39 protein-coding genes and 2 pseudogenes (1 of these 41 running past the window's edge) are annotated in these 56,434 nt (G+C 42.7%); 3 read left to right on the forward strand and 38 right to left on the reverse strand.

The window, feature by feature from the left end; all coding sequences use genetic code 11:
• The 27 genes from AB4Z45_RS22090 to AB4Z45_RS22220 form a co-directional block, all read right to left on the reverse strand.
• On the reverse strand, positions 1–1,709 hold the 5' portion of the coding sequence (locus AB4Z45_RS22090) for an alginate lyase family protein (RefSeq protein WP_441911585.1). It extends 454 nt beyond the left edge of the window; 1,709 of the gene's 2,163 nt are visible here — the first part of the coding sequence; the start codon lies at positions 1,707–1,709; its stop codon lies off the left edge, out of view.
• Positions 1,681–2,823: a glycoside hydrolase family 88 protein gene (locus tag AB4Z45_RS22095; protein ID WP_441911587.1), complete on the reverse strand. Its 1,143-nt coding sequence runs from the start codon at positions 2,821–2,823 to the stop codon at positions 1,681–1,683. The genes AB4Z45_RS22090 and AB4Z45_RS22095 overlap by 29 nt, the downstream gene beginning before the upstream one ends.
• Before the next feature lie 585 nt (positions 2,824–3,408).
• Positions 3,409–4,836: a sulfatase-like hydrolase/transferase gene (locus AB4Z45_RS22100; RefSeq protein WP_441911589.1), complete on the reverse strand. Its 1,428-nt coding sequence runs from the start codon at positions 4,834–4,836 to the stop codon at positions 3,409–3,411.
• The gene (locus AB4Z45_RS22105) at positions 4,805–5,719 is read right to left on the reverse strand and encodes a helix-turn-helix domain-containing protein (protein WP_441911591.1); all 915 of its coding nucleotides are present in this window, start codon (positions 5,717–5,719) and stop codon (positions 4,805–4,807) included. Before AB4Z45_RS22105 ends, AB4Z45_RS22100 begins: the two co-directional genes overlap by 32 nt.
• Before the next feature lie 57 nt (positions 5,720–5,776).
• The gene (locus tag AB4Z45_RS22110; protein WP_441911593.1) at positions 5,777–7,213 is read right to left on the reverse strand and encodes a sulfatase; all 1,437 of its coding nucleotides are present in this window, start codon (positions 7,211–7,213) and stop codon (positions 5,777–5,779) included.
• Between the two features lie 52 nt (positions 7,214–7,265).
• Positions 7,266–7,817, reverse strand: coding sequence for an adenylyl-sulfate kinase (gene cysC / locus AB4Z45_RS22115; RefSeq protein ID WP_076269504.1), 552 nt, complete (start codon positions 7,815–7,817; stop codon positions 7,266–7,268).
• Between the two features lie 31 nt (positions 7,818–7,848).
• Positions 7,849–8,853, reverse strand: coding sequence for a Gfo/Idh/MocA family protein (locus AB4Z45_RS22120; protein WP_441911595.1), 1,005 nt, complete (start codon positions 8,851–8,853; stop codon positions 7,849–7,851).
• The gene (locus tag AB4Z45_RS22125) at positions 8,850–10,244 is read right to left on the reverse strand and encodes a sulfatase family protein (protein ID WP_441911597.1); all 1,395 of its coding nucleotides are present in this window, start codon (positions 10,242–10,244) and stop codon (positions 8,850–8,852) included. Before AB4Z45_RS22125 ends, AB4Z45_RS22120 begins: the two co-directional genes overlap by 4 nt.
• 34 nt (positions 10,245–10,278) lie before the next feature.
• Positions 10,279–11,082, reverse strand: a complete 804-nt coding sequence (locus AB4Z45_RS22130) for a sugar phosphate isomerase/epimerase family protein (protein ID WP_339208147.1) — start codon at positions 11,080–11,082, stop codon at positions 10,279–10,281.
• A 112-nt stretch (positions 11,083–11,194) separates the two neighbouring features.
• Positions 11,195–12,301: a Gfo/Idh/MocA family protein gene (locus AB4Z45_RS22135; protein WP_441911599.1), complete on the reverse strand. Its 1,107-nt coding sequence runs from the start codon at positions 12,299–12,301 to the stop codon at positions 11,195–11,197.
• Between the two features lie 375 nt (positions 12,302–12,676).
• Positions 12,677–13,582, reverse strand: a complete 906-nt coding sequence (locus AB4Z45_RS22140; protein WP_441911600.1) for a carbohydrate ABC transporter permease — start codon at positions 13,580–13,582, stop codon at positions 12,677–12,679.
• Complete coding sequence (locus tag AB4Z45_RS22145) at positions 13,579–14,445, reverse strand: carbohydrate ABC transporter permease (RefSeq protein ID WP_076269499.1); 867 nt, start codon at positions 14,443–14,445, stop codon at positions 13,579–13,581. The genes AB4Z45_RS22140 and AB4Z45_RS22145 overlap by 4 nt, the downstream gene beginning before the upstream one ends.
• Positions 14,446–14,536: 91 nt before the next feature.
• Positions 14,537–15,898, reverse strand: coding sequence for an ABC transporter substrate-binding protein (locus AB4Z45_RS22150; RefSeq protein WP_441911602.1), 1,362 nt, complete (start codon positions 15,896–15,898; stop codon positions 14,537–14,539).
• Between the two features lie 319 nt (positions 15,899–16,217).
• Entirely contained in the window at positions 16,218–17,720 is a 1,503-nt protein-coding gene (locus AB4Z45_RS22155; RefSeq protein WP_441911603.1) for a response regulator transcription factor, read from the reverse strand.
• Positions 17,720–19,543: a sensor histidine kinase gene (locus AB4Z45_RS22160; protein WP_441911604.1), complete on the reverse strand. Its 1,824-nt coding sequence runs from the start codon at positions 19,541–19,543 to the stop codon at positions 17,720–17,722. The genes AB4Z45_RS22155 and AB4Z45_RS22160 overlap by 1 nt, the downstream gene beginning before the upstream one ends.
• Positions 19,544–19,579: 36 nt before the next feature.
• Complete coding sequence (locus AB4Z45_RS22165) at positions 19,580–19,789, reverse strand: CPBP family glutamic-type intramembrane protease (protein WP_441911640.1); 210 nt, start codon at positions 19,787–19,789, stop codon at positions 19,580–19,582.
• A gap of 147 nt (positions 19,790–19,936) precedes the next feature.
• Positions 19,937–22,255 (reverse strand): glycosyl hydrolase family 18 protein, encoded by a 2,319-nt coding sequence (locus tag AB4Z45_RS22170; protein WP_441911606.1) that lies wholly within the window; start codon positions 22,253–22,255, stop codon positions 19,937–19,939.
• A 507-nt stretch (positions 22,256–22,762) separates the two neighbouring features.
• Positions 22,763–25,087, reverse strand: a complete 2,325-nt coding sequence (locus AB4Z45_RS22175; RefSeq protein ID WP_441911641.1) for an FtsX-like permease family protein — start codon at positions 25,085–25,087, stop codon at positions 22,763–22,765.
• Positions 25,088–25,089: 2 nt separating this feature from the next.
• The gene (locus AB4Z45_RS22180; protein ID WP_441911607.1) at positions 25,090–25,794 is read right to left on the reverse strand and encodes an ABC transporter ATP-binding protein; all 705 of its coding nucleotides are present in this window, start codon (positions 25,792–25,794) and stop codon (positions 25,090–25,092) included.
• Between the two features lie 308 nt (positions 25,795–26,102).
• On the reverse strand, positions 26,103–26,726 hold the full coding sequence (locus AB4Z45_RS22185; protein WP_441911609.1) for a hypothetical protein: 624 nt from the start codon (positions 26,724–26,726) through the stop codon (positions 26,103–26,105).
• Positions 26,727–26,731: 5 nt separating this feature from the next.
• Positions 26,732–28,423, reverse strand: coding sequence for a S41 family peptidase (locus tag AB4Z45_RS22190; protein WP_441911611.1), 1,692 nt, complete (start codon positions 28,421–28,423; stop codon positions 26,732–26,734).
• A 73-nt stretch (positions 28,424–28,496) separates the two neighbouring features.
• Positions 28,497–29,888: a sensor histidine kinase gene (locus AB4Z45_RS22195; protein WP_441911613.1), complete on the reverse strand. Its 1,392-nt coding sequence runs from the start codon at positions 29,886–29,888 to the stop codon at positions 28,497–28,499.
• Positions 29,885–30,565, reverse strand: coding sequence for a response regulator transcription factor (locus tag AB4Z45_RS22200; protein ID WP_441911614.1), 681 nt, complete (start codon positions 30,563–30,565; stop codon positions 29,885–29,887). The genes AB4Z45_RS22195 and AB4Z45_RS22200 overlap by 4 nt, the downstream gene beginning before the upstream one ends.
• A gap of 279 nt (positions 30,566–30,844) precedes the next feature.
• Entirely contained in the window at positions 30,845–31,885 is a 1,041-nt protein-coding gene (locus tag AB4Z45_RS22205) for an LLM class flavin-dependent oxidoreductase (protein ID WP_441911642.1), read from the reverse strand.
• Between the two features lie 226 nt (positions 31,886–32,111).
• Positions 32,112–32,960 (reverse strand): formylglycine-generating enzyme family protein, encoded by an 849-nt coding sequence (locus AB4Z45_RS22210; protein ID WP_441911616.1) that lies wholly within the window; start codon positions 32,958–32,960, stop codon positions 32,112–32,114.
• A 306-nt stretch (positions 32,961–33,266) separates the two neighbouring features.
• Positions 33,267–33,905 carry a glycoside hydrolase family 11 protein gene (locus tag AB4Z45_RS22215; protein ID WP_076269489.1) on the reverse strand — a complete coding sequence of 213 codons (639 nt, stop codon included), beginning with the start codon at positions 33,903–33,905 and terminating at the stop codon, positions 33,267–33,269.
• 509 nt (positions 33,906–34,414) lie between these two features.
• Positions 34,415–35,344, reverse strand: coding sequence for a nucleoside hydrolase (locus AB4Z45_RS22220; RefSeq protein WP_441911618.1), 930 nt, complete (start codon positions 35,342–35,344; stop codon positions 34,415–34,417).
• A gap of 141 nt (positions 35,345–35,485) precedes the next feature.
• Here AB4Z45_RS22220 and AB4Z45_RS22225 point away from each other — a divergent pair, with 141 nt between their 5' ends.
• Entirely contained in the window at positions 35,486–36,235 is a 750-nt protein-coding gene (locus tag AB4Z45_RS22225) for an AraC family transcriptional regulator (RefSeq protein WP_441911620.1), read from the forward strand.
• A gap of 21 nt (positions 36,236–36,256) precedes the next feature.
• Here AB4Z45_RS22225 and AB4Z45_RS22230 read toward each other — a convergent pair whose 3' ends face one another.
• The 4 genes from AB4Z45_RS22230 to AB4Z45_RS22245 form a co-directional block, all read right to left on the reverse strand.
• Positions 36,257–36,826 (reverse strand): SF0329 family protein, encoded by a 570-nt coding sequence (locus AB4Z45_RS22230; protein WP_441911621.1) that lies wholly within the window; start codon positions 36,824–36,826, stop codon positions 36,257–36,259.
• A 148-nt stretch (positions 36,827–36,974) separates the two neighbouring features.
• Positions 36,975–37,889, reverse strand: coding sequence for a metallophosphoesterase family protein (locus AB4Z45_RS22235; protein WP_441911622.1), 915 nt, complete (start codon positions 37,887–37,889; stop codon positions 36,975–36,977).
• Positions 37,882–39,147 carry an alpha-L-fucosidase gene (locus AB4Z45_RS22240; protein WP_441911623.1) on the reverse strand — a complete coding sequence of 422 codons (1,266 nt, stop codon included), beginning with the start codon at positions 39,145–39,147 and terminating at the stop codon, positions 37,882–37,884. The genes AB4Z45_RS22235 and AB4Z45_RS22240 overlap by 8 nt, the downstream gene beginning before the upstream one ends.
• A 212-nt stretch (positions 39,148–39,359) precedes the next feature.
• On the reverse strand, positions 39,360–39,887 hold the full coding sequence (locus tag AB4Z45_RS22245; protein ID WP_441911625.1) for a hypothetical protein: 528 nt from the start codon (positions 39,885–39,887) through the stop codon (positions 39,360–39,362).
• A gap of 206 nt (positions 39,888–40,093) precedes the next feature.
• Between AB4Z45_RS22245 and AB4Z45_RS22250 the strand changes: the two are divergent.
• A pseudogene (locus AB4Z45_RS22250) lies at positions 40,094–40,481 on the forward strand (transposase); the annotation flags it as partial.
• Between the two features lie 72 nt (positions 40,482–40,553).
• On the opposite strand, the gene AB4Z45_RS22255 reads toward AB4Z45_RS22250, so the two are convergent.
• The 7 genes from AB4Z45_RS22255 to AB4Z45_RS22285 form a co-directional block, all read right to left on the reverse strand.
• Complete coding sequence (locus tag AB4Z45_RS22255; RefSeq protein WP_441911626.1) at positions 40,554–40,952, reverse strand: hypothetical protein; 399 nt, start codon at positions 40,950–40,952, stop codon at positions 40,554–40,556.
• A 182-nt stretch (positions 40,953–41,134) separates the two neighbouring features.
• Positions 41,135–41,932, reverse strand: a complete 798-nt coding sequence (locus AB4Z45_RS22260) for a phosphoadenosine phosphosulfate reductase domain-containing protein (RefSeq protein WP_441911628.1) — start codon at positions 41,930–41,932, stop codon at positions 41,135–41,137.
• A gap of 38 nt (positions 41,933–41,970) precedes the next feature.
• Positions 41,971–45,318: a hypothetical protein gene (locus tag AB4Z45_RS22265; protein WP_441911630.1), complete on the reverse strand. Its 3,348-nt coding sequence runs from the start codon at positions 45,316–45,318 to the stop codon at positions 41,971–41,973.
• Positions 45,302–46,201 carry a DUF4007 family protein gene (locus tag AB4Z45_RS22270; protein WP_441911632.1) on the reverse strand — a complete coding sequence of 300 codons (900 nt, stop codon included), beginning with the start codon at positions 46,199–46,201 and terminating at the stop codon, positions 45,302–45,304. The genes AB4Z45_RS22265 and AB4Z45_RS22270 overlap by 17 nt, the downstream gene beginning before the upstream one ends.
• Positions 46,202–46,229: 28 nt before the next feature.
• Positions 46,230–51,359 carry an FtsK/SpoIIIE domain-containing protein gene (locus tag AB4Z45_RS22275; RefSeq protein WP_441911633.1) on the reverse strand — a complete coding sequence of 1,710 codons (5,130 nt, stop codon included), beginning with the start codon at positions 51,357–51,359 and terminating at the stop codon, positions 46,230–46,232.
• Positions 51,352–52,941, reverse strand: a complete 1,590-nt coding sequence (locus AB4Z45_RS22280; protein WP_441911634.1) for a hypothetical protein — start codon at positions 52,939–52,941, stop codon at positions 51,352–51,354. The genes AB4Z45_RS22275 and AB4Z45_RS22280 overlap by 8 nt, the downstream gene beginning before the upstream one ends.
• A 13-nt stretch (positions 52,942–52,954) precedes the next feature.
• Positions 52,955–54,631, reverse strand: coding sequence for a hypothetical protein (locus AB4Z45_RS22285; protein WP_441911635.1), 1,677 nt, complete (start codon positions 54,629–54,631; stop codon positions 52,955–52,957).
• 1,056 nt (positions 54,632–55,687) lie between these two features.
• Here AB4Z45_RS22285 and AB4Z45_RS22290 point away from each other — a divergent pair.
• Positions 55,688–56,376: pseudogene (locus tag AB4Z45_RS22290) on the forward strand (transposase); the annotation flags it as partial.
• Positions 56,377–56,434: the final 58 nt, after the last annotated feature.

Consider the following 56,434-nt stretch of genomic DNA (forward strand, 5'->3'; position numbering starts at 1 on the left):
TCCTGCGATAAGCTCAGTTGTCCAGGAGCAAAATGAAAAAACTGCTTAAACGTATGTTCATTCTGGCTTCTAAAGCAATCCACCACAAGCCAAAAATACGGTTTTACAAAGATGATGCTCCTGCTTGGGTAGACAGGATCATTCAAATGAATGTATCCATCGTGGCTCCCGCTAACGTAATCAAAATTCGGCTCCGAAATCCACTCCGTGACTGTTCTTGAAGCTATTCGCCCAAATTGCCATGTATCGATAACTTCCGTAAATTCAGTATCATCAACTACCGTTGTATTATGGGAGCTGCAATGTTTAAGCTGCTTCCGCAGCGGCGTATGATCAGAGTAGTTATATCTTCCCAGATCTGTAAGCAGATCCTTGCCGTATGCATGAATATCGATATGAAGCATATCGGCGTGCCCATGTCCTCCTCCAAGAGGACCACAGCGAAAATAGAGATACAACGCTTGTTCTTCCCAGCCAGAGCGCATCACATAATGCCCTGAGTGTTCAAACGCATAAGATTGCTGCGGCGGTATTTGAACGGGGCAATCTTCATAATAACGAATACCTTCAGGCCCGAAGTTCCAAGCTTGATCAAAATCGACCTTCTCCCAACCAGCAAACAGAAACACGGGATCTTTGAAAATAATCGCAGCAGCCGTCATAACTGACCGAATATCATTATTATCGCTATCACCAAGCATCACCTGTCTATGATCCGGTCTTGCCCAGTAGAGAGAGGCAGCAGCCATGCTCTTTACCGAATGAGTAAAACTAGCTTCCATGGTCATCTTATTTTTTTGAGCCAGAGTCATCATGTCTAGGAAGCAGTTCAGGACCTCATGATGATAGGTAGGCGACTGCTCCCAGTGAATGCCGTCTTTCATCACTTGCAGTCGCGACGTTTCTCTCAGCCTCTCAGCCGTTAGCTGCTGCCAGTGAAGTGTTCGCTTAAATTCTGGAACGAATACGGACATTTGAAATAATCCACTCGTTTCAATAACTCCCCAGTTGCTAATATTACTCCAGCCTGTGAATGATGAAGCTAAATATTCCGCATGCTCATGGAGGGAGACTAACATCTTTGCAAATAGACGCGGCGTCATAACTTGGCTTTCGATGAAATAAGGCAGTGCCTTGATCCAGTTGCTGCAGCGTAGTCCCGCCTCAATAGAGCGCCAAGTTAACGTATTCCTAGTCTGCGCCGAAGGAACGGGATTTCGATCAATCCAATCCTCTAACTGTAGACAGAAGGTGCTCGCGTATTTTTCATCTCCAGTAAGCTGATAGGCTTGTCCAAGTGCAATCCAGTACCGGTGTCGATTCAGCATGTAAGGCCATTCCACATCATGATCTGGAATGTGATTCCAATCAATTAGACCATCAAAGCTAACAGGAACACGGGTACGTTCCATATCCCATTGAAAGCGGAATAGGAAGGTTTGCGATACGACCTCATCAGCTGTATGCAGCACTTCCTGCACTTCATCAGAACAATGTACATGAACATAGTCGCAAACCTGTGGGATTTCTTGCTTTTGCAAATACATCCTTGGATAAGTACGGTCTATAAAATATTGCTTTAACACCGAAAATGCATCATCAAGCTGATTTTGAAGGATGGCCTTCTTTACCACTTCTAACCCTTCATAATCTAGGTTTAATAGATTAAATAGGCGCTCTTCATACTGAGCTTGGTTTTTTGCCTTCATACCAATAACCTCCGATACCCTTCTCAAGCCTCATCAGCGCTTCCAGATAGTAATAATCTCCCCAGATCATATAGTCATCTGGCGACAATCCTCCGTGCACATAATATGATCCATGCTTAAGCAGTCCCTCGGCGTCTTCTTCCCCAATCGTTGCGTATTTCTGAACGAGTGAGGTCATCGATTTCTCAAGATGCTCTTGGAAATAAAGACGTTCAGGGTCTTGCTGCTCCATGAGGGATAGGAGCTCTAATAATCCCGCAGCTACAATCGCAGAGGCCGAGCTGTCTCTGTAGGTATCTCTCTCAATGGGAGCATTGAAGTCCCAGTAGGCTACATGGTCGTCTGGCAAGTGCTCAAGGAAATAACGGGCAAGCCGCTTTGAAGCTTCGAGGAACTTACTTTCCTTCGTGTAGCGATAGGAGAGTGCGAATCCATATACCCCCCACGCTTGTCCCCTTGTCCAAGTTGAACCATTCGTAAACCCTTGATGCGTCGCTCCTCCGATCGGTTCACCCGTTTCTGGCTGAAAGAAGAACGTATGATAGGAGCTGTCATCCCCTCTTATGAGGTAACGCCTTGATTTTTCTGCTTGGATACGAGCTGCTTCCATATAGGATGAATTTCCTGTCTGCTCGCTCGCCCAATACAGCAGTGGAAGGTTTAACAGACAATCGATGATAATCCGGCCGCCTTCTTTCGCATCTCCCTTTTGTCCCCAAGCTTGAATATAGCCGCCAGGTTCACACCACCGGTTCATAAGCAAATCAGCTGCTTGCAGCGTTAATTGTCGGGCTGCTTCATCCTTCTCCACGATCCATTGCGCTTTGGAGGACAGGGAGTATAAAAAACCGATATCATGATGATCGAGCACAACGTGATCCTTCAAACGTTGATGAAAGCTTGTAACAGTATGATGCGCCGCATTCCGAAACCGTTCGTCTTGTGTATATTCGTAGCATAACCACAGCATCCCGCTCCAAAAGCCATTGGTCCAATCATTATTTTCATTCAATTCATAGGTTCCATTGCTGCTGACATGAGGGAATTTTCCCTCAAATCTTTCTATATTTTTTAGCGTCTTTGCAATAGCATCATCAATAGCCGTTTTCCACACGATGCAAGGCCCCTTTCATTCAACCATTTATTAGTTATGCTCAATCATAACGAAAGAATGATCGTCTAATGAGAATGAATTTTTGCAGGAATGTGCAATATTTTGACTTTTTTCACGAACTTCGTTTGATCCATGATTAAAATACAAAAAGAGGTTTCCCACGCCTCGTTTAAGACGTTGGAAACCTCTTTTTTGACCTTCAATACTCGTCTAGCAAGTGTATTGTTTATCCTTTCATTCTTATGGATGACCAATGGTTTTCAACAAGGAAAACTTGTCGCAGAACTAAAAAAACTGGATTTTTAATAACCAAAAAAGCCCCACCGACTTTCGTTCATTCAACGGTCAGCCATGTAGGAGCTATGTTGTAAGAAAATTCTTCTATTTCTTATTCTAATATTGACGCTTTCTCTTTCGATTGACTTAGCCAGAAGCGAATTCAAATGAAATTCCATCACAAAACCCGCTGCCGTTTGGAACGTTCCTCGTTTTCATCGCAGGATTTTAACTCCTATGCGCCTTAAATAACATCATATCAACCATATCATTTCCAAAACGTGATGCTCAAGGATTCAGCAATCCTCTTCATATCCCGCCCAGCTTCGCGCCTTGCAACAGCTGACGTCTCGTCCATTCGTTGGCCACTATGGCATCGCCGTCCATGGACAGCTGCTCATACAGCCGTCTCCTAAGCACGGCAAGCAACTCTGCGTGCTCTAACCTCCCACTCACATTAACCAGTTCGCCAGGATCATTAGTCATATCGTACAGTTCATCTACGTCTGTTAAATTCCAAACATACTTCCAGTCTGCCGTTCGAATCATCCGCTGTGTATAAAGTCCGAACTGTTGACCGTTATAAGTCGATACAACGGCATCCCGCCAATCGGCAGGCTCCTCCCCAGCCAGCAGTGGCACAAGTGAGCGCCCCTGCAAATCCCCAGGATCATAAGTTTGCAGATTGAGAAGCTCCAAAAGCGTCGGCGGCAAATCTAGAAAATTATAGACAAATCGGTCACATCGTCCGCCCACTTCTACGTCCCCGACGCTCGGCATTCTAACAATGAGCGGCACCCGAACAACATCGTCATACATGATGTAGTGCTTATCCATCATACCGTGTGAACCGCACATGTCACCGTGATCTGCGGTAAAGATCACAATGGTATTATCCGCCATACCTAGCCGCTCCAGCGTCCCCAACACTCGTCCAATGGCATCGTCGAGCTGACTAATAATGGCGTAATAACGGGCAACGATCGGCGCCCAGTCCTGCCAATCATAATCGGCAACGCCCCAGCTCTCCAGCTGCTGGCGCTGAATATACGGCTTTCCGGCAAAGGTATCGCGGAAGCCTGCCCACTCCGGGATGTCCTCAGCATCATACATCCCTGCAAAAGGAAGCGAAGGTCGGCAGGGCAAGTGGGGATCGCTAAAGTGCAGCGCCATATGCCAAGGTCGATCTTCGCCTTGCAGCCGCTCCAGCGTCTCACTTGCACGCGCGGCGAACCAATGCGTCTCTGCGTCCTCTAGCGGGAGCGGACTCTGCTCTCCGAAGAAGCCATTCTCGTATCGGGCGTCCGGATGCTTCTGCGAGATAAAGTCATGATAGTCAGCTTCGCTGACGTATGAATCGAAACCATAAGCCGCAGGCCCGTGTACCGGATTGACTCCCCATTTGCCCAAATATGCTGTTGCATAACCGCTCTCCGCAATTGCTCTCGTCCATGTATAGGTTTCCGGCGGCAGTGCAGCCACAGGCAGCGCCCCGCTGTAATTCCATAAGGCACCGAACGTTTCAGGCCTCCTGCCGCGCAGGAGCGACTGCCTCGCCGGTGCGCACACCGGCAGCACGGAATAAGCGTGGGAGAAGGAGATTCCCTGTTCAGACAGACGGTCAATGTGCGGTGTGTGAACGGGATATTTACCGCTGAAGCCCACGCAATCCTCTCGCAATTGGTCTGCCGTAATCAGCAGTACGTTAGGCCTCCGCTCTTTCATCGAGTGTGGCATGCGCGCTCAGCTCCTTTCCTTCCCGCAGACCCTGTATACCGGTCCGATATTCACGCGGCGAGCAGCCGGCATAACGAACGAACAATCGGCTAAAAAACGATGGATCGTCGTAGCCGACCATGGTTGCGATGTAGATGACCTTCTGGTCGGATTCCAGCAGCATCCGCTTCGCCCGTTCAATACGAATTTCGTGCAGCAGGTCGAATACGCTTTTCCCAAACTCCTCGCGCACCAACCGGTTCAGCTGCCTTGTGCTGACATTAAACAAACCGGACAACGCTTGAAGCGTAATTTTTTTGTCAAAATGGCGTTCGAGATAACCGGAAATCCGTCTAGCCATCATCACTCGTTCCGATTGGCGCGGGGATTTATGAATACGATGGCTTTGCATATAGGCGTAATAACGAGACAGCAGAACGAGCAGCTCCACCATCTGCAGGCGAATCAACGTCGTGTGGCCGGGGCCGCGGCTGTTGAGCTCACGGATCATATTCTCCAGCAGCGCCAGCACGGACGACGCCTCCTGCCCGTTCAGATTCAAGTAATGGTTGAAACGGACATCCTGCTTCAGGAAGGGATGCACGTAAAAGTAGTCCATCGATGCCGTGATTTCCAGCTCCTGAAGCAGCGCATCGGGAATAAAGGACGGCATAAACAAACAGTTGATGATTTCCATACTCCCGCCACTCTCTACGGAATAAGCATGCGTCTCGCCGGGATTGATAATAAACACATCGCCCGCATGAATGTTGTAATGGTTACCTTGGAAGATATGGACGCCCTGTCCATGCACCACAAAGACGAGCTCAATGAACTCGTGACCGTGTTCAGAGACAGACGCTTGCACCATCCGATTAATCCAGAACGGGAATTCATCCTTCATGTAACTATTGCTTCCCAGTATATGCCCCATCCTTCATCCCCTCAGTTCGTCATCGGATCAAGATCCGATGGTCTGTTCATGCCGCCCGTCTGTCGCCTGATCGAATCGTTCACGGCGCGGATCCTGAAACCATTCGTCCCACGTCATCCCTGACTCCGCCAAAATCTGCTCAATGCGTCTGCGGAACGGAAGTCCCGCCTCGCGAAGCTGCCGATCCTTCGGATCTTCGCGTCCCCCCAGCTTCTCCTCCACCCAACTATCCAGCTGCCGTTCCAGCTGATCGGCGAGCTCTGGCTCCCGCTCCTCAAGATTTACCGTCTCTTCTGGATCGGCATCCAGATCATACAGCTCTCTAGGCGGCCTAGTAAAAGGCCCCGCGTCGTACGTACGGATAAATTTGTAGCGCTCCGTCCGTATGCCGCGCGCCGCTTGCCATGCGCATTCACTAAGGTAGACAGAATCGTGCGTTCCGTCAGCCAAGTTGAGAATAGAAGGCCATAAGCTTCGCCCGTCCATGCCTGGCGGGTCTGCAACCTTCATAAGCTCGATACCTTCTGGCTGCTCACTGCGTATCGCTTCCAGTATTGTCGGCATGAGGTCAACCTGCTGCACGAGACCTTGCACCCTGCGCCCCTCTGGGATACGACCCGGCCACCGCATAATAATCGGCACATGGACAGTCGGCTCGTATAATCCGCAATGATCCCAATAGATGTCGTGCTCTGTCAGACTTTCACCATGATCTCCGAAAAGAATGAGCAGCGTATCCTCTTTGATACCTAACTTCTCCAGATGAGCGTCGAGTTCCTTCAAACGATCATCAAGATAGCGGATTTCTGCATCATATAGCGCGTCGTAGTAAGCGCTGTCGGTCACTGGGCCAACGAGATCGTAATGGTGGTGCTTAAAGAAAGGATAGGCGGGATGATTGTAAGCCGATTCCATGCTTCGGTTGTTCGGATCATACGGATCCCGCCCCACTTCATAAAAGTCTGGAATATAGGATTCCGGCGGCAAATAAGGCGTATGAGCATCCCAGTAATGAAGGAACAAAAAGAACGATTCATCCTTATGCTCCGCCAGCCATGGCATAGCTAAATCGTTGACCGTTCGGCCGTCGATCCAGCGATTGCCGCCAACGCTGTTCGTATAGTAGCGATAACCCCGGGCAAACCATTCCTTAAGCTGGTACAAATTGTCCACCGCCGATGTCGTGAAGCCCGCGCCGCGCAGCAGGTTTGGCAGCCACGGGGTTGATTTGGGCAGATGCGTCAGCTCTGAGCCATGGGAGACAATCCCTGTCGTGAGCCCTACTTTGCCTGTAAAAATGCCAGTATGCGCCACTTCGGTTGGAATGTCTGCGGCATAAGCTCGCTCGAACAGCACACCTTGCTCGGCAATCTGGTCCAAAAATGGGCTTGTTGGCTTCGAATAGCCGTACCCGCTCAGCCTTGATGCACGAAGCGTATCCAGCGATATCAGTATGATCTTCATTGTATGTCTCCTTCGGGTAGTCCGGTATTCCGGTCCTTATTCACCTCTTGGGTTATGCTCGCTGCGCCGCATGCTTGAACCTCATATTGGCATGCAGCCAGCCCATTACGGCTTCGCCGTTATTCTGCAATGAAGCAGTAGCGGTATCGATTATGATGTCGGGCGAGTGCGGTACCTCGAATGGATCGGAAACGCCTGTAAAATGGTGCAATTCCCCGTTTCTCGCTTTAGCATACAAGCCCTTCACATCACGGCGCTCGCATTCCCCGAGCGGGCACTGCACATAAACTTCCACAAATCCGGGCAGCTGCGAACGGGCATAGTCCCGCATTTCCTCATAAGGTGTGATGGCAGAGACGAGCACATCTACGCTATTGCGAGAGAGAAGCTTAGCGACGTAGACGATCCGTTTAATATTTTCCAATCGATCCTCCCGTGAGAATCCAAGTCCTTTACAAATCGTTTCTCTAAGCTCATCGCCATCGAGCAGCTCCACATGCCGCCCTTCCCGCAGCAGCTCTGCCGCTATATGCTTGGCCGTCGTCGTCTTGCCTGCTCCCGACAAACCCATGAACCATATAACCGAGCCATGTTGTTTATCCAAGTTGTCCTCTCCTCTCGCCAAGTTCGGTCGCTTATCCGATTGCAGGTACATCAATGGGCATCCCGCCGGACTGATGCGAGCGAATTGCAGCTTCAATAACTTCCTGTGCGGCAAGCGCATCCGCTCCTGACGCCTCGATCTTCTCCGGCGCATCGCCAGCTTTGACCTGCTCGATGAATCGATTGATCCGATGGGTAAACGTATCATTGAAGCCCTGCATCCCGCCAAACAGCGAGTTGCGTACAACGAGCAGCTCGTCGGAGTAATGCGGATAATATGTCATGCTTTCATACACGTTATCGATAACAAACCGGCCTTCATTACCTGCGACTTCGCAATATTCAATGGGATGCCGCATCGACATGTCGTAGCTGCCGGTCAAGTGGCCAACCGCGCCGGATGCAAACGTCACATTGACGGATGAGGTCGACCAGCTCTGCCGTCTCGGCGCCTTGGTCATGAACGCTTGAACCCGCTTAATATCACCGGCAAAATACCGCATGACATCGATGGAGTGAGGATGCAGAGCACGCATGTGCAGCCATTCCGTATCCTCCTGCGGGTTCTGAATCGTTAGCCGCATATTGACAAAGAGAAGGGAGCCTAGCTTGCCAGCTTCCATCAGCTCTTTCGCTTTGTAAGCAGCCGGCGTAAATCGATGATTCAAATTACAAGCGAGCCGGACGCCCCGTTCCCGGGCGGCAGCAACCAGCGTCCTCGCTTCCTCGATCCGATTAGAAATCGGCTTTTCTACATGGACGTCCTTGCCAGCATCGATCGCAATCATCGCGGGATCAAAATGATGGCTGCCCTTCTCAACACCCGCTGTCGCTACGACGACTAGATCGATCTGTTCTTTAGCCAGCAGCTCTCTCAGATCGGTATACGCTGGAACGCCATGTTCAAGGCCAGCCGCCTTTGCGCGTTCTGGCATCAGATCACAGACAGCCGCAAGCTCCGTATCTGGATGCTGCCGATAAGCACGGCAATGGATTTTCCCAATATGATTGACACCAACGACAGCAACCCGAATCATTTGGATGCCGCCTCCTCCTTGGATTGAAGGGAGCGCGCGCCAATAATATTGCCGATATGCAGTGACTCGTATGCCTGCTCAGACGAGGTGAACGTCTGGCCTTTGCCATGCCAGTTCAGATTCGTATAGATCGGATTCGTACGACCCGTCTGCTCTTCACGTTTTGCAATATGGTCCTCCATCCGCTTCGTAAGCAGTGCCACAACTTCCGACTGCTGCTCCGCCACATTGTTGTTTTCTTCTGGATCTTGGATCAGATTGTACAGCTCTACCTCCGGCTTAAAGTGGAAGTCCGGCTCAAGCGAGCGGATCAGCTTCCATTCCGGTGTGCGCCAGCCGTGCTTGCGCATCCATGTACATTCCGTCAGATACAGCTCGCTTATCCGCTCTGAATCTTCGCTCGCAACCGGCTCAAGCAGGCTGCGGCCGTCGAAGGAAATGCCGCTGTCGATGCCAATCAACTGCAGCAGCGTCGGCATAATATCCGAGATGACCGACACATCCTGAGCCCGTTTTCCCGCAGGCAAACGCCCCGGAAACTTAATAATAAGCGGCACAACAAGCGTACAGTCATACAGGCCGTGATGATCAAAATAACAGTCGTGCTCATACAGCGTCTCGCCGTGATCCGACGTAACAACGACAAGCGTCTCTTCCTCTAAGCCCAGCGCATTCAGCTTCTCGAAGATACCTTGGATACAAGCATCCATATAAGCGATTGCACCATCATATTGCGCACCAACATAGGCTTCATCAGTGACGCCTTCCGGAATCCATGACTTCAAGAAGTCGGCGAACGGCTTGAAATTATAAACCGGCTCCATGGAGTCGTTGGCTGGGTCCTTCTCGTCCTTGCCGTAGAACATCCGCTCGAACGGCGCAGGCGGCAAATACGGCGAATGCGGATCCATATGCCGCATGAACAGCAGAAACGGCTTATCCTCTGCCGCCAGCCGCTCCAGCTCTGGAATAGCGACATCGTTTAGATTTTGCGCCTTAGGCGTACGCCCCGACTCGTCAGGCACCCAAGATTCATAATCGAGATACGTATGGAAACCGCGTGATGATGGATTGCCCGTGAAGCCGACACATGACGTGTTATAGCCGTTCTCCGCAAGCAGCTCAGGCAGCGTCTTCACGTGACTGCCAAGCGGTCCTTCGTGGCGCAGCGCCACAACGTCGGTTCCGAACACATCCATACCCGTCAGCATCGATGCATAAGCAGGCGTTGTCGGAATGCCCGGGCTGAAATGTTTCTCATATAGAACGCCCTCGGCAGCAATTTTGTCCAGATGCGGAGTAGTCAGCCTCGAATAACCATACGCACTCATATGATCCCGACGAAGGCTATCTATGCCGAACAGTAGAATATTTGGTTTCTTATTAGTCATTTTGAAATCCTCCTTTTGGATGAAAATAATGCTTTTATCGCGCGTTCAGCTGTTTAAGAACCGCATTTAGATAGCCGTACGACTCAGCGGCTACGATGGATACCTGCGCAAGCGTATGCTCAGGTGAAGCACCAATGACCTCAACGACGACCGGTCCGTCGTAACCTCCATCCACCATCGCTTTGCAGTAGCCATATAGATCGATGTCGCCCCGTCCGCACGCCTGAAGCATGATCGGGCCAGGTCCCTGCTCCCGTCCTTTGCAGTCACGGATATGAACATGCTTTACGCGACTAAGCACAGCGGGGAGCGCTTTCTCCGCATTTTCGCCGGCACGGTGGATATGGCTCGGGTCCATGTCGATGCCGAACGCGGGGGAGATGATCGAGTCCATCGCTCGCAGCGTGGTCGGCGTATTGTGAATGGCATTGCCGACATGAGCTTTAACGCAGAGCGTGATGCCATACGAAGCCGCTCTCTCTGCCATCCGCGCAAGCATCTCGATAGATGCCTGCAGGTCTTCTTCGACACCTAGCTTTCCGCCAGGACCAACGTTTACGATTGGAATTCCAATTTCAGCGGCAGCTTCGAACGCTGGGAGCAGCCGCTCCTCATTGAGCGATGCAACCTCAGTCGACAGAAACGTCAGGCCGTTTTCCTGCACAATCGCCTGCAGCTCGCTCTTCTGCTGCTTCCAGCGGCTGAGATCCAGATGCTCGCACATGCCTTGAATAGCGGCAATCTCTACACCATCGTAGCCGCAGGCCGCAATATGCTTCGCCGCTTCGGCGAAATCGAACTCTTTGAACAGTACGGAATTGACACCTAGTTTAATCATGTATGAGCCCTCCTGAATAATGGATTAGTAAAACATGTATTAGTTCATGTTCCAGCGATACCTACATAGAAATCGCAAGCAACAAAATAGCAACTCGCTATCTTAACTGAGATTATTTCAGATAAAACGGATCGCCGTGCAGCGGCGGCAGCGGCTGAGGACGAACGACCTCTCCCCCGCGTTCATACGATTCCTGTACGGCATGCACATACTCCAGCACAGCAAGCGCATCGCGTCCGCTGGCGCGCAGCGCATCCGGAGACACCTTGTTGTCAACATCCTCCAGAAATGCATGCAGACGATGGTTGAAAGTCCGGTTGAAATCATTTGTTCCGAAATCCGTCACTTCAGGCTCAATCGGAACGCTGATCGCTGGAATGCCTTTCTCCGCTTTCCAGAACGATACTTTCTCGACGCAGTTCTCAATGGTGAATGTCCCCTTCGAGCCCCCAACCTCAAGACTCCACCATCCGCCTAATCCGTAGACAGCATCGCCGCGCTGACTCAATAAATAGCCAACTGCACCGTTTGCGAACTTCATATGGATACTGTTGATGGACACCATAACATCGCCTGCGCTCCGGCGGAAGCCTGGACGGTCGGAGAACGTCTGGATGTGCGTAATATCGCCGCAGAAATGGCGCATAACACTGAATGGGTGGGTCAGGAACGCCCGCATATGGAAGTAAGGGTGGCCTTTCACTTTATCCGAGCTGGCAAGCGCATAGTTGAGCTCGCCGCCGTTGAAGCCCATTTTGGCCAGACAATAAATTAATTCGCCCACCTCTCCGCTCTCCATATATTGCTTCGCCTTCTCCGCCGGCGGCGTGAAGTAATGGTTCAGGTTGCAGCCTAGATACACCTTCTGCTTCTCCGCAAATGCCACCATCTCGCGGCCTTCTCGCACATCGTTGCACAGCGGCTTCTCCACGAGCACGTGCTTTCCGTAAGACATCGCTTCCATCGCCGGTTCAAAATGCCAGCTGCCGTTGTCAATGCCGCCTGTCGTCACATCGATCACCTGAATATCAGGCTCATTCTCGATCATGTCCTTAAGCGTATAGTACGCTTTTACACCGTGCTTCTCTGCAGCTGCGTCGGCGCGCTCCTTAATGACATCGCATACCGCTACGACATCAGCCAGTCCATCCTCCTTGTAACAGTTCGCATGGTTGTTGCCGATCCCGTTCATGCCTACAATTCCGATTTTGACCGCCATGTTCAACTTCCCCTCGTCCTCTGAATTGGATAATGAATTTCCTAGATCATATCGATAGCCTAATCGCCAAGCCGTCATAGTTGTAAACGCTTTTATAAGTTCATCATACTGCCAACTTCTGTCCAAATCATGGCGGTTCGGGACAAAAACCTTTCCGATCGAGACTGCTTTTAAAAAAGGAACGGCTCAATTTAGGATGTATCTCAAACAGCTGGTATGCATAGGTCGATCAAGGATCTCACGAAGTGAGATTTGCAGCGACCGATTCACCGCAAGCATCCTAAAAAAACCGCAATCCTAATGACTGCGGCTCTATGAATGAGGACAAAATCAAATGAAATTCGTTCGTGCTCAAGTACTACAGTCCATGCATGTTTATCCCTTAATAGCTCCTGCTGTCATGCCGGCTACAATTTTTTTGTTGAAGAAAATGAACAGAATGAGCATTGGGATAGAGATCAGAACAATATCGGCAAATAACAAATTCCACGATGTCGTGAACCGGCTCATGAAGTTGTACAGCGTCAATTGCACCGTCGCGTTGGAGGAACCTGGGAAGAAGTAAAGCGGATTAACAAAGTCATTAAATACGTTTATCGATTCAAGCACAATGATGGTTGAAGTAACGGGCTTTAGCAGAGGAAAAATAATACTAAAGAACAGCCGCCCGCCGCCCGCGCCGTCAATTAATGCGCTCTCATCAATTTCACGCGGCAGCGTTGCCACAAACGCTTTGTACAAAATAGCTGTAAACGGAAAGTGCAGCGCAACCTCCACGAAAGTGATGCCTGCAAGCGTCTTGAACAGGCCGATCGAGTCGAGTACCCAGATCGTTGGCACGATCGCGGGCGGAATCATCAAACCTGCCAAAACTAGAAAGTTTAAGAAGGAAGAAAAGCGCCCCCCTTCTCTGCGATGCAGTACAAATCCGGCCATCGCGCTGACGATGATCAGTACAGTGATCGATAATACCGTAAGCAGCATGCTGTTATAAAAAGCGCGGACTAGCATATGATCGGCAGCAGTCAACACATCCCTGTAATTTTCCAAGATATGAAATGATTTCGGCCACGACATATTCATAAGTGCAGATTCGGCTTGATTTTTAAAAGAGTTGATAATGACAAAATAAAACGGAATCCAAAAAATGGCGGTGCTGAGCACCAGCGAGAACACGGCAACGATAATCCTCTTAGCTGCGCTGCTTATCCCCCTGTTTTCGCCGCGGTTCAGCGGTTTGCCCACGCCTTTATTCATCATTCGGCTCATTTCGCTGCTCATAAGTGCACCTCACTTTTCGTTAGGTACTTATACAGAGGAAACGCCAGCAGTGACACACCGACAAACAAGATAACGTTGCCCGCAGTTGCTAGGCCATAAAAACCCGCTTGATACTGCTTGTATATGATCGAGGCGATCAGGTCGGTCGTGAAGCCCGGCCCACCCTTCGTCATGGCCCAGATCAGGTCGAAGGAACGGAGCCCTCCGATGAATGAGAGTATGATGACCGAATTCATCGCCGGTCTGCTTAAGGGAACGGTAATATAACGGAATGCGTTCATGCTGCTACCGCCATCAATTTTGAGCGCTTCGTAATATTCGCCTGGAATGGCTGAAATGCCTGCGATATAAATAACGGTAGCAACGCCGATACCTTTCCATACGTCTACTAAGGCAACAGACAGAAGCGCAATCTTCGTATTGCCAAGCCAATCGGGTCCGTTAATACCAAATACAGCCAGACTTGTATTGATCAGCCCTTGCGAAGGATGCATCATAATCGAGAAGGCGATTCCGACCGCGATCGTGCTAAGCAGCGTTGGGAAGAAAATAACAGAACGCAAATAGTTTTTAAATAAAACGGTAGAGGTGAGGAACGCACCGAGCAAGAGGCCAAGGATGACCTTGAGGCCGCAGGTTACAACCGCATAAATTAACGTGTTCCTGAAGCCGATGCTGAGCGCCGTCTCTGAGAAAAATGTGACATAGTTGTCGAAGCCGATGTAATTCCAATCGGTGAGCGTCCAACGCGTCATACTAAAGAACAGCGATAATACCGTTGGCAGCAAATAAAAGACGAAGTAGATCAGAAATGCGGGAATAAGAAATAAATAAGAGTAAGTCCGAATCGTAAGCTTGGTCATGGCTCTCCCCTTCTTTCCGGAGAAAACGGACTCCGCAGCTTCTTGCGCGGAGCCCCGTCTTCAACTAGAATTCCCGCATGCGGCGGGCGTTCTACCAGCCCGGTAGATTTAACTGCTGCGCTTGTTTCAGTACATCTTTGTCATAATCCTCGGCGCCCTTCTGCGCGGAGGTGATGCCGCTGCCAACAGCGACAGTGAGGTTCTCAAGGTTCGGGCCTTTGACCGGCGATACGAACTCCAGCGCAGGTGCCGTCTTGCCTTCATCGAAGTATTTCTGCATTTCTTTGACACCCTCGTAAGCATCGTCAGGGAGCTCAATTCCTTTAATCACATTGGGGCCTGCCGCCTTGACTTTGGAGGCAAATATATCTTGGCCTTCCTTAGACACGAAATATTCCGCGAACTTCTTGGCGGCTTCTACTTTCTTGCTGTTCTTGTTGATGTACAGACCGCTCGGCATCCATACCGTTAGTCCGTTGACGTCTGCGCTGTCGCTCGGTATTGGGAAAACGCCGATGTCATTGATCTTGTCTGGGCTATTTTGCAAGATGGAATCAAGTGCGCTAGTCAGCATCGGATAGTGTACACCTGTGCCATCGGCCAGCATTTTCAAAGCAACGTCATATGTTGTGGCTAGGAAGTCCTTATTCATATAGCCTGCTTTAAACGGTTCCTCCGTCTTTTCGAAGCTGCGCAGTGCAGCTGGTGTCGTTGCGTACTTCGCCTTATTGTTCGTGTAATCGTCTGCGAAATTCGGAACCTGCGCCTGCAGGTTGTAGTAATCACCGAGAACAAACAGCTGGGACGTCCAAGTATCCTTGTAGGACGCGATAACAGCGGTTTTGCCCGCAACTTTGATCTTCTCATTGTTCGCCATGAATTCGGTCCATGTTTGCGGGACGGTTAATCCGAGCTCACCGTACACCTTCTTGTTGTAAAGTATCGCACCTGCGGAGCTTGATCCGACGGGCGCGCCGTACACCTTGCCATCGACCGTAACTACCGTTTTGAAGGAATCAAGCACGTCCGCCATAAACGATTCATTCGTCAGGTCGAGAAAGTTATCCACCGGATTAACTGCCTTCAGCAGCGAGCCCGTATTATAAACGAGAAGGTCGGACATATCTCCTGTTGCTAGGCGCGTCTTGACGAGGTTGTCGCCTTCCGTGCCATCCGGTTTGATGTCATACTCAATGGTGATATTCAGCTTTTTCTCTGCTTCAGTGGCAACAGCCTTGAGCGCTTCGAGCGTTGTGCCTGAATTGCCTACCATCAGCGTTAAGGTCGTTTTCGCTGCAGGTTCGCTTGTCGTGTCCGTTTTCCCGTTCGTAGCGCCGGTGTTGTTCTTCGTCGCAGAGGGGGTGTTGTTGCTGCTGCCGCATCCAGCGAGCAGCAGCAAGATCATCATCACGCTTGTCACAAATGCGAGTGTTTTGGCAGTCGTTCGTTTCATCGTTCTGGAGCCTCCCTTTGTAGGCATGGACCCTTGCTCCTTTCGGCAGCCGTCCATCGTTGCCTCTTTTTGCATCACTGATGCTGTAAGTTACAATATGATGAATACGCTTCCATAAAGAGCGAGCTTCCGTTCCAAGGGCCCGGGTTCCCTCGTATTTTCAGTCTAAGGGTTTATGTTTTTGATGAATACCTGCTCATTTGCTATTTTAAGGGGGGAATTTTTCCTTTTCACAACAGGAAGTGGTTCGGGCGAGGAAACTTCCAGCTTGCGAGATTGCATCGCCTGCAAGTCGTCTAACTGCTTGCTAGTACTTGGATCATTCGCTCAATTTGCGTTTTGCGAAGGCGGTCGGTGTTTCGCCTGTTATTCTCTTAAACAAATGAGAGAAATGTTTGGCATCCTCGTAACCTACCAGCTCGCCGACTTCAGAAGGACGCGACGTGCCGTCGGCTAGCAGATCCTTTGCTTTGCTGATCCGGTACCCACTCACATAATCGGAGAAGGTGTAGCCCGTTTGGCTTTTGAACAATCTGGATAAATGTCCAAGACTGACATGATGATCAGAAGCAAACTGCTGAAGGGAAAGGTCGCCTTGATAGTTGGCATGAATCCAGTTCATCAACACCGGAATGAGCCCTTTTGGCTTCTGTTCCTTTGATGTGTGTGTCCCTGCAATCCCGAATACTGCTGCCGTAAGCCATTCCTTGATTGGCTCATAGTCGGTCACTTCGTGCAGCAAGCTCATATCCTCCTGCAGTAGAATCAATGATTCTGCTTGCAAATTGAACTTCAACGAATAGAACAAATCGCTAGCAAACTGCACCAGCTGCTTTTGGGTGACCTCTTTGTACTGAAGACCCTTGACGATACGCGATATCGTATCTCGTCCTCTTGCCATCTCGCCCGCTTTAACCTGTGCTTGCAGTGCACGCGCCTTTACCCATATTTCGGAAATATCAGGCGCAGCCAGCTTCATATCCGGTGATGCCAAGGTCGGCTCGCCGATTCGCAAATGCTCTTCAAGCTGCTTGCCAAGGCGGATGAAGCTGCGATTCAGACTCTCGTTCTCTTTCTTTATTGTAAAGCTCACATGGAGAAGAATGCCATGGGTGTTCACATACTCGAAGAGCGATTGAAGCTTTGTCTTTAGCGACTGCGTAAATGCTTCATTCCCAGCGGGCAGCAGCAGAACTCTGCGGCGGGCGTCAATCGTAATGCAATGACTATCCCGCTCCTTGTTCAAGACGCTCCCGAAATGCGAGAGAATATCCGATGCCTCAAGCCCGGCATCCTTCCAAGTAAGCGGCGATGCCCAGTTCTCCAGAAGCAGCAGCACCATGAACAAACGCTGCTGCTCAGATTCGGTTGGCTTAACATGCTCCATCGCATCCGCCGCCATCAGCCGCTGGAGAAGTGACCACGCAACAAGGTCGCTCCGGCTGCGTGACTCGTCTTCAATACGCGCAAGCAAGCGGTCAACCGCCTTGTAAAGCGTCTCTTTCTTAACTGGCTTCAGCAAATAGTCCGTCACGCCAGTTTGCATTCCCCGCTGTGCATAAGCAAAATCGTCATGGACACTGAGAATAATACCTTTGACGTCAGGATGATTGCGGCCAAGCTCGGTCAGCAGCTCCACACCGTCAATGCCCGGCATTGTAATGTCGGTCAATACGAGATGTGGGACTACGGATTTCGCTGCTTCCAGCGCATCTTCCCCGTTCTCAAACGCAAGCACACGATGCTGCGGCTCGTAACGTTTAAAGAGGGCCTCGAGCTCCGCAAGCGCCCACCGCTCGTCTTCTACCAAAAATATATTCATCAGTCGGCCTCTCCCTTCACCTTGACGAATCGTTCATACGGGAACGTCAACCTAACCGTCGTTCCACGGCCTGGGGAACTTATCAGCTCTACTCCATATTTGACACCATGGAACAGCTTGATTCGCTGCGCGATATTGGACAGGCCTATCCCCTGCCCCTCCTCATCGTAAGCGTCCACCGCCTGTACTCTCTCCAACCTTCGGCGCAGCATGTGGATGCGCTCTTCTTCAATACCACAACCGTTGTCGGATACTTCGATAATCAGTTCACTGCCAAGCCTCTTAACAGCGATGTTGATTCGACCGCCTGACTTGACCTTGCTCAGTCCGTGAACGATTGCGTTCTCAATTAGCGGCTGAACGGTAAGCTTCAGCACCGATGCTTGCAGCAGCGCTTCCGGCACGTCCATATAGAACTCATATCGATTGCCGAATCGATGCTGCTGAATATTCATGTAATTGCTTATATGCTCCATCTCGTCACGCAGCGGGATGGGATGATGAAGATTTGTCATACTGTATTTGAACAGCTCGGCCAGCGATTCTGCCATCTCGGCAACCTCTTCAATGCCTCGAACCCTGCTGATAGACTTCATAATGTTAAGCGTGTTATACAAAAAATGAGGGTTGATCTGCGCCTGCAGTGCCGATAGCTGCGCATTCTTCTCCGCCAGTTTGGATGTATACACTTCGCTAATTAAGCGTGTAATACTATCCAGCATGTTGTTATAGATACGGCTCAGACGGCCGATCTCATTGTTGCCGGCCACCTCCATTCTCTGGCTCAAATCCCCCTGCTCGACACGCGTCATCTTTTTCATCAAATTACGGAGCGGAAGCGTCATCTGATAAGACAGCATATAGGACACGAACGCAATCAGCCCCATCGCGAGCAGGCCAACGAGAAAAAGAATATAACTAGAATGTTTCTGCTTGGACAGCAGAAATTCGTTCGGAATTAGAATTAACGTATTCCATTTCGTATAGGAGGATTTCGACGTTGTATAAATATAGCTCACGCCGTTCCACACCACCTCATTCGATTCATGATTGCCTTGGAAGATGGATAGATCAATTCCAGTGTCATTGCTGCCCGTCAGCTCATTCCTGTCGTCATAGACGACGCTGCCTTCATCGGTAATGATGAACGCTCTCATATTCCGTTCAACGTCGTTGCTGTCGGAATTGACGAGCATGTCCTTGATGACATTCACATTAATATTAATTTTCATATAGCCTAAAACATCAAGGTATGGAATGCGGCTGATGTTCCGTACGAAGGATATCACCTGAGCTTCACGATCACCGCCCGTATTCTCCGCCGTGACGGGCAGAAGCAGAAATTTGACTCCGGGCATATCCAGCCGATTCTGATACCAGCTCTCGCTTTGAAGATTGAAGCTTATTTTAGGTCCCCCCGCCTTCGATACAAAATAAGCGATGTCGTCCGTGGTGAAAATATAAATGCTCTGGAGCTGAGGGCGCGGCTGAAGATGGGTGAACAGTCTATTGTTGATCGTCAGTTCAATTTGATTCTGCGTGACGGAGTCCGGGATGCCGTAATGATCAATTAAACTTTCTTGAATAATTGGATCGCCAATAATAGACACGGAGAGCTTCTCCATATCCTGAATATACAGCTCAAAGGTTCGGCTGAACTGCCGAGAAATCGTGTCCGAAAGCGCTAACGTTTGATTTTTGATATCGTTTACATTTTTATAGTAGAAAATAATACAGGTCAGCATGACGATGAACAGCGATACCGCGGAGAAGACGATGAACATTTTACTCTTCAGCAAGTAGTCGTTCCAATTTTTCATCATGGCTTCTCCTCTTGGTAAACCTTTTTAAATTAGTTACTATATTTTCACTTTTCTAGAGTAATAGACAGATAGCAAATTATACTGAATATGCAGTAATACAGAAATGAATATGGAATGTGTGATGTCTGCAATGGTTCCAAATATGATCCCGCCTATGAAAGCAAAGAACATAAACCTTACACTTAATTTGTTTAATGTATAGTATTGCAAATGCGAGACTGCAAATAATAAGGAGGAAATGAGGATTGGGAGTGTGAACTTCTATTTTCGACACGCATGCTAGTTTACCTTCCATGATTCTATTTGAGATGAATAAATAATCAACTTATTATTCCTTTTATTTAGCCTTTAAAAAATAAAAAAGCCGCCCTTAGGCAGGGCGGCTGCTCTTGCTTATTTCAAACCCCATAGTGCTGGCACATTCGATGGTTCCCAGCCAGCTAATGATGTATGAGGCTGAATACAATAATAGGTTTTGCCTCCGTAAGTAACGAGGTCGTTTGCTTTGTAGCTTACATTTGGTGCCCAAGCGCTTACCGTTCCACCGTTTGCATCAGTCGTAGCGGCAACTGATGTGCCGCTCGAAACATTGCCCGCGGCATCTTTCGCCACTACAGTAAAGGCATATGCCGTATTTGCAGCAAGACCGCTAATTGTCGTGCTCGTTCCCGTGACGTTCACGTTGGTAGAACCATAAGTCACGGTATAACCGGTTACGCCAACGTTGTCAGTAGATGCTGTCCATGAAAGACTGACGCTGGAGGATGTTTTGCCTGTGACTTGAAGATTCGTTGGCGCTGTTGGCGAGGTTGTATCTCCCGTAGCTGGATTTGTCGTTACTGGAAGTGCATTGCTCGCTCCCGAAATATTCCCAGCTGCATCCTTCGCTGTTACAGTAAATGTATATGCCGTATTAGCAGCAAGACCGCTAATTGTCGTGCTTGTTCCCGTGACGTTCACGCTTGTAGAACCATAAGTCACGGTATAACCCGTCACGCTAACGTTGTCAGTAGATGCAGTCCATGAAAGACTAACGCTGGAGGACGTTTTGCCTGTGACTTGAAGATTCGTTGGCGCTGTTGGCGGGGTTGTGTCTGCCGCTGGTGGATTCGTCGTTACTGTAAGCACATTGCTAGCTCCCGAAATATTGCCAGCCGCATCCCTCGCTTTCACTGTAAACGTATAGGCTGTATTAGCAGCAAGACCGCTAATCGTCGTGCTCGTTCCTGTGACGTTTACGCTTGTAGAACCATAAGTCACGGTATAACCCGTCACGCCAACGTTGTCAGTGGACGCACCCCAAGCCAAAGTTACACTATTTGATGTTTTTGCAGTGGATTGAAGGTTGCCCGGTACAGATGGCGCAATGATATCTGCACTACCGGATCCTGCCAAATCGCTCGCCAGCTTGTTTAATAGTACTTTGTTTCGGTCACCGCTAAACTCCCAGAACATGGCACCGCCAAGCCCTTTGCTTTGAATGAAGGCTGTCTTGTGCCCGAGTGATTCTGTATCATCGTAGGAGATAAAAGTACGTTTAACAGCGTTATATAAGTAAGGTACCTTCGCTGTATCATTCCAATAACGTGTGTAGCCGTTTTTATTAATGTAGTTGTTTTCGAGATCTGTATAATCAAATAATCCCGCTTCCCATGTACCTGCAGGCACGCCAGAGCAGCTTTGATACTGCCCATTACCGGTCGCTGCGCAATTGGCCCAGCCCCGACCATAGAAAGGAACTCCCAACACAATTTTACTAGCTGGAACACCGGCATCCAAGTGCCCTTGCACGCCAGACGCACTGTTATATGTCGCTGCGTTTGGAACGCCCGCCGCTGCTGCTGCAGGATCATAATTCAGCGGAGCATTGTGGGCGCTTACAGTTTGCCAGCCACCGTTGAAATCATATGTCATAATGTTGATCCAATCAACAATCGCAGCAATATTACCTAGCTCGGTATTCTGTGCATACGTCGGACTTGCACCAGAGGCTATCGTCAGCAAATAAGTTTTACCATCCGCCGTACCCGCAGCATTAAGCTTCTCGCGAATCTTCTGAAGCAGCAGCGTATAGTTTTGCTTATCAGCAGCCCTTACGCTATTGCCAGCTAACCCTCCGCTCACTGGGTATTCCCAGTCGAGATCAACGCCATCAAATTGATATTTTCGCAGGAAGTCTACCGCTGAATTAGCGAATGTCTCCCTTGTGGCTGCACTGGCCGCAACATCAGAGAATCGGTTCGACCAACTCCATCCGCCTACAGAGATAATTGTTTTTAAATGAGGGTTAGCTTGCTTCTGCTTAATCAGCTGCCCAATATTTCCCTTTATCGGCTTATCCCACGTATCCCCCGGGAACGCTTTCCCTGTGTCGATCCAAGGATCGCCTAATACGATTGTCCCATTTGGCACGTTAATCGAACCCACTTCGTCCTGACAAGCCCATGTCACAGGATTAGGTCCTGTCGGATCTGAATTTCCGTGAATGCCATTCCAACAAATATCTGCAAACGCATAATTAATATGAGTCACCTTGCTAACATCCATATCCATGACATTGTAATTTCTGCCATAGGCACCCCAAGAGGGATAATACCCGATTATCTTTGAATTTGAAGCTGCTTCTACCTTTTGTCCACCAAATGCTAGGGAATAAAACAATGAGAGGATGAGAAAAGCAACCAACAGGATAACACTACTTTTTCGTACCAATGCTCCGCCTAGTACCATTTCTTAAATACACCTCTTCCTTCAAATTTGAAATCGCTTTCAATAAGTGAATATCAAATAGACTCTGCCCAGTCACCTCCTACAGTAAGGATAAAAACAAAGGAAAACCGTCACATCATAGTTCTGCTAAGTCGTTTGAACAAGAGAAAAGAAGATTGCACAAAGAAGATCGGGGGGGGAAAAGCGGTGTAAAGCGAGTATCTGATATGTTTCTCCCTTTATTGTACGAGGTAGCTCCATAACCAAAAAGAAGGTTGATTATGTTATTAAGGGATAAATATCTCTTATTCTTTGAAAATGGGTTTTTATTTCAACTTCATAGAAACCAGAATCGTTTAATATTATCCTTCTATAGCCATTTATCCCCTCTGAGTTCTTTATTAGAAAAAGGTATCACAGCACAAAAAAACACGCTAAACTATAGCGTGTTTAACATAAATGCCTTGTGAATTTTCGAAAATCTTACTCTAATGAAACGATCAATACGTTCTATTCAATACTTTTCAATGATTCAATCATATTAATTTGAGAAACTTTTCGCCGAAGCAGTAAATTAGAAAGCGTAGTAAGCAAGAACGCAAGCAGGATAGAAACTAACAGGATCGTTATGTTTAATTTATCTGGGATTTGCTGATGGGGACTCGACAATGCCTGAACAATAATGGTGTAGATATAGCCGCTGATCGGTAACGCTACAATGACCGCAAAGGCGGTTAAAATGATATTTTCGGAAAAGATAAGCCGGTTTATTTTATTTTTTTGATAGCCTAATACCTTCAGTGTTGCAAGCTCACGAATCCTTTCATAAATGTTAATGGAAGATATCGTATAGATAGCCCCAAAGGAGAGTATGACCGCACAAATGATAAACATAATAAATACAAAACTATTTTGCCTCAAAATATATTGCGCGGATTTCTTTAGATCATCCTTATCTGCGATTGAGTCTACACGTTGATCCTGCTCAAAGAAATTACGAACGCTTATCAGATCTGCGGAGCTGTTCGCTTTAACTAAAACCGAGGTTGGGCGATAGTCTATGCCTAAACTATTCATATATTCGGGCGTGCTATAAAACGAAGGATTCGAATATTGGTTAGATATTTTTAAAACCTTCATGTTCACCGATTTTTGGTTAAGCTCTGGTGCTGTAAATTCCATTTGGATTGTATCGCCTTCAGCTATATGATACTTGTCAGCGTAAGATTTGGGTATTAGTACACCATTGTTTTCTAAACGAATTCTTTGATCATTTTCATCAAAGAAATGAATAAGGTCGTTTTCTTTTTCCGTAACAACTAATGTGGCATTTTCTTTGACATCTTCTTTTATAAAGGCAACAGGAAAGGTGGATAATCTATGACTTTTTGCAATATTGGAAGGGAGATTAATCGAATCAGAAGATGTTCCTATTGCATAATCGACTCTCAAATCATAGGTATACACCTCTTCAACTTGATCAGCCACCTTCACCAAAGACATTTGTGTGCCAAATGCAGTGATCAATAAAACAGTGCTTACAACAACACCAACGGAGCTCGCTAAAGCTTTTTGTTTATTTAAAAATATATTTCTCAAAATGAGCTTATGACTGTAGGAAATTCGGCTCCAAATACCCGGAATTTTTTCAATGAGCAGCTTCTTCATCTTCTTTGGCGGTTTAGGACGCATCGCCTGGGCTGCACGTTCATTTAATATCGTTCTGCCACTAAAGTAACATGACAGGATTCCAAAAGCGCTGGAGAAAATAATAGGAGGAATAATAGAAAATATTGAAAGTGTGAATGAAATATCAGGCATAGAGTAAGCTCTTGCATTCGACGCTGTAATTAATGGAATAAATACAATAGCGGATATGACATAACCAAGGATAGAACCTATGATGCTTGCCAGCACAGGATACCCCATATAATGAAGCATAATATTTCTGTTTTTTACACCTAATGCTTTCATAATACCTACTTGGTTTCTTTGTGAATCTATAATTCTCGACATCGTAAGGAACAGAATAACCGCTTCAATTAAAAAGAGAACGAGAGGTATAACCTTACTCATCAATTTATTATTATGTATCGTTTGATTTAATTGAGAGTAATTGAAAGAGCGTTCTTTAGTTTCTTGAGTTAAATAAGGGAGTTGTTTGGATTGAACCTCAATGGTTTGACCTATTTTATCAATATCGTAACCCTCTTGAGCCTCAATCATGACTTCATTATAGTAAAAGCCGTCTGCGATTGCAGTAATTGTCTCTTCGCCAATATAAGCGATTCCGCTGGTTTTATGGTCCTGCGTTTCATTCTTTTTGGTATGTTCAACATTCTCAATCAAGCCGCTAATTGTAAAATTAAAGTTTCTTCCATTCCTGCTAATACTGATTGTGTCACCTAGTTGTAAATGATGTTCTTTGGCATAAGCGGAATCTATTACGATTTCATCCTGTTTTGACGGGATATTGCCCGTAATAATCGTAGACGTATTTATTTCATTTTCTTCAGGAATCGAATGGATTTTTAATGTAGCTTTATAATCTTCAAAAGCTTGCGTGGCATCAAAGCTATACCGTCCTTCTATTTTATGAATACCTGCGATCTCGCTTAGACGAGCCACATCATCGCTTGAAATTTGGCTGTAGTATACATTTAAGTCGCTTAAATGATGTTCTTTAAAATAAACCTTCGTATACGCGCCAAGATTGTCGCTCAAAGTTACAAGCCCCGTGTAGAAGAAAGCTCCTACTGCGATAACCAAAACAAAAGCTATAAATTGTCCTATCGATTGTTTGATATCCCTTAATGACTTTAAAAATAATTTCATAATTACCATTCAATCCCTTCAACACTTTGTTTTTCCTGATTTATTGTGATGCTCTCTATCCTTCCGCTTTTAACCTTTATGACTTTATCAGCCATAGGAGCAATTGCAGAGTTATGTGTGACCACAACAACGCATTTTTTCGTATCTTTGTTCAAATCTTGAAGAAGCTTCAAGACAGACTTGCCCGTTACATAATCCAAAGCTCCGGTGGGCTCATCACAAAGCAATAGTAAAGGGTTTTTGGCAACCGCTCTCGCGATAGCAACTCTTTGCTGTTCCCCTCCAGATAACTGGGAAGGAAAGTTTTTGATTCGGTCTTTTAATCCCACTTTATGTAAAATATCTTTAGCGTCCAAATGGTTTTTACATACTTCCGTCGCAAATTCAACATTCTCTAGCGTGTTTAAATTCGGAATCAAATTATAAAATTGAAATACAAAACCTACCTTCTCACCACGATATTCCGTTAATTTTTTTTCGCCTAATCTTGTGATTTCATGGTCACCAACAAACACTTGACCTGAAGTAGCTGTATCCATTCCGCCAAGTATGTTCAATATTGTACTTTTACCGGCACCGCTTGCACCTAAAATGACAACGAATTCCCCCTCTGATATGGAAAAATCAACACCAGCTAGCGCCTTAATCGTCACTTCACCTATGTTGTATTCTTTCGTTACATTTTTAAAATCAATTAACTTTTTCACTACAGTCATCTCCTTGTATCCTATTTTTTAGAACATGGTTTGTTGTTTCATCGGTTAACTTATGGAGGCAACGCCCAATCGCTGCACTATTCTTCCATCATATACCATCCAAAAGAAATGACCTTCCCTCAGTCGATGTATTTTGCTCTCCGTCTTCAGAAGGAGTTTGATCGATCTATTGTCAAGGTATCGCCAACAAAATCTGATGATAGCCCCTCAGTTATGATTGTTACTCCACTTGCTCACAAAAAAAAAGGAGCAGCCTGTAATAGGCTACTCCTCTTGAATAATACCTTTTCACTTAAGCTTCAGCTCAATTTCTTAATCAGTTTGTCCACTCGTTTTCGTTTTGTATCCTTTTCAATATCGCCCAGTCGTGAGGAAAGCGTCTTTATGAAAAGGTCTTTGTTATTATCGTTAACGATGGCTATTGCATTCTCCGCATACATTGGAAGCTGATTGGTCGGACATTTCTTAAGCTGTTCGATGAGTAATGTGAATGCATGATCCGCATATGGTTTGATCGAACAAAGTTTAATCAAAATATTTACTCCGTGATCTTTGGTGATTACCGAACCTTTGTCCGTAATATCAACAATTTTTTCTAGTGCTAAATATATAACTTCCGGATTTTCAAGAGTTATTGCATCTAGTGCTGTCATAGCCCCCCAAACAAGTCGATTGTTTCCATCATCAAGCAATGTTACGAACTCTTTGCTGTATTCAGCAATTAATGATGGCCTCAGATCTCCTATCTCATAGAGAACTTTAATGCAATCACTTTGGATGTTCTTGTCATTGTTATGCAAGTTATCAACTAGCTCTATTACCGCTCCCTTATCATCTCGATCGGCAATATATTTCGCCAGCTCCTGGTTAGGACCTTCGTCTTTGCGGTTAAGTGAAGCTGCTAATTTGTCGATTATGGTCATCTGTTTCACTCCTTCAAAAAATCTATTGCATAATTTAATTCCACGTCCTGCCCATCGATATATTTCATCTTAAACGTTTGCTCGTTCATCGGAACCGTGATATCGGGAGTTGCTCCGCCAAATCCGCGTTCATCGCTATCGCCTTGAATCGTTTTGTCTTGATTAAGTGATCGGCCATCCGGGAACTGCACGATATATCCTCCCGGCATTTTCATCTCTATAGGAGCGGACACGACTCCGAACGAACCGTTCGTGGACGCAAAGCCGATAATCTTGACATTTTGCATTCCTTTCAAGAACAAAGGCAATCCTTCCCCTGAGCTCGCGGTGTTCGAATTAATGAGGACGGCGATTTTCCCTGGAAAGTAAATCCGCGAAGGATGAACGGTTCTGGTTTCGGCGCGGTTGATTTCGAAACGACCCGTATTTCGATTGTAGTAACTGACGTATTCATAGATCTTCTTCTCGTTCACAAAATGTCCTGCCATTTGGGCAACAAGGTTGTCGTCTCCGCCCGGATTATCCCGTAAATCGATGATGATTCCCTTTACGCGTTTCTCTTGAAACTCTTTTAATAGGTCGTCCAGCGCTTGCGCAGGATCGGATTGTGTCGTTCCGGGAAGAAAATATCTGATCTTCACGTGCCCGTATTCCTCCCGAAGGATCTCGCCTTCTACGGGAGGATCTTCTTTTTTCAGCTTAATTTTCGTTTTCCTCAAGGTCTCGTATTGATCGTCGTAGGCTGTAAGCGTCGCATTCTTGCTCGATTCATCATCCCGATTCCGAAATTCGACTTGGATTTCTTTGCCGATTGGAGCTCTTGCCAAGAAACGCCCTTGATTTTGAATTCGATCTCCTTCGGTTGCCGATGGGTTCTCGCTCCAGGACGTTTGGTCCAATGCTTCCCGAACGTTTTTCCCGTCCCACGAAATGATTTCGGCTCCGAGTTTGATTCCGCTTTTGTCAGCCAGGCTGCCAGCTAACAGTAAGCTAACCAATACCTTGCCGTTATCCAATTGAACGGCGCTAATTCCGACTCCGCCGCCGACTTCATTTTTAAACGTGTTATTATCGTCGTACAGATGTTCATTCGCGATTTCGATATGGCCGTCGCGGAAAGAAAAGAGGTAATCCCTTAAAGTTTTATAGTAGAGGCTCGGATCATGGTTGCTTTCCGCTTGGAGGAAAAGAGGCTCGTATTTCTTTTTCTTTGCCTCCCAATCGATTTTTTTCCAGTCTCCAAAAGGGTACTCGGCGGACAACCTTTCGTTCATCGCGATAAAAGCTTTGGAATAGCTCTTATGGCTTAAATCGCTCACCGGATTGTAACGAACTTCTCCCGCAACGGTTAATGCCAATAGCGTAGGAAGGGTACCAATGACGCAAACGATAACCATGACGATGCGAAATTTCGAAGACATCGGCTTAATGGCCGGTTTAAAGACTCTTCTCGCAGTACTTAAGAATAGGATGGCCGTAGAGGAGTAAATCAACAGAGCCAGTAAAGAGGAGTCGCCTTTCATAAGGCTAATAATCGCAATGATTACACCTGCGCTCGGTATAAAATCCAACCAGCGGTTATTTTTGAGAATGGGCCAAGCATACCTCAGCAAGACGAACAAGTTTAATGCACATAAAATCATTTCCCAGACAGTCAACCATTTCAATGAATCGAAAACATCTTGAATAAAGCTCATCGTTTCTATTCCTCCGATCAGTTATATGTGAATCGAACTGAGTGTATTGGAGAAATATGAACGGAGCGTGAACTTATTTGCAAATGGCGGAATCGTTATGCAAGGCAGCGGGAAGCATCACGGTAAACGTCGTGCCCAGTCCGACGGTGCTCTTCACCTCTATGCTTCCGCGATGGAGAGCAACGATTTTGTGGGAGATGGCAAGACCGAGACCATTGCCGCTTCGGTCTTGGGCCCGCGACTTGTCCGCTTTGTAGAAGCGCTCGAAAATAAAGCTTAAATCGTCCGGCGCAATGCCGATCCCGGAATCGCTTAGCGTAACGGCAATCTCATGAGGATGAGGCCGGCTGATCGCGATGAGAACTTGACCGGCGCGGGGCGTGAACTTGATGGCATTCCCTAGCAAATTCATCCAAACTTGATTGAGTTGATCCCGGTCGGCCGTTATTTCTACGCCGGCTCCCGAAGGGGACTCTATGTCGACGCGAATGCTTTTGGCCGACCACTGGGGCTCGCACGCAACGATTACTCGTCGAATTTGCTCATCTAGTTTATACGATTCTATCTCGAACGGATGATGATCCGATTCGAGGGAAGCGAGCTTCAGCAGATTATCGCTGAGTCTGGATAATCTGTCGCTCTCGGAAACGATTATATCCAAGTATTGGACGCGATCGTCCTCCGCAATAACCAGATTGCCATCTTTTAGCGCCTTCGCGAATCCGGAGATGGAAGTTAACGGCGATTGGATTTCATGGGATACATTTGATACGAAATCCTGTCGCATCCGCTCCAATTGCTTGATTTCTAGGGCCATGTCGTTAATGCTCCGCGAGAGAGTTCCGAGCTCGTCTCCGCGATTGATTTTCAACTCAACCTCAAAGTCCCCTTTGGCCAACCGCTTAGTCGCATCCGTCATCGCTTGAAGAGGCTTCACTAGGTATCTGCCGGCAATGAGAATGCACAAGCTTCCGATCGCAAGCATGAGGAACAGAATAGTGAATAATAATCGGAAGATCGTAATTTCGTTCTTGGAAGAGCTCTGCAAAATTAAAGCATAATGTTTTCCTTCGGATGAAAACGGAAGGCCGACGAACGTACCGTTATCTTTTCCATGCGAACGGTAAGGCTCTCCTCGTAGTACCATGCGAACCGATTCCGAGTTAATCGCTTCGACCTTCTTGCCTTTGGTCGGGACATAGGAGTTCATCCCGCCATTGTCGTCGTAAAGCTGCAAGGTATAGGAAACCAATTCAGCCATATCATTCATGAACACATCCAAATCCGGAGGATTCGTTTGCTCGTACACGCGTATTATACGATCTCCAGCCGCGATCATATCGTTTTTACCCGTAGCGTTCAGATCATTCTGAAATAGAGCAAGGGCGAGAAGAAGGGATGAGACCAAGCTGATGACGATGGCGGCCAGAAAAGTCAGCACAACGCGAACGTATAACGATTTCATCCCGGATTCACTCCCAGACGATAGCCGACACTGCGTGCCGTTTCAATGCGAAAATGGCGGACGTCCCCGGCAAAGCGTTCCCGAAGCCGCTTGATATGTACATCGACGGTTCGGTCGTCGCCTTCGTAATCCATGCCCCAAATCTGGGTGATCAGCTGCTCTCTCGTAAATATCTGCCCCGGGTGGCCGGCAAGCATGAACAGCAGCTCGAATTCTTTTAGCGGCAACGCTAATTCCTCTTCTCCCCGCATGACCTTATACGTTTTCCGATTCAGCACGATTTCGCCCAATGATATGACCTGGGACGAGGCAATACGGGATCGCTTCAGTAACGCTTTAACCCGCATAACAAGCTCAACCGGATCAAACGGCTTCGTCATATAATCGTCGGTCCCGAGCTGGAAGCCTTTTATCTTTTGACCCGATTCGCCCTTGGCCGTTACCATCAGAAGCGGAATGTCGGGATCGCTTTTCCGAATTTCTCTGCACAAATCCCATCCGTCCATATGCGGCATCATAATGTCGAGGATGACCAGATCGATTCCCGAACCTTTGACGATAGCATGCGCATCGATGCCGTTGTCCGCCTCTGTCAAATAGAATCCTTCATTCTTCAAATAAAGGCGCATCAAGGCGCGAATGTTAGGATCATCGTCCACGATAAGAATATTGACCATATAAACAATCCTCCACTTGGAAAACGATAGCCTTACGTTTGAATGTTGAACGCTGCAATCCCCACCTTATATTCACTGGACGGACCACGCGGTGGCATGCGTACAACATCAGAAGCACAATATAAAAAGCAGCCAAAGCGAATACAATACGGCTGCTTTAAAAGTATAACATCTTCTGATTGTCTGGAGCTTTAAAACACAGTTTTCTGGTAAAAAAATGAACCAAGCATTGTGACATCACAACGATTGGTTCATAACCATCAAACACGATTTCTATGATTACGGACTATTCCATACTGTACTAGGAACCTCTCGACGCAGCACAGGGACCACTTCAGTAGCAAATCGTTCAATTTGCTCACGTTGCTCCATTTCTGACAAGCCATCTACACTGATGCTGACCACTTGGTGCCCGTAAGCTTCATGATAGTTTAAAATCTTCTCGATCACTTTATCAGCGCTGCCGATCAAGGCAGGCCCATTTTGTACATTGTCCTCGAGGTCTTTGAAAGGCGAGTTGTTGTGCTGCGATGCAGCCGTAGCATGGAAAGCATCGTAATAGGGCCTATATCGTTTGACGGCTTCCTCTGTGGTGTTCGCCAGATATAAGCTTCCAAATCCCGAGCCAACCATTGCTTTTTGAGGATCATGGCCATAATGGGCCAATCTCTCGCGATAATGATCGATTAATGCTTTATATTTAGCCTGTGGGTGAAACGTATTGGAGGAAAAAATCGGTTCACCATATTTCGCAGCCAATTCGGTCGACAGCGTGCTAGATGCGCTTCCATGCCAGACCGGAATTGAATGCTGAAAGGGTCTTGGCTCGGTAGTCACATTTTCAAGCGGTGAACGGTAGCGCCCCTGCCAGGTTACGTTCTCTTCATGCCACAAGCGCTTCAGTAGTGCATACCGCTCTGCAAGGGATTCCCATTGTTCGTCTTCGGTAATTCCAAAAAGCGGATAATGGCGAGGGTCGTTTCCTTTGCCAATAATCATCTCGAGTCGACCTCCCGAGAGATGGTCCAGTGTGGCATAGTCCTCAGCAACACGCACTGGGTCGAGAACGCTTAGAACGGTGACCGTTGTAAGCAAACGGATCTTTACGGTTCTGGCAGCAATCGCGGTCAGAACGACTGGTGGCGAAGATGAGATAAACGGTGCTCCATGCCGCTCTCCAATTCCATAAGCATCAAAGCCAAGTTCTTCGGCAAGGACAGCCTGTTTAAGTACGTTCTCAAATTTCTGGTGGGTGGTCAATGTTTCCCCGCTTACAGCATTCGGTATGTTCATCATTAGGCTAAACAAAGCAAATTTCAAGATTTGCACTCTCCTCTCTAAGCCGGACTCAATCGCTAATAAGCTCTTTTCAAACCTACCCTTTGTGAACATAAAAAAAAGCATGGATTTAATAATCCATGCTTCCGGTTGTCCAGACAGCTTGTAATTCCGATGAGTTTAATATGTTTTATATTTTTTAAGTTATCATCGTTGCACAGCATTGTCAATCAACGCTTTTTGACCCTTCTTCTTGGGGTTTTATCCTTTATTCGTCGCGGCTCACACGAAAACCTTGATCGGGACCCATGCCATTTGCCTCAAAATTGCTCAGATAAGATAACTCGCCAACATCACCAAGCCAGCCCCCGCCCTTCACAACTCGGGTAGAATTACTATTGCTTTCTGAGTCTCCAAACCCGTTCCAGCACCATTCCCTTACATTGCCTGACATGTCGTAAAGCCCTAACTCGTTGGGTTTCTTGACACCGATGGATTTTGTTTTGTTATGGTTGCTCTCTACTATAGGCCAGTTCCATTCTCCTGATAACATTTTATCTCCAGCGTTTTTCCAATACCATGCGACATCATCTGCATTATTGCTTCCGCTGTAGGTGTAACTTTTGCTCTTCTGACCACCGCTTGCAGCATATTGCCACTCTGCTTCTGTCGGCAATCGGTAACCATTCGCTCCTGCATTGATCGTTACTGTCCATTTTAGATTATCGTTTTCACTTGTATTTTTCGGATCTTTATTATTCTTGTCTATGGAGTAATACGGTGTTAATCCCTCTTTGATACTCCTCTTATTACAATACTCCACAACGTCATACCAACTCACCATTTCTACTGGCAAATTGTCGCCTTTAAATTCCGAGGGATTGCTCCCCATAATCTCAATCCACTCTTTTTGAGTTACCTCATATTTGCCGATATAAAAATTCGATAATGCTACTTTTTCCCCATAGTAGTTGGACTTCTTGTTCATAAACGGTCCGCCCTTGACTAAGACAAAGTCATCTGGTATTTTATTCGAAGTTTTATCAGGCTTTTCTTGCGAACAAGCACTGACAACAACCATTATTGCTATGATAAGAAAAACGATTAGTTTTCTCATTGTTATATCTCCTTTAAACGTTTAGGAAAAATTATAGTCCGTAACAGACTACAACTCTCCTCTGGCAGCATCGAGGAGCGTTTATCTTATGGGAAACGATCCTCAATGCGTCCAAACTGAAGGATCCAACTGGATGGATTCTAAAAGATAATAGTCAAGTAGCATGTAGGTTCTATCATTTTTTGAAATAGATAAGGCCGCAGGCTGTGAGACCGAGCGACCTTAACATTATCAAAAGATTAAACACATTCTCAACACACTAGATTCATCGTGCGCCAATTCATCGCCCTAATTGTAGCTGAACGGTTACCAAACCGTGACGTTAGAGCTGCCACTGCTTTGATATCCTTCTGTCGCTAACACCTGGTAGGACCAGCTGCTTCCGAGGTTCATTCCTTTACTCTGCCATGCACTTACGTGGTTGCCAAAAGTGATAGCGACGTTGCTGCCTGTCGCTCTCTTAGACTGGCGGACACTCCAGAACTGGGTGAACGTTTTTGTGCCGTCAATGGAAGGTGCATTGACTCGTTGCGTCGTATAAATATCGTATGTTCCTCCATCACTGGACACTGTGCCTTTAAATGTTCCTGTAGGTCTATAAGTGCCCCAGCTATCAACGACGTAATATTCAATGAGTGAGTTTCTTGTCCATCCATAGAGAGTCAAATACCCATTGCCGGACGGCGCCCAGACGCCGGCATTATAGTTTATTGTTCTAGATGGCGATCCAGTATTCCAGCCTTTACCAACCACAAAATTTCCGGTGTTTGACCAGCTGACACTGTAATTCCCACCAGATCCATTAGTAGCATTAACTGTACCGCCACCATCGGTCCAGTTTTGCCAGTAGTCTGTCGCTGCACTTGCGGATACTGCAAACAAGCTGGAAATACTCATTGAAGCTGCAATAACTAGCGTAAACACTTTCTTTTTAAACTTAAACATATATTATTACCTCCTAAAATTTAGTGTTTGTTACTGCTTGCCTACACACTACTTGAATATTACCTTTTATAAATTTTTATAAATCTCTCTCCTTTCATTGTTTGTCGGTTGTTTTTCCTTGCAGTACAGTTCGTAACTTGTCCTGTTTCAAAAAACGTGAAATCTGTCCCTCCTATCTAAAGGAATTTTTCTTTCAACACAAGACAATTCATGTCTTGATTAACTAAATTATAGAAAGTAAGCGCATACATTACAACTTAACAAATTATAGATTTGCCCCCACATATTAACTAATATTTTGAAACGCTCAAGGAACCAAGGTCTGCACCCGCCCCTCAATATCGTCAGCATTCCCTTTTTTAAAGTAAGATCTATCAAAAGAGCCCCTATCATTCCGCTTGGAATGACAGGGGCCCTTCGCTATAACCTATTAAACAAATGCAAGATACGGAACTACAAGTGCTAAATTGAGTTAGCCTTCAACTGTTATTCTCGGCTTGGTCATCTTGTTATTCCACTTTGCTTAGAGCAAGCTTGGAGAACAGATCTTGAAATACCGCGTCACGGTCAATATAGCTTGCACAGCGTATCAAATGTCTTGTGCTATCCGTGCTCCAGCGGAAATCCTCGGAGATGATTGGGCTTGGAATAAGCCGCGAAGGAACCCACTTGGGCTGATTCAGCCATGCGATAACCGAGATATCCCATATCACTCTGGAATAGGCGAAATGATCATCCTTGCAGTTTTTGTACGTCTCATAGAGGTACTCTCCAATTGCGCCGGAAGGCTTTACATAATCTCTAACCTCCGATAGTGTCGTGCGAAGGTTTGAAGCCACTCCCATGCATGGGATAAGGACCAATGGCACTCCGCAGTTCATTACGGTTCTCGATGCGTAGAGATCCTGTTCGAGATTAAATTCGCGAGTGTCAGGCCAATCCAGTGCATGGCCTCCCAGCCAGACTACAACGATGCGCTCAATGATTCGCGGCTCTAGCAGAATGGCACTCGCAATATTCGTAATGGCACCGATACCGACTACATATAATGGATCATTCTTATCGCTTGCCATTGCGCGTTCTACTAGGTTTAGAGCTGCCTCGCTGCGAATCGGGGAGCTATCAGTAGGCAAATAAGCTTCGGAGCCGCGATAGACTGGGACATCCTCTCGATTCATTAACTTAAGAATGCGAATGATTTCCTTATAGCTTTTTTCCATCCCGTCATCGGGCCCCGTAGAGAGCTCATTATGAAACGGTGCTGCATATAGAGCCTGAAGCTCTATTTTTTCTGGTGACAATAGCGCATAAATAACTGCAAATTGGTCGTCGATCTCGTTAAAAGTATCCGTATCGAGCACCATCCTAACTCTACTGCCCGGTGCCTCCAATTTGCAAACCAGCTCATCTACGGGCAATGCCCCGAAATCTAGACCCATATCATCTACCTCCATTTATATAATGAATTGGCTTTTCAGCCATGCTATAATGAATTCATTTTATAAATAATTTAAATAATGTAGTAGCATCATACGGTCGTTCTATATCACGAATTGGCTACGATGACAGGAGAGCTATGAATGGCAGCCTCATTGGATTTCTTTTATCAAGAAACGAGAGCGAAGCATGAGCATATTGCAATGCATCACCATCAGTGTTATGAGCTGGTTTATTACGACTGCGGTCAGGGGACAACTCGAATCGGGGATGCCGAACATGTTTTCAAGGCAGGTGATTATGCGATAATTGCACCCTGCACGCCTCACGATGAACGGCATGGCAAGCAGTCGAAGGTTATGTTTACGGGATTCACCAGCACCATCTATCCTCCCTTGAAAGAAGGAATCTACCAGGATTCCCCGTCAAGGCCTATTCTTGGCCTCATGCAGATGATGGCCAAAGAGCTTCGTGATAAGCCCCCCTTCTATAAGCAATTGCTCGATAATTTGATTTCGCGTCTATATTTGGAGGTACTTCGGGCTCAACCTTCCCAAGAACCAGATAGCCGCCATAACATTATCCGATTCGCCCAGGCTTTCATCGATGAGTACTATACGCAGAAAATTGACTTCCAAGCTCTTGCCGACCAATCTGGTTATAGCTATGATCGGTTTCGTCATTTATTCAAAGAGAAGATGAGGTTATCTCCCAGCCAATATATTTTGCAGCGTAGGATCGAGCATGCCAAAACATTGCTTAGGCATACCCCCTTGCAAATATCGGTTATCGCGATGGAATGCGGCTTTTCGACGGATGCGCAGTTTTGCAGCCTGTTTAAGCGGGAAACGGAAATAACCCCGAAGCAGTATAGAGAGCTCGCCGGTGATTAGAGGTGAATGAGTAACTTATTTTCATAACGTATTAAGCCGTAGTTCATAAAAATACTGCACAATGGGATGCTTTAACTTCATCTTCTCGCCCATGTTTAAAAGCCGCTTTTTCCCAATTCGTCTGTCCACCAAAGCTAGAATATTCAATAAAATATCATTGCTCTCTAGGCTTTCCTCTATAGAAGTGGATAAAAACTTATTAGCGACAACGACAAAATTTGATTTACTTAATGATGATTGTGCTGAAAAAATTTCCTTAGCATATTCGGATAGTTTTCTGCTTCTTGCCATTACTTTTAGACGATCCTCAGGAACTTTCCCATTGGTATCTTTTCTCACCGTTTCAATTTCCTCATGGTTGATAGGAATTTCGATAGCTGAATCATTCTTAATTTCCAGCTCCGTCTGATACCATCTAATTAAGGTAGTGCTATCACTCATACTGAGTACGTTCTTTTTATCTACCGCAATATAACATTGACCTGCTTTGTCAGGTAAATAACGATAGCTGGTTGCACGATATTCGAACCTGCCATGTAAAGCAGGAGAGAGAAAACTCTCAAGCTGTTGCTTCAATTTGCTCCAGGACATATTGCCTCCTAATTTCTATGTTCTATATTATAGATACCTATTGAGGGATTCGTAGCATGAAAAAACCTCCACCGCTGTGAGTGGAGGCCAACATAACGCTTGTTATCCATTATAACAAATTCTAACGTTTATTGACGGTTTCTAAATATTACCCTATCGAGCGCTGCTGAACCGATCCATCACTTAATCTCAGCCAAGTATCAAACGTTCTGGATCCCTGTTGCAATTCAATCACTCTTGCACCAATTGGAATATCCGTATCCCATATAATATAGCTTGAAGAGCGTCCATAACAAAGGCGAATGCCATGATGCTCGCCCGAATAATCATTTCCGTGATCATGCCCTGCAAAGGTCCCCATAACATCGCCCATCTCTACCATTGCGGAAAATAAACCGCTGTTAATACGAGGGCAAGAAACCTCTTCTCTTTTTTCGCCATGGCACTCGGACTTATCCCATACCTCTTGATACTCCGGCAGCGGAATATGGAAGAATGCTAGTGAAGGGATAGGTTGTCCTCCGTTCTGATCCGTGAATGTCTTCGATTGTGCCGCATACCAGTCAATTTGATCTCTGCGAATCCAATCATATCCATGAATGTGAGGCAAGGCAGAATAACTGCCGCTATCCAAAAAATATAAAGCTGCCGCGAAACGTTCATCACTACCCTGTATTCTCAATACATAATTGCCTACACCGCTGACATACTCAGCCGTCCGTTCAGCGGCGCAATAGCTATGGCTCAGTTGAATTTCCATTAGCTGTTCCCTTGTAATTCCCGCTTCCGAGTCGTGATTGCCGAAAATAGCAACCCACGGGACTTTCATCGCTTCTATAGTTGATACTACATCTCGGAATGATTGCTCTGGATTGCTGCAGCGCAAACTGCCAATGACATCACCTGCAAATACAACAAGATCAGGCTGCTCCGTCTCCATGACGGTTCGCATCATGTCAGCGGTTCGCTCATTTAGGTCAGCGGCATCATCCATATACTCGGTATCAGAAAACTGGACTATTTTGAATGTACCGTCAGTACGGAATTTTAATGCTTTATTCATTCCGAATCTCCCCAACATAATAAAATGATAGCTCCTTAATAGTAGGCTCGCCTTGCGACTTTGTCACGGTTAGAGTGACGCCTCGAACTTTAACTGGCGGAATTCGTACAATAGCCTTATGACCAATATTTTGTCCCTCATATACCGTTATGGTTCGATGCGATTTCTCTGTCATAATATTGATTTGAAAACTCAAAATATGCTCCCCAGAAGATAAATCCTCTTGAATAACAATATGATCAATCAGATGTGGATCAGCAGGCTCATAAATCCATTCATTTTGGTTGTGAGTACATTGCTCCAAGGTCGCGATGGGGCTGTCAAATCTTCTTCGAATTTCTGCGCCCATTGCAGCGAGTCGGCTTGTGTCTTTCGAAGGCAGCAAACCTTGTCTATCCGGGCCGATATTCAGCAGCAAATTCGTACCGTGCCCTACCGAATAATAGTATAAGCCTATGAGCTGATCCAGACTTTTGATCGTATGCTCGTCGCTATCGCTATAAAACCAATTCGCTCTCATCTGCACATCACATTCCGCAGGCAGCCATAGCTTATCCGTCAAAGCTTCCTTTTCCTCGGTCATGATCGAAAACTCAAGCGAATCCACGACATTCCAGCATGGAATCGGCGCAATGCCATCCTCGTTCCCGACCCACCGGAAATCAGGATCTCCCATATTAAAAATTAAAATATTCGGTTGAAGGCGGCGAATTTCTCCGATGATTCGTTTCCAATCATATTCATGATCCTCCGAGCCACAACCGTCAAACCACAAAATATCAATCTCTCCATATTGACCTAGCAGCTCTGTAATTTGATTTACAAAATAATCATCGTAAGCGCTTGCATCCTGGTTATAGAAATCCGCAGATCCGTCAAAAGGAGAATAATATAAACCAGGCTTTACATCATATTTTCGACAAGCCTCTATAAACTCCCGAACAACATCGCCCTGACCATCCTTCCATGGTGATTGTTTCGTAGAGAACGAGCTGTACTTCGACGGCCAATTAGAAAACCCATCATGATGCTTAGCCGTAAGTACAGCATAATTCATTCCGGCTTCCTTCGCCGTACGGATCCATTGCTCACAATCCAATTGCTGCGGGTTAAACAACTCGGGGGACATGCCTCTTGGATCAAAATCTACGTACCCTTCATAAAACGTTCGTAGACCAAAATGCACAAATAATCCGAACTCCCAGGATTGATATTCGAGTTGTTTCAGGCTTGGCTTAATAATAGAATTTACTGTCATCTTAAGCACCTCTTCTTCATTAATGGAGTATTTTTATTCACACTAGAAAATAACCTACTAACTCATTTTCGCTTTATTGTGATATTCATTCGAGCCAACACCAGTATATTCCTTGATTTTTTTATAAAACTAAACCAATTTCCGATACCCTACCTCTAGAAATAAAGACCACTGGAACTCAAATTGTTTTTAGGCGCAGATTGTTGGGAGTTTCATAATTTTTTGAAAAACTCCAGCTTGTATATTGAATCTACTTTTTCCAGTACATTTCGACTTTCTTGCATGAATTTTACAAGCGAAATTTTCCCCTTGTTGATGAAGACACCCGTTTTCCCCCTATTCACTCCGAATGCAGCTTCATAAAGTCGCGCAACCCCCTTGCTTGGAGCGGAAAAGAAAAGATTGCGAATCGGAATCATGTGTATTGGCATCCCCGAACTTCCGCTCATAGGTGTTTTATTGGGTCCTGGGCAAACACTCCTTATTTCGATACCTTCTACAGAAGTTGTCTGTGATGCTGCTTGCGTCCAGAGAGAAAGAGCTAGCTTTGAAGTTGCATATCCACCAATTATTTTTTTGAATTTAGTCGGATTCTCTAGTTTCTCAATTTCAAACTGTTTCACCATTAGCAAAGTATTGGAGGAGGTATTGACTATTGTTTTCATAATTCCTTTTAACAGTAGTTCTCTTAATTCCATAAAGATGATATAAGGAACTACCGCATGTACCTCGAATTGCATTTCCCGCTCCTAGTAGTTTATCTTCTCAGGCATAATACCTGCATTATTAAAAATCAAATCGATTCGTTCTTCACTCGATTTGATATCATTTAGGGATTCTCGAACAAGAGAATCGTTATTCTGGAAATTAGATCGGATCAAAGCTATTACTTGCATTCCTTCCGAGAGCAACCGTTTTGTTAATCGGAGTTGAAAACCGTAGTATACTCAAACCCATCTACAAAGCCAATAACGAAGAAATCGCATTGCTTGAGCTAGATCGTTTCGAGGAAACGTGGGGAGCAAATACCCGCTCATTGTGCTCTCCTTGCGCCAAAACTGGGACGCGCTTGCTACTTTCTTCAAGTATCCAGCAGAAATTCGAAAGATTATATACACAACCAGCATCATCGAGAGCTACCACCGTCAGCTGCGAAAGGTGACGAAAGGGAAAAGCATTTTTCCAACGGATGATACCCTATTAAAAATGCTCTATCTAGCCACCATGGACGTAACTCGTAAGTGGACAGGTCGTATGCAAAATTGGGGACAAATGCTCCTCCAGTTCAGTTATCTGTCTTCTTCCCGGATCGAATTGGTCAGTATCTCAGATAATTTCTCCCCTCGGTGAGAAAGCTGTAAAAGAGTTTACACAAAAGATTTGACAGACCCTATCAGAAAGACGTTTTAATTATAATATACTGATTTATCAGTACAATAGACAATTTTGGCGTTTATTATTACCTGACGAGTTTCTTTATCTATAAACTGTTCTGTTGTATAGGGATTATAGTAAGCTTGTCTTAATCCCTTGACATTAAAATTCAATATATTCTTTTGTTCTTTTTGATAGAAAACTCCTCTAATAAAGGCATGTACATTTTTTTTTCGTTCGAACAGAACACGTAATCTACCTTTTATTGAAACATCAAATTGAGCATCATGTAGTGCTATATCCTTAACATAAGTAATAACTCTTCTTGATTTAGCATCTCTTACTGAAAAGCATTTCTTATTAAAATGAAATGCTATTAATAATACCTGCCCATCTCTTATAGCACTAGCTTCCCCAAATATATTTTGCATACTGAATCACCCATTCTTTTATTATTGTTAATTAGTATGCTAACTACTGGGGTTTTTATAACAAGATTCCTAATAAAAGAACTAATCGTTCATAACTTAATAACCACATAAAAAAGCTATTGAATAACCAGCGTTACTATCGCGGGTCGTTCAATAGCTTAATTAATTTCTTTTTTAGATCACTATACTGTGCACACACAAGGGACAGTATCTTCTTCTAGTGATAAATATTTTTGAGCTCCTTCTCTATCTAGTATTTCTCGATACTCTCTTAATGTGAATGGTCCACCATCACGTTTTAAAATTGAAACATTTTTTTCGAAATGTGTACGGAATTGCTCTTCCATTTCTTCTTGCTCCATATAAACGTCTGGCCACGTTTTGTAAAGATGAGCGTAATGTTGAAAGCCACCTCTCACACATCTACCACCACAGTTTGCATGTGAGAACCCGAGTTCATACATAATAGGTAGCTTTATTCCCCATTTCTCTTGAATTATTTTTTTAGCATCCACTTCCTCCCGAAACGTAGTTATTAATGGAAATCTCGTTTCAACTGGCTCAAGTGGATAATGTTCATAAAAATCCTTTAAGTTTACAGCACGATGCTGCTCATGACGCCCAATACCAAAATATAAGATAGGCTCTAGGTTATGTTCAGTCCGTAATTCTTCTAAGAAAATTATAGTATGTCTAACTTTTAACTCTTCCGAACATTTTGCAAGACGCGAATTACCCATAAAACGATAATCATAAAAAACCTGCTCGGGTGTACGTCCATCTGTTCGATATGTTATTTCCATACCTAAATAATCTGATACCTCGTGCATAAATCTATAGTTATCTTCATGTTCCCACAACGTATTGGTGAAAAACAAAATACAATTTTCTCTACCATATGTTTGCACCATATGGTACGCAACATATGCTGATGACGCTCCTCCACTATACATAGCAACATGAACAGGTTTCCGGGCCATATTAAGTATCCCCTTTATAATGATATAAGACATTTCAACTAAACTTCTTGCATTAGCTTCATAAGCAAAAACTTAATCTCCTGATTAGAAATATCTTTACCTGCGTACTTAAGAATGTTCTTAACATTTGTGTAGAGTAGTTGTGACTTTTTTGAAAGTTGAATCGTTTCCAACGCAACCTGCTCTTCATTTCCTGTCGCAAACTCCTTTGATGCTTGAAGTACTTGCCATTCATGTGTGAACTGGTTGAGGAAAAGTTCCTGAGTTGCATCCGACCATTCAGTTCTTTCAACCCCCACCATATGATGAATTAAAAGTTTCATTAAGTCACTAGCGTCATTGCTCAGTTGAGGTAAAGTCAAGAACTTGCTATTCATACCTACTACTTCTACATTATCACTAGAAATATGTACTAAAAATTCATCAATGTTATTGCACCCTGTTATAGACAGCAATTTTTCTATCAATATGGACAGGTTTGTTTCAATGAAGTCTTCCAATTCTTCTTTGGCTTGTAATAGTGAAAAATCCCCTGTGGTCAATTCATTTATAAGCCTATAGGGATCTACTTCTGCTGATTTAATCAGATTTCTAGAGTTAATTGTTACATCAGATAATTGATACGTAATCTGAGCGAATTTCGGAAGTGACCTCAACCACTTTAACATTGCTTCTGTGACATATAAAATATTTGAACATTCATTTGGTTCAAGTCCAAATAAACCACCGATATGTATTAACTTATTTTGTTCATCCAAACTTATATTAAAGAACTTATACTCGTATTCAGCAGAACGTTCAATAAGCTCATAAATTACTGTGCCATTTAAATGAGAAGCATGCATATCATGAGCATAAAACATAATCTTTTCCCAGACATCTCTTAACAATGACACAAAAAGTACAGGAATAACGGAACTACGGATGCCAAATGGGGGTAATAAAAATAACTTCACTAAATCAGAAACACGACCATTTGGTTTTCTTAGTAGTTCTGCTTGTAAAGCCAAACGTAATACTCCTAAATTCCCATGACAAATAATTCCTTGATCTAAAGACATTTGGTATCCATTATTTTTTAATACACTAGCATAAATTAAATAGTTGGCTCCATACCCTTCAATGCCTAAGTTAGGCTGATAGGGTGATTGTATTAGGCGATCAATAACATCAATTGCAGCTCTTCTCTGAACAGCTGTTATTTTCCTCCGATTAAACGATTCATTGCGTATTTCAGGAGTATTGGGATATTTTCGTATCATTCGATTCGATACAATATTTTCAATTTCCCTAATACCTTTAATTTTGATGTTATTTCCTGCTAACCACCAATTCAACTCTGAAAATAGTAGATACTTATTCACATAAGACTGTATAGAATTATTAATTTCTTGCTTTATAAATTGTAGTTCATTCTTTAATCTTGAATCTATAGAAAGAAAAACAGGATCTTTAATCATTTGAGTAATGATTTCATGTCTTTTTAAACTAATTTCTATTTCATCAGATGTGAAATTCGGCAGTGCAACGATATAATCACTTATATTTTCTTTAATTAGTTGTTGGGTAGAGTCAAATAGATCCTCATGTTCAATCAACACAAAAAATATTCGATCATCAATATAATCAGATGTAAGCATTACGTCTTGGAGATCTGCTAACCATACAAATTCTATTTGTGCATACCTAAGCATACTCATTTGATCGTTATACTCATATGGTAATACATGTTGGAGTGTTAGATGCTGCTCCAGAATTGCAATTTTTTCTTTCTTACTTAAAATAGTCGTAATCAGTCTTTCATTAATTTCCTGCTCCACATCAACAGAACTACCTTCAAACAGCTCCCATTGGTTTAATATTTGATTGAATCTTATGACTTTCTGATATGATAATTGTTTCAGGTTTTCATCAACTAACTCAATATTCACACCTAGCGCAAATGAAATGAAATTAGTAGACAATAATTGTTTTGCCGTTAAATTCGTTACGGACCACAATGTAATTAACTGTACTATTCTAAGTTGAATAGGTTTATTTAGTGATATATATTGAATAACTTTTTGATAAAGTTTAAGTGCTGCTAGTTCTTTGTTTTCCTGGTTGTCATTAACAAAATAGTAGAACAACTTATCAGCATGATAATAACCTTTCTCATATTCAGCATGATTAATAAGTCCATATCGTTCTTCATCTTCAAAAAATGAAAATAAGGTTCTTTCATTTTGTCCAAGTATACTCGACAAATGAGGTAATAAAGTAACAGCTGCTGGGTGTAAAGGATACATACCATTAATCACATAATTATTTAGTTGAAATGGCGTAAAATCATTAAATAATGAGTACGATTGTAGATCATCGACAGATTCTAATTCTTTTTTTTCATTTAGTGTTCGCTGATTGATTGGAGATGCTGCTTCATAAGCTAACTGAAGGTATGTATTAGGATCAGTCTCAAAAGAATAAGTACGAAATCTTTTTTCTACCTTCTCAAATTCTAATCTAATGTTTTCTTTACTTTGTACCGCATATTGTCGAATATTCTTATGCCCAATAATTAATAGTTGAATGTTACTATAACTATTCGAAAGCTCTGCCAAGTCTTGTAGATCCTGCATATTTTGCTGGGACTCTAGTGATTGTGCTGATTGTAGAAAGCGTCCAAACTCATCATATACAATTTGTAATCCTATATTTTTTTTATTTAATTCCCCTAATATAAACTGAATGTTTTCTATAAACTCTTCCTCCTGGTCTGTTACCAAAGCTGACCCTGAAGTTACCGAAGGATAGAATGATTTAAATTCACTTATAAGCTGCTCATCGTACCCTTTAATTAATTGTTTCCACTCATTTTCTTTCAAGTTCAATTTTTTTATATGTTCAAGAAATTTTGTATAGGTTCCAGAGTATGATGTTTTCCATAGATCAATTTTATTTATAATTGTGGTAATTTCATTAGGAGTGCTTATTCCAATGTCTGCTTCATGAATAGAACGGTATATGGCGCTGTTAATAATTTTTCTTAAATTGCCCGTCTTACCATTAATCACAACAGGAATATAAACAATCTTATTATTATTTATTTTTAGTAGCATATCTGCCAATTGAGCATCATATTGTTTGACCTGTTCATAAAATCTTTCAAATAAGTCTTTAGGAACTTGTTTCGAAAGTAGCTGACAAACAATAGATGCTAATAACGATTTACCTGTTCCATATGGACCTATTAGTAAGTGAGAATGCATTCCACGTTCTGTTAACAAACTTTCAAATATACCGCGAAATGCCTCCGCATGCGATGACGATAATATATATCTGTTCAAAACATTATAATCATCTAAGTCGAATTGAAGATTTATACTTGATTTAAATCCTTGCATCATGCAAAGCCACCTTCCGTTGATACGCCTTTTCTAAGAATGAATATGGATCTTCTTCAGGAATATTCAAGTTGTAGATCTGATTCGTTCTAATAAAGGTGGCATGATAAAACTTGCTGGTTTGAATTTGTTCTAAAACAGCCAGAATTTGATTAGATGTCAAATTGAATATTTTACCCCATAGAAGCGGCTTGTACTGAATTTCCTCTAAAGTGAGGCTTTGAACTTGATTAGATTTGCAATATTTCAATAGGATAAAATAAAGCGAGTCTAAATCTAGTTCATTGATGTTAGGAGTTTTTTTAGCAAACACATCCCTATTCTCATGCAAAAGCCTTAAACTAGATAAAGGACTAATCACTACTTCTTCTGGATCCGAAGTATGGTTAGATCCGATTGTATAGAGTTGTCTTAGACACTCTAAATCACGCTTTAAAGTATTGTCAGAAACCTGCTTTTTACTTTTTGATTGAACCCATAATTTCAAGGACTCAAATACTTCCTCAAACGTAGCTGACCGATGAGTTGATTCATTAAAAAACCAGTACCAAGAACTAGCTTGTTGTTTCTCAGATGCTAAAAAATAATGTAATAAGGATGACGTTAATGATAATCTAATAAAACGATCATATTCATAAACCATTTGCCCAAAAGCAGTTATCCTGTGTATTGGTTTTTGATCATCATTTTTACTTTCTGTCAAAATATTAGTCGCCAATGTCCAAAACTTTAGCGATTTCACCATATTTCTACCTAATCCAATTCGTTCAAAGCCAAATTCATCATAAAAAAACCGATCTTTTTCTATATCCTCATTAATCATCTTCATTGCTTTTGATAACCAGTTCATTCGTAAGTAAAAACTTTGATGTTGCCCAAATCTCATGGAACTAGTTCATCCTTTCAAGCCGAGGCTACTGTTGGCCATTTTTAAAATATTGAAGTAATGCGCGTTTAACTCCCAATGTAAGTAGTGGGCTCTTCCCTCGTTGAGCTGTCGGTGTTTCTAACTTCGCAAGAAAATCTCCTTTTCCTGCCAATTTTTCAGCACCCTCTTCATCTAAAATGATCTTAGAGGCATGATGATCAGCAGCTTTTAATGCCAACCTTCCAGGCAAGTTATTCCTTATATTAGTAGGAACAATATCTGCTTTAGGGCTTTGAGTACAAATAAGGAGATGTATTCCCGCAGCACGAGCTTTTGCTCCTAGCCTCACAATTGCGTTCTCTACTCTGCTGCTCATACTTTTCTCCTGAACCATAAAATCTGCAAATTCATCAAAAACAACAATGATATGAGGTAAATCCGTATTTGTCACTTCTACAAATTGATCAATACTAGTAACTCCTTCTTGTGCAAACGATCTATAACGTTGTTCCATCACTTCTATAAGATTTTCTAAAGCAATAATTGCTTCTTCGATCTCCGTTATGACTTCTTTCGTGTGTATACGATTTTCGTAAGTGAGGAACTCAACTTTTTTAGGATCAATAAAAATGAATTGTACTTCACTAGGTTTATACATACACATCAATCCTAGAATGATGGAATTTATGGTCACACTCTTACCGCTACCTGTCCGTCCTCCAATGAGCAAATGAGGAGTATCTGGACTAGAAAAATCCATAGATATAATTTCGTTTAGCTGACCAATTCCTAGTGGAGCCACTAACTTCTTTTGGATTTCCTTTTTCCCGAGATCTTTTCTAACCAATTCCATAAATTTCTCAAAATAAACGATTTCAGGTTTCTCGCGATTAATATCAATATTAATTCTGCCATTCCGGATCGCAATAAGTGGAATAGATGAAGATTGTAACCATAGTTGGATATCTTTTGTTTTATTTTCTATGCTGCTATATGGTTTGTCGCCTGGAATCTCGATAATAACTCGAATAACACTGACCCCAACCAGAGTATCCAGTATCTTAATTGGAATTCCTACCTGATTGAAATTGAAGCGTAATTTTTTATGATATAGTTCCAGTAACTCAGTCACATCATCATTTTGATCCTCGTACGATAATGTTTGCCCTTGCAATGCTTCAATTTCCGGATAAGTCTGATTTTGAATAACATTTTCTTTTGAATTAGTATCTTCTGCTTCAATAGTGACTGCTACCAAAAATTCACTAGAAACAAAAACATCCGATTCATCTGTTTTATCCTTACTTAAATCACTAATGGCACTATAATGTACTGTTTCTTCGTGATTCAATATTAAATCTGTTTGTTCCTGATTATCCTCATATCCCATTTCGTCTTCAATTAACTCCTGATCTATGCTTAGTTTAGTCTCAGAGATATTTAAACTTGAAGTTACGAATTGTTTAAGTTCTTGAATTTCTTCATACTCAGGAATAAACTGCTCTGTTGTAGCACCGAGAGTATTTAGAATATATGAGCGATTATAAATTCTATTATTATATTCATTCAGTAATAGCTCTTGAACCTCACCATTTTCTTGATCACTAAAGTTATAGTGGTCTAATAAATTGGATGTATATACAAAGGTATCAATTGAGTTGGAAATTTTCACATTGATTTGACTTAAAGGTGCGCTTTGAATATGACGTAGTAAATGTGCATGTTCAATAGAATATGTTCCAAACTCCAATAAATAGTGGATAAATTCTTTGCGCCAGAGCTCTGCATTCATGTGCTCATCGTTAAATGAAAATAAATTACGATAGAGCTCAACCCCTGCCTTTACTTGCTTAATGGCGTCAAATCTTTCTTGTTCTAAAATCCCATGAGATATGAATTTCAGTTCCACTAATTCAAATTCAATAAATATTTGGTCATCTATTCTTTCGATCTTTGTACCTACTAGATCAGGTCGTCTTAAAGAACGGTTAAACCAAGGTAACTCATCACATAATGACCAAATATGTAGCACATCATTTTTTTCCATACGTGCTTGTGTCGACAAATAAATAGCCATAAGTTCATGTGCAAACTTGCCTGGACCAATGGCTCTGAGAACTACTCCACCCGAGATTTCCTTTACCCGTTCAACTGCTTTTATGATAATATCTCTATTGATTTTGTCATTTTTAAGTAGCGAAATATATTTTTGATATAAGCGATCATAATAAGCATGATCCGCCATTTCATTAGCCAATTTTCTAATGTAATTTGATGAAGAAAGAATAGTACGATATTCCTTATTCTTTCCTGCTTTTGATTTGTAGCGAATTATCTGTGCCTTAGATGATACTTGACGTAATAAAGACTTATCTAAATAGCGATCTATAAATAATGACCAATTACAACGATCGTGCATAAAATTAATTAAATGTGTATCTGAAAGACTTGAAATTGAAATTATGTTTCTAAGTAAATAATGCTCATTTGTACTGATTTTCTCGTTACTCTGGATAATATATTGCATCTGGTAAAAATACTGCATCACTTTGGGCAATTTTTCACTGACATAACTAATCCTCTTTACAGCTTCATCCTTTTTCAAAGGTTCTTTATAAATCGTTTCAAACCAATCTATTGTTTCATGGACATCTATTTTTTCTAACTTATATTTAATATGCGAGGTCTTTCCAAAATAATTTACTAAAACCCCGATATCTGCATCCTGCAGCTCGGTAGATAATCTATTGGTAATTGCATTGATATCTTGTTCCGCTATTACTTGAATATCTACCTTCGGAAATACATTGGCTCCGTTTAAGTAGTCTTCTTCATGATTTAACCATCCATTAAAAGATTCATGAAAACTTGCCCCTTTAGTATCACTATGGACTATCGCTTTTATCTTATTAACATCAGTATTCTTAAATAAAGAATCAATTGATTTAGTTACATAATCAGCATGTGGACAATATAGGAAGACTAGGTCTAAACAATCCTTTGCATATGGATAAACCTCAAAATATGTCTTCACGGTATTCAACAACTCTTCCGAGAACGTTTCTACTAATTGTTCTTCTCCGCTAGACGTACCATTTAATGCGAACTCCCCTTCCCCCATTCGCTCTTGTTGCTCAACAAGATATTGATCTCCTGTTCCTTCTGCAACAAAATAATTGGGAGCCAGATGTGAAACTGAATTGACGATATGCTGCAAATAATCATCTAATTCTTCAATTCGCACATTACCCTTTGACAACTGATTGACCCATTTGTTTAACTCATAATCTATTTGACTCAAGCGCTTTAAATAACTTAATAAGCGAATCGGATTAAGCAAGGTCAACGTTCTTTGCTGAACTGCGCCGATCTCACTTTTTTTACAGTTATACTGGTCAAGTGCTCCTAAACAGCTAATATATTGAATAATATGTTTTGAAATTAATGTGGATTGATGAATATTTTCCAGCAAAGTCTCTAGCTCAATTTCTAATAAGTCAATATCTATGCTGCATAATCCCTGTTCTAGAGCTCCTGTGATCATAGTGGTATATATTAAAACAAAATCCTGAAAAGCAGTATAAGATTCTTTAACACCTAATTCATTGGTTGCTATATATCCTTTAGTTCTATCACGAACATCTTGTAATACATCAATAAGCTGTGAATCCGTCCCAAAATATTGTTTGATATAAGGAATATTGCTATTATCCTTAAGTTGTTCAATCATTGATGGTAATTGATATGCTGTTAATTCCATCAACTTAAACTTTCTCGAATTCAGCTCGAACCCATGCTTTACTAGCTTTATCTGGAATGAAACTTGAGTTTCCTTCTCTTTGTCTTCAATTAACGGCATACTTAAGGCATCAAATTGAATTTTCGGTATTATCAACTCTATATTATTCATATAGAATTTCAGCAAATTGACTATTGCTTCACTTGCGTACTTGTCTATCACCGATAATTCAAAACTAGCCTCACTAATACTATGCTCTTCATGTGTTTCTTCAAGCATTGCAAGACCTTCATATAATAAAGCGTCAGTCAGTTCATAATATTCATGTGGGTGCCTCTGGCGCTCAACAATACGTTCTAGTTCTTTAAGTAACTTCGGTTCTGATCGTAAATCATCATTAAATTCATCAACAAACTCTTTAATTTTATCGGGGTTATTCCCCTCTTCAATTGCTTCTAATGTATCTGATAAAAGTACATTTTGATCTTTAGACAGTTTTGTACTTAACTGTTCTATAAAACCTGCTACCTTTTGCTCAATCTTAGGTTTCTTAGTTTTAAATTGAAATACCGCTAATACGAACTCATAGTCATATTTCAAAAACTTACTCGATTGGTTATTGATATATTCTAAAGCATCCTGCCGGAATGATTCCGGATCGATATTTTCCCATATTTCATGTTCATATTGATTTGCTTCTTCACTGTTAAGAAAATTATATAAATTGTTTACCAGATCTTCTTTATTAGTTGCACGTCCATCTTTTTCAAACCTAGACAAACTAAAGTTTTTTTTCAGACGTTGCAATCCTTCTTTTTGTGTAAAGGCCAGTTTTTTGTCACAAAACAATTGTAATTCATTCAAATGTCCTTGAATCTTATCTATAATTGAAATTTGGGGATCATTCACAATTTCAATTAGAAAAGATAATACATTACGTAATTGGGGTTCTGTAATTTTTTGATACATTGCAAAAAATGTTTTTAGAGTATTTAATTCATCTGCATAAATATTAAAGTTCTCAGCTAGTATTCCATATAGAACATTCATTCCTTCAAAGCTCATTAATCGAGCCTCGTCGATTGTAAATATATTTTCTAAACTTTGCGCTTCTGAAGAATTATCATTAAGAATAATAATAAGCGCACTGCCAGAAGATGTATTATTTCGAAGCCATGTGCTCGTCTCATGAGGTCCACAACGATACATGTCAAAACCTTCAGCATATTTTAAAGTTCTTATTATCGGGTTGTAATGTAGTACCAAATCTTGCTCCGATTCGCTAAAGGCATTTAAAATAAATAACATTGCACTATCATCTATACCAGATATCTTTAGAAATAACTTTTCTGCACTCTGCTTCTTTTGTTCAATAAAATATTGATTTACTAATCGAAAAACCCATGTTCCTAATAATTGATAGGGTAACTTATGCATATGTTAATTCCTCCAACGAACTTGCATATGGATTTTGAATCATTGCTGTAGCATCTGAGAATTCAATTAATAGTCCATTCTGTCTTAATTTGTTTCGCAGTGCCTTCTCATTTTCTTGAAAATATCTTATATTGAGATTAGATTTACTATATATTCCGCATTCTCTCGCTTGTGCTTCTCCTATGACAATTTGATATTTATTATAAATCTCATCCAAAAAATCATAATACTCCATTTTCCCCATAGGCTTTATGGTTGTAAAAACAATCATTTGTAAAAATGAATCTGAAATCGTGTATCTATAATTTCCTACTGATCCTCGTCTGAATGTTGCAAATCCCCCATCACGTGTAAGTACCCTAGTTATATTAAGTTGATGTTTCTTTAATTGATCTGAAACTGCATCTTTCACAACTAAATAGAACTTAGAATATACTTCTTTAGCATTTGAACACTTTTGAAGTGTACGAATAATTACATCTTTACGAGAGCGCATCTGATTTAAACCCAACAACTCAATGATGTCATTAGGATTTTCCTTCCATCTTGGAAGGTGTTCTTCTATTTTATTATAATCCCCAAGGGCTTCTCTAAACTTCCTTTGAAACTCATGTTCAAACCTTGCTTTAATCAGATTCTCATGTTCGTCAAAATTGCGTGATGAGATTTGAGTTATATGTTTATTATTCCCTTCTAAACAATCAAAAAAGTAAGTATGATTTTTACTATCTAAAATCGTCGCGCGCTCATGCATATATCTAGTTAGTTGAAAACATACTAGTGAAGTTAATAAATGAAACATTTCATATATATCAACGTCAAGTAATAATAACTGCTCCAGCTCCATGGAAAACATCTCAAATAACGGTTGACTTTTTTCAGGTTCCGGTAGTTTTGGAACATTATCATCATTATTATCCGTACGTAATAAACCAGTTTGATTATTTTGGTTTTCTGATTCTTCGAATGCACTCGATATTTTATAGACCAATTTTTCAATAACTTTATTTCTAGTTAATAGGTCTTGAAACCGCGATTGAATAAAGTTACGGCGCTCTGCATAATTTTCTGTGCCGTATGCAAGCATTAAAAAGTACAATTCCCCACCCCGAGCAAAAAAATTGCGCTCAAACGAAAGGTCCCTCCCTTTCTTTCTTAATTCGAAATAAAGGAGAGACTCATGAAGGGGATATAATGATCTCGCAAACCATGATCTATCTGCTTCTTTACCAGTTGTATTATACAAAGTGACTTCTAAATTACGTAAAAAATGCTTAATAACATACAAATCATTTTCTTGAACGGCTTGTTGAAGTTTTTCTTTTTCATGGTCATCTAGTACAAGGACGTCTCTAACGCTGCCCTCCTTAACACCTTCAAATATGAATTTCCTAAGGCCAACCGCTTTTGTTCTTTTATATCTGTCTTTCTTAAATGAATAATCGGCACCAAATAAGACGTTTAAAAATTCCAATACATATTCAGGACCACGTTGTCCATCTTTAAAACGGTGCCCCCATATGTGTGCAGATAACTGAGATGTGAACTTATCTAGCGAGTGTGTTTGTTCCTTAGTTTCCATAATTAAACCCCCGTTATCCAATATCTATGTTGTTAGCTACATAAACTCCCTTGTGAGGGTCCATAGCAAACACACTGAGAATAAATTCTTCGATTTCGCTTTTCTTAATAAGATCATTCTTAAACGTATTTAGTAATATATCTACTTCTTGTTTCAAAGTAACAAATAACCCTCCGCTAGCAAGTCTAAGTAAGTACTCAAATACAGGCAATTTCACTTCAAGCTTTGTCTCATTATTTACTAAAATATAAAAACGTGAAGGGGTATAATCAATGTCTATTCGTAAGGAGTCTTCTATGATTTTAATTTGGTTTACCGAAAACACCTGATAAATCATCAAATTTTCATTTACCGCATACAGTTGAGTTTCTGATTTACTGATTAATTTCTTAGAAAATGCAGAATTCAATCCTTGTATTAATTCCCTGCGAATTATCGCGTGAGAATGTTTATTCTGCAACCCGTCCAAATAGCGATAAAAGTAGCGGTAAGGTACTAAGACCTTCCTCATCTCTTGATTGTCTTCATCTATTTCGAAAAAATATTTCCGACGGAACTTAGGCATTTTCTCGAAAATCCTATGTTGATCCATATTAGGATTGTGAATACGGTAAAGTTCAATTAATTTACGATAATAGCCAAAGAGCAAGTCCACCTCATCGTTAAAGACATCTTGATGACTTTTAATAGTTTGTTCATTCCCGCTGATATCGCCATTCATAAGAAAATCATCAATGATTGAGATCGAAGTTTGACCAGGATTAAATTTTCTGAAATGTCGAATCGCGCCCATTTCCCCAGAGGTGACATCCGGCATTTGAATTCCATAAAAGTTATCGTAATAAACCATTTCTGATAATTTTTCTATATCTTCATAGTCTGCATTTAAAATATCATTACATGTAAGTCCTCCAGTTATCACATAACTTAAATGGATTAATATCTCTCTCATTGTTATATGAATACCTAAACAATCAATTAGACGATATTGTTCTACGAGACGGTTTTCTACTCTTTTTTGAGACATTCTCCTATGATTAAGTGAAATTATACATCTCTTCTGCTTAGTACATGATTCACATGCATTCCAATTCTCATCTTTATTCCATTCCGCTAATATTCTCTCAGCGTAAATCGACGAAGTTACATCTTGTAAGTTAACCAAATGCAAGTCATTATTATTCACATTGTGATCCAAAAAGCGGTCTCTTACTTGTATATATAGTTTTTCTAATGAAGAGCGCTGGGACAAACATTTCGTTAATTTACCTTCGTTTGCAGCTATTAAATAAAAAACCTTATTTTCATGTCTATTCTTTATAAATCTATTCAATTGTTCTAACTCTTCAAAAATAACAGCCTCGGTAAGTTCAGATAAATCTTTAACAATTCTTATCGTTCCCATATTATATGCCACATCGACAATACCACTTTCTGGCCATTGATCAAGCTTTAAACCAGTAATTTCCTCATAGACTGTTCGACATAGTCGTGTTTTACCGTCACCAGCATTTCCTGTCATTATGACGCTTCTAGGATTTCCAGAAAAAAGACTAAGTAAAAACTGTTCTATCTTTGTATCAATGTTTATTTTGTATTCATCATTAGAATTTGAGTACTCATCATATATTTTCGAATGATTAGGAGACAAAACATTGTATTGGTCTAAATATTGTACAAATGAGTTCATATTATCCTCCCAAGATTTGAGTTGCATTTCCCACTCTTAATTTCTAAATATTCATCCAAAACAGAATATATACTGTAATCCACTTATATACCCCTATGTAATAATGCTCATTCCAACCTTTATCAGAAAGCTTTATCTTATCAAGCAATAATTATATTCTTGATAAGAAAAAATAGTTATTTTTTAGTTGTATTATTATTTAAACATTTTTTCGTTTTAAGCTTTTTTAATATTCATTATAGTAATAGGAAACCTATTTTCATTTCTAGAGAGTAGGTCTAAAGAATTAGATTCGACACATTAACAAAATTTCCTTCTTTTTCTTCTCTTATATAAATGTTGGATGTTATATTTAGAAAATTTAATAATATAATTCAAAAATTATTAGTCCGAATCTAGAAACAGAAAGTTGGTCATCATCTATATCCATTAAGTTATAAATTAACATTCTGAAATCAAATACAATTTGTAGGTCTATAGATTCAATCAGATAAAAGACTTACTCAAAGTTATTAATAAGAATATATGAGGTTATTTGGAATATTTTATTTTTTAAACATGGAAATAAGCTTCCGAATACGCCTGTATGTTTTCATCACTACTCTATCTCAGATATATCCTTTCGAATGGGTATTGCAACACCTTATGCATTAAAGACTCATTCAGTAATCTATATTAGGCTTAGAAGCCTTACTTACGAATTTTCGTCTCCTCAATACAGACTCATTAAGTTCGTGTCCCTCAGACCAGAGATTTGTCGCGAGCATGCTTCAGATTTCACCTTAATGTAACACCATTGTCCTACGCTATCTATTACTTCCTACAGCAATCGGGACATGAAACCTAGAGTTTACACCCATGCAAAGGTGCACTAAAATAGGAGCAGTTCCCACCACCCCTCCTCCCAAGTGATCAACACTAGGTCAGGTTGGCGAACTTTAATCCAGCCATTCCGATCACCTCGTTTCTGATGCGTGATCGGCTCAATGGTGGATCGTCTACACTAAGTTAGACAGAAAAAAAGAATGAAGGGAACAGAGAAGGAGCGAATCTACTATGCCAAAACCAAGACGTACATTTACTGCCGAGTTTAAGAAGCAGTTGATCCAGCTCTACGATAGTGGAAAATCAAGAGCAAACATCATTAAGGAATATGATCTGAGTGCTTCTGCATTTGATCGTTGGATCGCACAAAGTCAGAAGACAGGTTCCTTTAAAGAAAAAGATAATCGCACAGAGGAAGAGAACGAACTCCTAGCATTACGTAAAGAAATTCAACGTTTGAAAATGGAGAACGATATTTTAAAGCAAGCCGCGCTGATCATGGGACGAAARTAAATGTGATTCGCAATAATGCACACAAGTACTCGGTATCAGCAATGTGCGCAGTCCTACAACTACCACGAAGCACCTATTACTACAAGTCTGAGYCTGCCGCTAACGAGGAAGAACAGCAGCTAGAAGATGCGATTCTAGAGATCTTCTCAGCTAGTCGAAACAACTACGGCACACRAAAAATCAAGGTTGAATTAGGAAAGCGAATCTTGTTAGCCTCGCGCCGTAAGATCGGTCAGATCATGAGCAAACATGTCCTGGTATCTAATTACACGGTAGCGCAGTACAAGCCTGTTAAGAACGATTCTAATGAGGCCGTCGTTGAGAATGTATTACAACGCGAATTAGATCAAAAAGAGCCATACGCTGTTGTCGTCAGCGATTTAACATACGTACGAGTAGCCGGTACATGACATTACGTATGCTTGTTTGTAGACCTCTTTAATCGTGAAATTATTGGATGCAGCA

Source organism: Paenibacillus sp. MCAF9, assembly GCF_052114265.1.
Lineage (GTDB): Bacteria > Bacillota > Bacilli > Paenibacillales > Paenibacillaceae > Pristimantibacillus.

Bases quoted from the DNA above. Each gene is read 5' to 3' on its own strand.
- AB4Z45_RS22100 (WP_441911589.1), bottom strand. From the start codon at position 4,836: ATGCCACACTCGATGAAAGAGCGGAGGCCTAACGTACTGCTGATTACG.
- AB4Z45_RS22105 (WP_441911591.1), bottom strand. From the start codon at position 5,719: ATGAAGGATGAATTCCCGTTCTGGATTAATCGGATGGTGCAAGCGTCT.
- AB4Z45_RS22110 (WP_441911593.1), bottom strand. From the start codon at position 7,213: ATGAAGATCATACTGATATCGCTGGATACGCTTCGTGCATCAAGGCTG.
- AB4Z45_RS22120 (WP_441911595.1), bottom strand. From the start codon at position 8,853: ATGATTCGGGTTGCTGTCGTTGGTGTCAATCATATTGGGAAAATCCAT.
- AB4Z45_RS22125 (WP_441911597.1), bottom strand. From the start codon at position 10,244: ATGACTAATAAGAAACCAAATATTCTACTGTTCGGCATAGATAGCCTT.
- AB4Z45_RS22130 (WP_339208147.1), bottom strand. From the start codon at position 11,082: ATGATTAAACTAGGTGTCAATTCCGTACTGTTCAAAGAGTTCGATTTC.
- AB4Z45_RS22135 (WP_441911599.1), bottom strand. From the start codon at position 12,301: ATGGCGGTCAAAATCGGAATTGTAGGCATGAACGGGATCGGCAACAAC.
- AB4Z45_RS22140 (WP_441911600.1), bottom strand. From the start codon at position 13,582: ATGAGCAGCGAAATGAGCCGAATGATGAATAAAGGCGTGGGCAAACCG.
- AB4Z45_RS22145 (WP_076269499.1), bottom strand. From the start codon at position 14,445: ATGACCAAGCTTACGATTCGGACTTACTCTTATTTATTTCTTATTCCC.
- AB4Z45_RS22150 (WP_441911602.1), bottom strand. From the start codon at position 15,898: ATGAAACGAACGACTGCCAAAACACTCGCATTTGTGACAAGCGTGATG.
- AB4Z45_RS22155 (WP_441911603.1), bottom strand. From the start codon at position 17,720: ATGAATATATTTTTGGTAGAAGACGAGCGGTGGGCGCTTGCGGAGCTC.
- AB4Z45_RS22160 (WP_441911604.1), bottom strand. From the start codon at position 19,543: ATGATGAAAAATTGGAACGACTACTTGCTGAAGAGTAAAATGTTCATC.
- AB4Z45_RS22175 (WP_441911641.1), bottom strand. From the start codon at position 25,087: ATGAAATTATTTTTAAAGTCATTAAGGGATATCAAACAATCGATAGGA.
- AB4Z45_RS22185 (WP_441911609.1), bottom strand. From the start codon at position 26,726: ATGACCATAATCGACAAATTAGCAGCTTCACTTAACCGCAAAGACGAA.
- AB4Z45_RS22190 (WP_441911611.1), bottom strand. From the start codon at position 28,423: ATGAGCTTTATTCAAGATGTTTTCGATTCATTGAAATGGTTGACTGTC.
- AB4Z45_RS22195 (WP_441911613.1), bottom strand. From the start codon at position 29,888: ATGAAATCGTTATACGTTCGCGTTGTGCTGACTTTTCTGGCCGCCATC.
- AB4Z45_RS22200 (WP_441911614.1), bottom strand. From the start codon at position 30,565: ATGGTCAATATTCTTATCGTGGACGATGATCCTAACATTCGCGCCTTG.
- AB4Z45_RS22210 (WP_441911616.1), bottom strand. From the start codon at position 32,960: ATGAGAAAACTAATCGTTTTTCTTATCATAGCAATAATGGTTGTTGTC.
- AB4Z45_RS22215 (WP_076269489.1), bottom strand. From the start codon at position 33,905: ATGTTTAAGTTTAAAAAGAAAGTGTTTACGCTAGTTATTGCAGCTTCA.
- AB4Z45_RS22220 (WP_441911618.1), bottom strand. From the start codon at position 35,344: ATGGGTCTAGATTTCGGGGCATTGCCCGTAGATGAGCTGGTTTGCAAA.
- AB4Z45_RS22225 (WP_441911620.1), top strand. From the start codon at position 35,486: ATGGCAGCCTCATTGGATTTCTTTTATCAAGAAACGAGAGCGAAGCAT.
- AB4Z45_RS22230 (WP_441911621.1), bottom strand. From the start codon at position 36,826: ATGTCCTGGAGCAAATTGAAGCAACAGCTTGAGAGTTTTCTCTCTCCT.
- AB4Z45_RS22235 (WP_441911622.1), bottom strand. From the start codon at position 37,889: ATGAATAAAGCATTAAAATTCCGTACTGACGGTACATTCAAAATAGTC.
- AB4Z45_RS22240 (WP_441911623.1), bottom strand. From the start codon at position 39,147: ATGACAGTAAATTCTATTATTAAGCCAAGCCTGAAACAACTCGAATAT.
- AB4Z45_RS22245 (WP_441911625.1), bottom strand. From the start codon at position 39,887: ATGCAATTCGAGGTACATGCGGTAGTTCCTTATATCATCTTTATGGAA.
- AB4Z45_RS22255 (WP_441911626.1), bottom strand. From the start codon at position 40,952: ATGCAAAATATATTTGGGGAAGCTAGTGCTATAAGAGATGGGCAGGTA.
- AB4Z45_RS22260 (WP_441911628.1), bottom strand. From the start codon at position 41,932: ATGGCCCGGAAACCTGTTCATGTTGCTATGTATAGTGGAGGAGCGTCA.
- AB4Z45_RS22265 (WP_441911630.1), bottom strand. From the start codon at position 45,318: ATGATGCAAGGATTTAAATCAAGTATAAATCTTCAATTCGACTTAGAT.
- AB4Z45_RS22270 (WP_441911632.1), bottom strand. From the start codon at position 46,201: ATGAGATTTGGGCAACATCAAAGTTTTTACTTACGAATGAACTGGTTA.
- AB4Z45_RS22275 (WP_441911633.1), bottom strand. From the start codon at position 51,359: ATGCATAAGTTACCCTATCAATTATTAGGAACATGGGTTTTTCGATTA.
- AB4Z45_RS22280 (WP_441911634.1), bottom strand. From the start codon at position 52,941: ATGGAAACTAAGGAACAAACACACTCGCTAGATAAGTTCACATCTCAG.
- AB4Z45_RS22285 (WP_441911635.1), bottom strand. From the start codon at position 54,631: ATGAACTCATTTGTACAATATTTAGACCAATACAATGTTTTGTCTCCT.